Origin of the sequence: Catellatospora sp. NPDC049133 (assembly GCF_040648455.1) — a bacterium.
Lineage (GTDB): Bacteria > Actinomycetota > Actinomycetes > Mycobacteriales > Micromonosporaceae > Catellatospora > Catellatospora aurea.
The window spans coordinates 173,378-229,133 of record NZ_JBEZDT010000006.1 but is presented as its reverse complement, the minus strand read 5'-3'; the positions used below and the strand labels follow the sequence as shown (position 1 = coordinate 229,133).

General features: G+C 71.5%; 58 protein-coding genes and 2 pseudogenes (2 of these 60 cut by a window edge). 35 read left to right on the top strand and 25 right to left on the bottom strand.

Features of this window, described 5'->3' with window-relative positions; genetic code table 11:
* Positions 1-335, bottom strand: the 5' portion of a protein-coding gene (locus AB0B35_RS09065; RefSeq protein WP_361042688.1) for a dihydrofolate reductase family protein. It extends 322 nt beyond the left edge of the window; 335 of the gene's 657 nt are visible here — the first part of the coding sequence; the start codon lies at positions 333-335; the stop codon falls past the left edge of the window.
* Positions 336-411: 76 nt separating this feature from the next.
* Here AB0B35_RS09065 and AB0B35_RS09060 point away from each other — a divergent pair, with 76 nt between their 5' ends.
* Positions 412-702, top strand: coding sequence for a hypothetical protein (locus tag AB0B35_RS09060; RefSeq protein ID WP_361042685.1), 291 nt, complete (start codon positions 412-414; stop codon positions 700-702).
* 16 nt (positions 703-718) lie between these two features.
* Here AB0B35_RS09060 and AB0B35_RS09055 read toward each other — a convergent pair whose 3' ends face one another.
* Positions 719-1,357, bottom strand: coding sequence for an SIMPL domain-containing protein (locus tag AB0B35_RS09055; RefSeq protein ID WP_361042682.1), 639 nt, complete (start codon positions 1,355-1,357; stop codon positions 719-721).
* 71 nt (positions 1,358-1,428) lie between these two features.
* A complete protein-coding gene (locus AB0B35_RS09050; RefSeq protein WP_361042679.1) occupies positions 1,429-1,818 on the bottom strand; it encodes a LysR substrate-binding domain-containing protein in 390 nt (129 codons plus the stop codon).
* 6 nt (positions 1,819-1,824) lie between these two features.
* On the opposite strand from AB0B35_RS09050, the pseudogene AB0B35_RS09045 reads away from it, so the two are divergent.
* Both AB0B35_RS09045 and AB0B35_RS09040 read left to right on the top strand, forming a co-directional pair.
* Positions 1,825-2,250: pseudogene (locus tag AB0B35_RS09045) on the top strand (LysE family transporter); the annotation flags it as partial.
* 161 nt (positions 2,251-2,411) lie between these two features.
* Complete coding sequence (locus tag AB0B35_RS09040; protein ID WP_361042677.1) at positions 2,412-3,935, top strand: catalase; 1,524 nt, start codon at positions 2,412-2,414, stop codon at positions 3,933-3,935.
* Positions 3,936-3,954: 19 nt separating this feature from the next.
* Here AB0B35_RS09040 and AB0B35_RS09035 read toward each other — a convergent pair whose 3' ends face one another.
* On the bottom strand, positions 3,955-4,737 hold the full coding sequence (locus AB0B35_RS09035; protein WP_361042673.1) for a sterol desaturase family protein: 783 nt from the start codon (positions 4,735-4,737) through the stop codon (positions 3,955-3,957).
* A 150-nt stretch (positions 4,738-4,887) separates the two neighbouring features.
* On the opposite strand from AB0B35_RS09035, the gene AB0B35_RS09030 reads away from it, so the two are divergent.
* From AB0B35_RS09030 to AB0B35_RS09000, 7 genes and pseudogenes are all read left to right on the top strand, one after another.
* On the top strand, positions 4,888-5,217 hold the full coding sequence (locus AB0B35_RS09030; protein WP_361042670.1) for a PEP-utilizing enzyme: 330 nt from the start codon (positions 4,888-4,890) through the stop codon (positions 5,215-5,217).
* A complete protein-coding gene (locus AB0B35_RS09025) occupies positions 5,214-5,813 on the top strand; it encodes a transcriptional regulator (RefSeq protein ID WP_361042668.1) in 600 nt (199 codons plus the stop codon). Before AB0B35_RS09030 ends, AB0B35_RS09025 begins: the two co-directional genes overlap by 4 nt.
* Positions 5,814-5,822: 9 nt before the next feature.
* Positions 5,823-6,245, top strand: a complete 423-nt coding sequence (locus AB0B35_RS09020; protein ID WP_361042665.1) for a hypothetical protein — start codon at positions 5,823-5,825, stop codon at positions 6,243-6,245.
* Positions 6,246-6,330: 85 nt separating this feature from the next.
* Positions 6,331-7,269, top strand: coding sequence for a hypothetical protein (locus tag AB0B35_RS09015; protein WP_361042662.1), 939 nt, complete (start codon positions 6,331-6,333; stop codon positions 7,267-7,269).
* A gap of 60 nt (positions 7,270-7,329) precedes the next feature.
* Positions 7,330-7,653, top strand: a complete 324-nt coding sequence (locus tag AB0B35_RS09010; RefSeq protein ID WP_361042660.1) for a hypothetical protein — start codon at positions 7,330-7,332, stop codon at positions 7,651-7,653.
* Position 7,654: 1 nt separating this feature from the next.
* Complete coding sequence (locus AB0B35_RS09005) at positions 7,655-8,056, top strand: STAS domain-containing protein (RefSeq protein ID WP_361042658.1); 402 nt, start codon at positions 7,655-7,657, stop codon at positions 8,054-8,056.
* Between the two features lie 201 nt (positions 8,057-8,257).
* A pseudogene (locus tag AB0B35_RS09000) lies at positions 8,258-9,088 on the top strand (cupin domain-containing protein); the annotation flags it as partial.
* A gap of 350 nt (positions 9,089-9,438) precedes the next feature.
* On the opposite strand, the gene AB0B35_RS08995 reads toward AB0B35_RS09000, so the two are convergent.
* The 3 genes from AB0B35_RS08995 to AB0B35_RS08985 all read right to left on the bottom strand — a co-directional run bounded on the left by AB0B35_RS08995 (position 9,439) and on the right by AB0B35_RS08985 (position 13,752).
* Positions 9,439-10,515, bottom strand: coding sequence for a hypothetical protein (locus AB0B35_RS08995; RefSeq protein WP_361042856.1), 1,077 nt, complete (start codon positions 10,513-10,515; stop codon positions 9,439-9,441).
* Positions 10,516-11,010: 495 nt separating this feature from the next.
* Positions 11,011-12,126: a crosslink repair DNA glycosylase YcaQ family protein gene (locus AB0B35_RS08990; protein ID WP_361042655.1), complete on the bottom strand. Its 1,116-nt coding sequence runs from the start codon at positions 12,124-12,126 to the stop codon at positions 11,011-11,013.
* A gap of 9 nt (positions 12,127-12,135) precedes the next feature.
* A complete protein-coding gene (locus AB0B35_RS08985; protein WP_361042653.1) occupies positions 12,136-13,752 on the bottom strand; it encodes an acyltransferase in 1,617 nt (538 codons plus the stop codon).
* Between the two features lie 45 nt (positions 13,753-13,797).
* Here AB0B35_RS08985 and AB0B35_RS08980 point away from each other — a divergent pair, with 45 nt between their 5' ends.
* The 4 genes from AB0B35_RS08980 (at position 13,798) to AB0B35_RS08965 (ending at position 17,671) form a co-directional block, all read left to right on the top strand.
* Positions 13,798-15,105: a calcium-binding protein gene (locus AB0B35_RS08980; protein WP_361042650.1), complete on the top strand. Its 1,308-nt coding sequence runs from the start codon at positions 13,798-13,800 to the stop codon at positions 15,103-15,105.
* Between the two features lie 62 nt (positions 15,106-15,167).
* A complete protein-coding gene (locus AB0B35_RS08975) occupies positions 15,168-16,277 on the top strand; it encodes a histidine kinase (RefSeq protein ID WP_360527690.1) in 1,110 nt (369 codons plus the stop codon).
* Positions 16,274-16,942 (top strand): response regulator transcription factor, encoded by a 669-nt coding sequence (locus AB0B35_RS08970; protein ID WP_361042648.1) that lies wholly within the window; start codon positions 16,274-16,276, stop codon positions 16,940-16,942. Before AB0B35_RS08975 ends, AB0B35_RS08970 begins: the two co-directional genes overlap by 4 nt.
* A gap of 66 nt (positions 16,943-17,008) precedes the next feature.
* On the top strand, positions 17,009-17,671 hold the full coding sequence (locus AB0B35_RS08965; protein WP_361042646.1) for a DUF2306 domain-containing protein: 663 nt from the start codon (positions 17,009-17,011) through the stop codon (positions 17,669-17,671).
* A gap of 45 nt (positions 17,672-17,716) precedes the next feature.
* Here the strand turns inward: AB0B35_RS08965 and AB0B35_RS08960 are convergent, their stop codons facing one another.
* Complete coding sequence (locus AB0B35_RS08960) at positions 17,717-18,904, bottom strand: MFS transporter (protein WP_361042643.1); 1,188 nt, start codon at positions 18,902-18,904, stop codon at positions 17,717-17,719.
* Positions 18,905-18,969: 65 nt separating this feature from the next.
* Here AB0B35_RS08960 and AB0B35_RS08955 point away from each other — a divergent pair, with 65 nt between their 5' ends.
* Positions 18,970-19,950 (top strand): DUF5937 family protein, encoded by a 981-nt coding sequence (locus AB0B35_RS08955; RefSeq protein WP_360527680.1) that lies wholly within the window; start codon positions 18,970-18,972, stop codon positions 19,948-19,950.
* An 11-nt stretch (positions 19,951-19,961) separates the two neighbouring features.
* On the opposite strand, the gene AB0B35_RS08950 is transcribed toward AB0B35_RS08955, so the two are convergent.
* Positions 19,962-20,321, bottom strand: a complete 360-nt coding sequence (locus tag AB0B35_RS08950; protein ID WP_360527677.1) for a hypothetical protein — start codon at positions 20,319-20,321, stop codon at positions 19,962-19,964.
* A 74-nt stretch (positions 20,322-20,395) separates the two neighbouring features.
* Here AB0B35_RS08950 and AB0B35_RS08945 point away from each other — a divergent pair, with 74 nt between their 5' ends.
* Genes AB0B35_RS08945 through AB0B35_RS08935 form a run of 3 tightly spaced genes read left to right on the top strand, consistent with a single transcriptional unit; the run spans position 20,396 to position 22,585 of the window.
* Entirely contained in the window at positions 20,396-20,971 is a 576-nt protein-coding gene (locus tag AB0B35_RS08945) for a hypothetical protein (protein WP_361042641.1), read from the top strand.
* Between the two features lie 55 nt (positions 20,972-21,026).
* A complete protein-coding gene (locus tag AB0B35_RS08940; RefSeq protein ID WP_360527671.1) occupies positions 21,027-21,359 on the top strand; it encodes a YciI family protein in 333 nt (110 codons plus the stop codon).
* Positions 21,356-22,585 carry a DUF6596 domain-containing protein gene (locus AB0B35_RS08935; protein ID WP_361042639.1) on the top strand — a complete coding sequence of 410 codons (1,230 nt, stop codon included), beginning with the start codon at positions 21,356-21,358 and terminating at the stop codon, positions 22,583-22,585. Before AB0B35_RS08940 ends, AB0B35_RS08935 begins: the two co-directional genes overlap by 4 nt.
* A gap of 341 nt (positions 22,586-22,926) precedes the next feature.
* Here AB0B35_RS08935 and AB0B35_RS08930 read toward each other — a convergent pair whose 3' ends face one another.
* From AB0B35_RS08930 to AB0B35_RS08895, 8 genes are all read right to left on the bottom strand, one after another.
* Positions 22,927-24,474, bottom strand: a complete 1,548-nt coding sequence (locus AB0B35_RS08930; protein ID WP_361042637.1) for a phosphodiester glycosidase family protein — start codon at positions 24,472-24,474, stop codon at positions 22,927-22,929.
* Between the two features lie 57 nt (positions 24,475-24,531).
* On the bottom strand, positions 24,532-25,110 hold the full coding sequence (locus AB0B35_RS08925) for a hypothetical protein (RefSeq protein WP_361042634.1): 579 nt from the start codon (positions 25,108-25,110) through the stop codon (positions 24,532-24,534).
* A 65-nt stretch (positions 25,111-25,175) separates the two neighbouring features.
* The gene (locus tag AB0B35_RS08920; protein WP_360527656.1) at positions 25,176-26,417 is read right to left on the bottom strand and encodes a sulfite exporter TauE/SafE family protein; all 1,242 of its coding nucleotides are present in this window, start codon (positions 26,415-26,417) and stop codon (positions 25,176-25,178) included.
* A gap of 96 nt (positions 26,418-26,513) precedes the next feature.
* Positions 26,514-27,866, bottom strand: a complete 1,353-nt coding sequence (locus tag AB0B35_RS08915) for a metallophosphoesterase (RefSeq protein WP_361042631.1) — start codon at positions 27,864-27,866, stop codon at positions 26,514-26,516.
* Between the two features lie 256 nt (positions 27,867-28,122).
* On the bottom strand, positions 28,123-28,581 hold the full coding sequence (locus tag AB0B35_RS08910) for a hypothetical protein (protein WP_361042628.1): 459 nt from the start codon (positions 28,579-28,581) through the stop codon (positions 28,123-28,125).
* A gap of 85 nt (positions 28,582-28,666) precedes the next feature.
* Positions 28,667-29,437, bottom strand: a complete 771-nt coding sequence (locus AB0B35_RS08905; protein WP_361042625.1) for a hypothetical protein — start codon at positions 29,435-29,437, stop codon at positions 28,667-28,669.
* A gap of 78 nt (positions 29,438-29,515) precedes the next feature.
* A complete protein-coding gene (locus tag AB0B35_RS08900) occupies positions 29,516-30,172 on the bottom strand; it encodes an HAD family hydrolase (protein ID WP_361042622.1) in 657 nt (218 codons plus the stop codon).
* Positions 30,173-30,268: 96 nt separating this feature from the next.
* On the bottom strand, positions 30,269-31,162 hold the full coding sequence (locus AB0B35_RS08895; RefSeq protein WP_361042620.1) for a DUF4437 domain-containing protein: 894 nt from the start codon (positions 31,160-31,162) through the stop codon (positions 30,269-30,271).
* Positions 31,163-31,243: 81 nt separating this feature from the next.
* Here AB0B35_RS08895 and AB0B35_RS08890 point away from each other — a divergent pair, with 81 nt between their 5' ends.
* Together AB0B35_RS08890 and AB0B35_RS08885 are read left to right on the top strand one after the other, a co-directional pair.
* Complete coding sequence (locus AB0B35_RS08890; RefSeq protein WP_361042618.1) at positions 31,244-31,789, top strand: TetR family transcriptional regulator; 546 nt, start codon at positions 31,244-31,246, stop codon at positions 31,787-31,789.
* Positions 31,786-32,529: an arylmalonate decarboxylase gene (locus AB0B35_RS08885; protein WP_361042615.1), complete on the top strand. Its 744-nt coding sequence runs from the start codon at positions 31,786-31,788 to the stop codon at positions 32,527-32,529. Before AB0B35_RS08890 ends, AB0B35_RS08885 begins: the two co-directional genes overlap by 4 nt.
* A 7-nt stretch (positions 32,530-32,536) precedes the next feature.
* On the opposite strand, the gene AB0B35_RS08880 is transcribed toward AB0B35_RS08885, so the two are convergent.
* Both AB0B35_RS08880 and AB0B35_RS08875 read right to left on the bottom strand, forming a co-directional pair.
* Positions 32,537-32,734 carry a hypothetical protein gene (locus tag AB0B35_RS08880; protein WP_360527632.1) on the bottom strand — a complete coding sequence of 66 codons (198 nt, stop codon included), beginning with the start codon at positions 32,732-32,734 and terminating at the stop codon, positions 32,537-32,539.
* Positions 32,735-32,848: 114 nt separating this feature from the next.
* Positions 32,849-33,229 (bottom strand): hypothetical protein, encoded by a 381-nt coding sequence (locus AB0B35_RS08875; RefSeq protein WP_361042612.1) that lies wholly within the window; start codon positions 33,227-33,229, stop codon positions 32,849-32,851.
* A gap of 139 nt (positions 33,230-33,368) precedes the next feature.
* Between AB0B35_RS08875 and AB0B35_RS08870 the strand changes: the two genes are divergently transcribed.
* The 3 genes from AB0B35_RS08870 (at position 33,369) to AB0B35_RS08860 (ending at position 37,248) form a co-directional block, all read left to right on the top strand.
* The gene (locus tag AB0B35_RS08870) at positions 33,369-35,717 is read left to right on the top strand and encodes a family 20 glycosylhydrolase (protein WP_361042609.1); all 2,349 of its coding nucleotides are present in this window, start codon (positions 33,369-33,371) and stop codon (positions 35,715-35,717) included.
* A gap of 150 nt (positions 35,718-35,867) precedes the next feature.
* Positions 35,868-36,620, top strand: a complete 753-nt coding sequence (locus tag AB0B35_RS08865) for an NAD(P)H-binding protein (RefSeq protein ID WP_361042606.1) — start codon at positions 35,868-35,870, stop codon at positions 36,618-36,620.
* Positions 36,621-36,675: 55 nt separating this feature from the next.
* Positions 36,676-37,248, top strand: coding sequence for a hypothetical protein (locus AB0B35_RS08860; RefSeq protein WP_361042604.1), 573 nt, complete (start codon positions 36,676-36,678; stop codon positions 37,246-37,248).
* 66 nt (positions 37,249-37,314) lie between these two features.
* Here the strand turns inward: AB0B35_RS08860 and AB0B35_RS08855 are convergent, their stop codons facing one another.
* Entirely contained in the window at positions 37,315-37,698 is a 384-nt protein-coding gene (locus AB0B35_RS08855; protein WP_361042602.1) for a VOC family protein, read from the bottom strand.
* Positions 37,699-37,765: 67 nt separating this feature from the next.
* On the opposite strand from AB0B35_RS08855, the gene AB0B35_RS08850 reads away from it, so the two are divergent.
* The 3 genes from AB0B35_RS08850 (at position 37,766) to AB0B35_RS08840 (ending at position 39,096) form a co-directional block, all read left to right on the top strand.
* Positions 37,766-38,191 carry an MmcQ/YjbR family DNA-binding protein gene (locus AB0B35_RS08850; protein WP_361042600.1) on the top strand — a complete coding sequence of 142 codons (426 nt, stop codon included), beginning with the start codon at positions 37,766-37,768 and terminating at the stop codon, positions 38,189-38,191.
* 34 nt (positions 38,192-38,225) lie between these two features.
* Positions 38,226-38,744, top strand: coding sequence for a GNAT family N-acetyltransferase (locus AB0B35_RS08845; protein ID WP_361042598.1), 519 nt, complete (start codon positions 38,226-38,228; stop codon positions 38,742-38,744).
* A gap of 154 nt (positions 38,745-38,898) precedes the next feature.
* Positions 38,899-39,096, top strand: a complete 198-nt coding sequence (locus tag AB0B35_RS08840; RefSeq protein WP_360527612.1) for a hypothetical protein — start codon at positions 38,899-38,901, stop codon at positions 39,094-39,096.
* An 84-nt stretch (positions 39,097-39,180) separates the two neighbouring features.
* Here AB0B35_RS08840 and AB0B35_RS08835 read toward each other — a convergent pair whose 3' ends face one another.
* A complete protein-coding gene (locus tag AB0B35_RS08835; RefSeq protein ID WP_361042595.1) occupies positions 39,181-39,450 on the bottom strand; it encodes a GlsB/YeaQ/YmgE family stress response membrane protein in 270 nt (89 codons plus the stop codon).
* 108 nt (positions 39,451-39,558) lie between these two features.
* Positions 39,559-40,191, bottom strand: a complete 633-nt coding sequence (locus AB0B35_RS08830; protein WP_361042593.1) for a TetR/AcrR family transcriptional regulator — start codon at positions 40,189-40,191, stop codon at positions 39,559-39,561.
* A gap of 108 nt (positions 40,192-40,299) precedes the next feature.
* Here AB0B35_RS08830 and AB0B35_RS08825 point away from each other — a divergent pair, with 108 nt between their 5' ends.
* From AB0B35_RS08825 to AB0B35_RS08805, 5 genes are all read left to right on the top strand, one after another.
* Positions 40,300-40,749, top strand: coding sequence for a MaoC family dehydratase (locus AB0B35_RS08825; RefSeq protein ID WP_360527603.1), 450 nt, complete (start codon positions 40,300-40,302; stop codon positions 40,747-40,749).
* Positions 40,749-41,744 (top strand): NADPH:quinone oxidoreductase family protein, encoded by a 996-nt coding sequence (locus AB0B35_RS08820; RefSeq protein WP_361042591.1) that lies wholly within the window; start codon positions 40,749-40,751, stop codon positions 41,742-41,744. The genes AB0B35_RS08825 and AB0B35_RS08820 overlap by 1 nt, the downstream gene beginning before the upstream one ends.
* Positions 41,745-41,811: 67 nt before the next feature.
* On the top strand, positions 41,812-42,837 hold the full coding sequence (locus AB0B35_RS08815; protein WP_361042589.1) for a phosphotransferase family protein: 1,026 nt from the start codon (positions 41,812-41,814) through the stop codon (positions 42,835-42,837).
* 4 nt (positions 42,838-42,841) lie between these two features.
* A complete protein-coding gene (locus AB0B35_RS08810; protein ID WP_361042587.1) occupies positions 42,842-44,062 on the top strand; it encodes an acyl-CoA dehydrogenase family protein in 1,221 nt (406 codons plus the stop codon).
* A gap of 2 nt (positions 44,063-44,064) precedes the next feature.
* Positions 44,065-44,940: an alpha/beta fold hydrolase gene (locus tag AB0B35_RS08805; protein ID WP_361042584.1), complete on the top strand. Its 876-nt coding sequence runs from the start codon at positions 44,065-44,067 to the stop codon at positions 44,938-44,940.
* A 104-nt stretch (positions 44,941-45,044) separates the two neighbouring features.
* Here the strand turns inward: AB0B35_RS08805 and AB0B35_RS08800 are convergent, their stop codons facing one another.
* Positions 45,045-45,878, bottom strand: coding sequence for a helix-turn-helix transcriptional regulator (locus AB0B35_RS08800; protein WP_361042581.1), 834 nt, complete (start codon positions 45,876-45,878; stop codon positions 45,045-45,047).
* Between the two features lie 175 nt (positions 45,879-46,053).
* On the opposite strand from AB0B35_RS08800, the gene AB0B35_RS08795 reads away from it, so the two are divergent.
* Positions 46,054-47,475, top strand: a complete 1,422-nt coding sequence (locus tag AB0B35_RS08795) for an aldehyde dehydrogenase family protein (protein ID WP_361042579.1) — start codon at positions 46,054-46,056, stop codon at positions 47,473-47,475.
* 186 nt (positions 47,476-47,661) lie between these two features.
* Here AB0B35_RS08795 and AB0B35_RS08790 read toward each other — a convergent pair whose 3' ends face one another.
* Complete coding sequence (locus tag AB0B35_RS08790; RefSeq protein WP_361042576.1) at positions 47,662-49,599, bottom strand: PrsW family glutamic-type intramembrane protease; 1,938 nt, start codon at positions 49,597-49,599, stop codon at positions 47,662-47,664.
* Between the two features lie 200 nt (positions 49,600-49,799).
* On the opposite strand from AB0B35_RS08790, the gene AB0B35_RS08785 reads away from it, so the two are divergent.
* Both AB0B35_RS08785 and AB0B35_RS08780 read left to right on the top strand, forming a co-directional pair.
* Positions 49,800-52,646 carry a hypothetical protein gene (locus AB0B35_RS08785; protein WP_361042574.1) on the top strand — a complete coding sequence of 949 codons (2,847 nt, stop codon included), beginning with the start codon at positions 49,800-49,802 and terminating at the stop codon, positions 52,644-52,646.
* Between the two features lie 12 nt (positions 52,647-52,658).
* Positions 52,659-53,762 (top strand): hypothetical protein, encoded by a 1,104-nt coding sequence (locus AB0B35_RS08780; protein WP_361042572.1) that lies wholly within the window; start codon positions 52,659-52,661, stop codon positions 53,760-53,762.
* Between the two features lie 10 nt (positions 53,763-53,772).
* Here the strand turns inward: AB0B35_RS08780 and AB0B35_RS08775 are convergent, their stop codons facing one another.
* Positions 53,773-54,315: an SMI1/KNR4 family protein gene (locus AB0B35_RS08775; RefSeq protein WP_361042570.1), complete on the bottom strand. Its 543-nt coding sequence runs from the start codon at positions 54,313-54,315 to the stop codon at positions 53,773-53,775.
* Positions 54,316-54,455: 140 nt separating this feature from the next.
* Between AB0B35_RS08775 and AB0B35_RS08770 the strand changes: the two genes are divergently transcribed.
* Positions 54,456-55,756: the 5' portion of a hypothetical protein gene (locus tag AB0B35_RS08770; protein WP_361042567.1), read on the top strand. It continues 277 nt past the right edge of the window; the window shows 1,301 of its 1,578 coding nt (coding positions 1-1,301); it begins with the start codon at positions 54,456-54,458; its stop codon lies beyond the right edge, outside the window.

Here is a 55,756-nt window from a genome sequence, read left to right as displayed (position 1 = left end):
TCGCGCCAGATCCGGGCGAACTCCACCTCGGGTCCGGCGGCGGCCGGGTCCTGGTCGGCGGTCGGCCAGTAGTCGGCCATCAGCTGGTAGGTGACACGGCCGTCGAAGAACGCGCCCATCGGGGCGAGCAGTGCGTTGAAGTGCTGGTGCAGCTCCTCGTCGACCAGGTGCCAGTCGAGCCCGCCGTCCGGATCGGCGAAGAAGCCGTCGACGGACACCGACATCATCAGCACGACCTTGCCCATGGCGGCCTCCTCGCCGACCATCCTAAAGTCGTGGTCCGACGCCACCCCGGACTGACGCGGCACCATGATCGACGGAGTTGCCCGGCACATGGGCGAATCTTGACCCGCCATACCCACATGTGCCGGGCAAGTCGAACGACCTTGACGGGGCGGGCACACTCGGCGGATGGGTGTCGACGTCGCAGCGCTGGTGATCGTGCTGGGTGAGGTGCGGGCGTGGCTGGCCCGGCCGGGCAACGACTTCTCGTGGTCGTCCTTCGTGGACGCCGACGCCGCGCTGGCCGAGATCGACGAACTGAACGCCGGCGTCCAGGCCGAGGGCCGGGTGCCGTTCGCGCTGTCAGTGCTGTTCGCCCCGACCGGCCCCATCCAGGAGGTGGCGCTGTCCAGCGGCTGGGGCGACGAGTTCCTCACCCTCGCCGCCCGGTTCGACGCCGCGTCAGCCGGGGACCGCTGACCGCTCGCGGGCGTGATCACGCTATGGCGAAGCCCATGATCACCGCAGCCGACACGACCACGTGGCCGGGCGCAAGCGATCCTTCAGCAGCGTCGAAACTGACGCTGCCGCCGCGCTCCAGCTCGGGCGCGTCCAGGTCCACGTCTTCCAGGTGCAGGAGCGGGCCGACCTGGACACCCGCGGAGGCCGCGTACGCTGCCGCCTTCGCCCGTGCCGCCTCGACCGCCTGTGCCCTGGCCTCGTCGCGCAGTTGCGTCTTCGCGCTGACGTCGAACTCCACCGAGTCGATCTCGGAGGCGCCGGCGCGCACCAGGTCGACGAGCAGCATCTGCACCGAGTCGAGGTTCGTGGTCGAGACCGAGAACGAAGCGCTGCAGCGGTAGCCCAGGAAGCGCTGCTCGCCGTCGCCCCACTCCCACGCACTCTTCAGGTCGAGGCGCGAGCCGTCCACGGCGGAATCCGGCACGCCGTGTCCACGCAGCACCTCCCGGACCGCGCGGACCTTCTCGTCGACGGCTTCGAACGCGGCCTGCGGCTCCGGCTCCACCCGGGAGACCCGCAGCTTGACGCGCACCATGTCCGGTGCCCGCTTCACGCTCGCCGCACCGGAGACGCTGATGCCCCACGGCTGCGCGATCATCTGCTTGGGCGACATGGCGCTCCTGACGGGACGTGACTGCGAGAACGCATCAGCATAAGGCCGCCCGGCGATCGCGGCCGTCCCCGTCAGCGCAGAGCGGTGGCGGCGGCCGCCTGGACCGCCGAGGTGAGGGCGGCGAGGGCGTCCGACTCCAGCCGCCAGTGCTGCCAGTACAGCGGGACGTCGAGCCTGCGGCCGGGCATCAGTTCGCGGTAGTGGTCCGTTTCGGCGACCGGCTCCGGCACCATGCCCCAGCCCAGCCCGAGCCGGATGGCCTCGTCGAACGCGGTCACCGACGGCACGTAGTGGATCGGCGGGTCCAGGTCGCGGCGGGTGAGCGTACGCAGGAACCGGTGCTGCAGCCGGTCCTTGCGGTTGAGCACGACCATCGGCGCGTCCGCCAGCGCCACGGGGGTGACCCCGTCGCCGAACCACGTGCCGAACACGGCCGGCGCGGCGACGGCCCGGTATCGCATCGCGCGCTCGGCTCGCTGGTCGCCGACCGTCCCGGCCTGCTCGCGGCGATCCGCTGGGGCGGGGCCGCGTTCCTGCTCGGATATGCCGTGCTGGCGGCCCGGCGCGCGCTGCGGCCCGGCCGCCTCGACCCGCGTGACGGGGCGGCCGCGCCCCTGCGGGCCACGCTGCTGACCTGCCTGGCGTTCACGTTCCTCAACCCCCACGTGTACCTCGACACGGTGCTGCTGCTCGGCGGCCTCGCCGTGCGCGACCCGAGCCGGTGGCTCTTCGCCTCCGGGGCGGCGGCGGCCAGCGTCGTCTGGTTCGCCGCGCTCGGCGCGGGCGCGCGCCGCCTGGCCCCGGCGCTGGCCAGGCCCGCGACGTGGCGGGTGCTCGACGGGGTGATCGCGGTGACGATGACCCTCATCGCGATCGGCCTGCTCGCCGGCTGAGCCGCCCGGACCGCGATGTCGCGGTGCGGCCGCGAGTGCGCATCATCCGGGGCAAAATGGGTAAGCGAGAGTCGAGAAGATCGTCGGGAGGGTTCGACGAGCAGGCCGCGGAGTTCGTACACCGCGAGGCGGGGGCGGCCGTTGAGGAAGGGAACTCGCAGATGACGTCAACAGACCGCCGTCCCACGACGACGGATGCCGGCATTCCCGTCGCCAGTGACGAGCACTCGCTGACCGTCGGCCCGGACGGTCCCCTGCTGCTGCAGGACCATTACCTGCTGGAGCAGATGGCCAACTTCAACCGCGAGCGCATCCCGGAGCGCCAGCCGCACGCCAAGGGCGGCGGGGCGTTCGGCACGTTCGAGGTGACCAAGGACCACAGCGCCCACACCCGGGCGGCGGTGTTCCAGCCGGGCGCGAAGACCGACGTGCTCATCCGGTTCTCCACGGTCGCGGGCGAGCGCGGCAGCCCCGACACCTGGCGCGACCCGCGGGGCTTCGCGGTCAAGTTCTACACCGGCGAGGGCAACCTGGACATCGTCGGCAACAACACCCCGGTCTTCTTCATCCGGGACCCGCTCAAGTTCCAGCACTTCATCCGGTCCCAGAAGCGGCGGGCGGACAACAACCTGCGCGACCACGACATGCAGTGGGACTTCTGGACGCTGTCGCCGGAGTCGGCGCACCAGGTCACCTGGTTGATGGGCGACCGCGGCATCCCGCGCAGCTGGCGGCACATGAACGGCTACGGCAGCCACACCTATATGTGGATCAACGCGCAGGGTGAGCGGTTCTGGGTCAAGTACCACTTCAAGACCGACCAGGGCATCGAGTTCTTCACCCAGGACGAGGGCGACCAGATGGCGTCCGCGGACACCGACTACCACCAGCGGGATCTGTACGAGCACATCGCCGCCGGGCAGTTCCCGAGCTGGACCCTGCACGTGCAGATCATGCCGTTCGAGGACGCCAAGACCTACCGGTTCAACCCGTTCGACCTGACCAAGGTATGGCCGCACGGCGACTACCCGCTGCACGAGGTCGGCCGGATGACCCTGAACCGCAACGTCACCGATTACCACACCGAGATCGAGCAGGCCGCGTTCGAACCCAACAACCTGGTCGCCGGGACGGGGCTGTCGCCGGACAAGATGCTGCTCGCCCGCGGGTTCAGCTACGCCGACGCGCACCGGGCCCGGCTGGGCGTGAACTACAAGCAGATTCCGGTCAACGCGCCCAAGGTCCCGGTGCACAGCTACTCCAAGGATGGCGCGATGCGGGTCGTCAATGTCAGCGACCCGGTGTATGCGCCGAACTCCTACGGCGGGCCGCAGGCGCGGCCGGAGCTGACCGACGACGGCGGGCTCTGGTACAGCGACGGCGAGATGGTCCGCGCGGCGTACACCCTGCGCCCGGACGACGACGACTGGGGCCAGGCCGGGACGATGGTTCGCGAGGTGCTCGACGACGACGCCCGGCATCGGCTGGTCGACAACATCGTCGGGCACCTGCTCAACGGAGTCAGCGAGCCGGTGCTGGAGCGGGCGTTCCAGTACTGGCACAACGTCGACAAGGATCTCGGCGACCGCATCGAGAGCGGCGTGCGGGCCAAGCAGGGTGAACGGGATCCGAAGGCCGCCAAGCAGGCTAATCCGGCTCGGACGAGCATGCAGCAGAAGGCCTGAAGACGACGGCGCCGATCGCCTACGACAGGCGTGAGGTCACGGACGCCGGGCGGGGCGATGCGAGCAGGCCCGTCCGGCGGCGGTCGTAGTCGTCGTCCAGGGTCCGGAACAGCCGGTCCCACAGCGTCGTGTAGAAGCCGAGGTTACGGGCCGGGTTGAAGTGGTGCATGGTGTGCATGGTCGGTGTGGCCACGATCGTGAAGAACCGGGAACGGCGCCAGCGCAGCGGCAACGGTTCCACGCCGAGGTGGCCGAAGACGCCGAAGACCAGGTTCACCACGGTGTAGCCCACCAGCGCCCACACGCTGAACGGCACCACGGCGAGCACCAGCAGCCACAGCGCCCCGAAGGCGATCACCTCACCCGGGTGCAGCGCGAACAGGGTGATCGGCCGGGCGTCGACGAACCGGTGGTGCAGCCGGTGCCCCAGCGGGTAGAGCAGCGGCAGGTGGGCCAGGGCGTGGCCCACATACGACGCGAAGTCCATGATGAGCAGCAGCACCAGCAGGTCGACGGCGATCCACCAGGTCGTGTCGAGGTCGAGCCGGATCACGTCGAGGGTCCACAGCTTCCACCCGGCCAGGGTGACCCCGGTGTTGAGCACGACCGCGCCGGCGGCCAGCCACAGCTGCAGCGGCTCGGCGCGCCCCGTGTCCGGCATCAGCCGCACCGCACGCGACAGCCGCAGCACGGCCCTGCCCAGGCCGACGCCGACCAGCAGAATCAGCACGTTCTCTGCCAGGAACAGCAGCGCCGCCGCCCACATCGGCAGGTCTCGAAGGTACGCGGCGACCTCATGCATGCCAGGAGGATACGAGCCGCGGACGCATCGCGTGCTCCCCTGGTTTGTTGACAGCCACCCTGCCCCAGGCGATGCTGGCCACATGAGTCGATCATCGAGACTGACCTGGGCGCAGATCGCCGAAGCGGCCCGGCTCGGCGGGGACGGCTCGTGACCGGCGCGGTCACCGGCGTGCCCGCAAACCCCGGCCGGGCGCTGGGAACGGCGAGGCTGGTGCGCTCCGTCGACGACTTCGGCCGCCTGCGGCCCGGCGACGTGCTCGTCTGCCGGACCACAGACCCGGCCTGGACCCCTCTGTTCCACCTCGCCGCCGCGATCGTCACCGAGACCGGTGGGCTGCTCAGCCACGCCGCGATCGTCGCCCGCGAGTGCCGCATCCCCGCCGTCGTCGGAGCCGCCGACGCGATGACGCTGCTGCCGGACGGAGCGCAGGTCCTCGTCGACGGCGCCCTCGGCACGGTCACCGGGGTGGCGCGTTGACGGCCCACCCGTCGCCCGCCGAACTGCTGGTGCCGCATGTCGTACGGCTCAAAGGGTTCGCCGGGACCGAGGCCGTAGCCGCCCGCTTCGGTCTCGACGCCGCGCAGACCCACGAGGGCCTGCTCGACGCCGAGGCGTACGGCTGGGTCACCCGCGCCTCGTTCGCCGGGCTGACCGGCTGGTCGCTCACCGAGGCCGGCCGCCGCCACAACGAGGCCCAACTGCGTGACGAGCTCGACGCCCACGACGCCCGCGACGCCGTCGCCGCGATACACGACGACTTCCTGCCGCTCAACTCGCAGGCCACCCGGACGTTCACGGACTGGCAGCTCGGATCCATGGACGGCCCCCAGCAGGCGGTGCCCGGCGACCTGCTCGGGCGGCTCGCCGAACTCGCGCAGCGGCTGCGCCCGCTCGAAGGACGGCTTACCGAGCGCCTGACCCGGTTCGGCGGATACCACCGGCGCTTCGCCGAGGCGCTCGCGCGGGCCGCCGACGATCCGGCCTGGATCACCGGCATGAAGGTCGACTCGTGCCACCGCGTCTGGTTCGAGCTGCACGAGGACCTCATCGCGTCGCTGGGCATCGCCCGATAGTCTTCCGACGTGGACTTCCTGGAGCTGCGCGCCGTCGTGCCCGGCCCGCGACTGTTCTTCGACGGCGTGGACCCCACCACCAGCCGATCCGTGCGCTCGACCGTCTACAGCGGACACCTCTGCCTGGCCCGGCGCGCGGGTTTCCGCGGCACGGTGCGCCTGGAGGACCTCCAGGAGTTCTCCGTCTTCCTGCCGGACAGCCTGCCGTACCCGCAGCCGCCGTCGGCGCTGTCGGTGGAGCTGAGCGTGCGCCGGTTCCGCAGCACCGGCAACATCGGCGCCGTGCACGTCGGAGCGTGCGACGAGCGCATCGAGGTCGCCGACGACCCGCGCGGCGGCGAGCACCGCTGGCTGCGGCTGACGTTCCGGACGCCGATCTACTCCCACGACCAGGTCGAGATCAACTACCGGGTGACCGCCCAGTCGGACTGATCGAGCGGTCGGCGGATTTACTGTTAGGATTACTTACCGTTCAACTCACTTCCATGCGTCGATTCCTTGGCGGCCTGGCCGCGCTATGCCTGCTGGGCTCCGTCTTCGTCCTGCCGAGCCCGGCTCACGCGGCAGCCGGCCAGTACACCTTCAACACCGGCGCCATGGCCGCGGGCAGTTCCCGGACTGGTACTGGAACAACGCCGGCACCGGCAACGCCTACCAGATCGGCCTGTCCCCGCAGGGCGCGACCGCCGCCTCGACCTGCGAGTTCGAGGTCGTCCGCGACTGGTACGCCCAGCGCCTCAACAGCGGCGCCAGCGAGATCGAATACTGGTTCACCGTCAAGAACACCGGCGCCATCAACTGCAACGCCGATGTCACGCTCGCCTGGAACAGCACCAGCGGCACCACGCCGACCATGTCCGCCGCCCCCGGCGAGACCGCCGGCACCTGGTACCACTACGACACCTCACCGGCGAGCACCGCCATCTCCGTCGCGCTGATCCCCAGCGGCGCCACCGCCGCCGCGCCCTGCCAGTACGAAGTGGAGCGCGTCCAGGTCAGCGCCAACGGGGACGAGCGCCGCCACGGATACACGATCACCAACGTCGGGACGATCACCTGCCAGGTCACGCTGCGGGTCACCGCGCTCGCCTCCAGCGGCTCCTGGTCCACCGGCAGCATGACGCCGATGAGCACCAAGACCTGGCGCTGGAACAACGCCAACCCGCTCACCGCCGCGCACGTGGTGACCCTGAGCCCGAACAGGACATCCGCTACTTCAGCATCGAGCGGACCTGGTACCTGCAGCGCATCAACACCGACGGCACCGCGAACGCGAGTTCTGGCTGACCGTCAAGCACTTCAACTCCCCCGCCAACTCCACGGCCCAGGTGCTGCTGGCACGCGCCTGAACCCCGGGTCCACCGCCGGCTCCGCACCGCCACCCCGCGGCGCAGGTGCGGAGCCGTCGCGGTTCACGCCCAAGTTGTTGCTCCACAACCGATTCACCGAATGGTGAACGAGCATCCGACGACCGTCGAGCCTTGCGGCGATCGTAGGATCGTGCGAATCTCGTCAGGTGAGTACGCGCAGGGTGACCGCCGACGTGAAGACCGTGCTGGCCGCAGTTCCGGACCCGGTCGCGGCTGCCAGCAGCGACGCCGTGCTGTCGGCGCTGGCCGACGCGCACGCCCGGCGCATGCGGGCCGAGGAGGAGATCCGCCTGCTGCTGGCCTACGGTCGCCAGTTCGTGTATCCGCACCCGTATACGCTGGGCGAACTGGCCTCGGCGGCCGGCATGTCGGTTTCGGGCGTGCGCACGGCGTACGGGCCGCAGGACGTCGCCAAGGTCTCGGCGGCGACCGGGCTGGAGCCGGTGCCCTCAGAGACGGAGGAGAGTTGACGTGGGTGCCGCCGACGTCGACGTGCACGGCCACGACCCGGGCGAGGCGCTCGTGGCCGTGTCCGGCGAGATCGATCTGACGGTCCGCGACGAACTGCAGGACACGCTGTCCGCGACGATCGACGAGCCGGGCGTCACCAAGGTCGTCGTCGACCTCTCCCGGGTCTCGTTCATGGATTCGACCGGGCTGCACGTGCTGCTGACCGCCCGTGAGCGGGCGCAGAGCGCGGGCGTCGGCTTCCGCGTCGTCGGAGCCACCGGCCTGGTCGAGCGGGTGCTGGCGGTCACGGGCGTCCTGGAACTGCTGACCGGGGAATTGCCCGACCTGGATGAGCCGGTGGCACCGTGGGTGCCCGCCGACGACCCGTCGCCGCCGGACCTGCCGCGAGCCACGACACGGTGAGCAGCACATGACGGTTGCCTCCCGCTGCGGCACGGCGTCGGCCGAAGTTTAGGCCGGCCGGGATCTGGAGAAGATCACGCTGTGAGCCGCACAGCACCGGGAGGAACGGCATGAGCATCAACGACGACGACCTGACGACCACGGGCGCACCCGGCACCGAGGGCCCGGCCGACGCCGGGGCGGGCCGCCAGGCCGACCCGAATGAGCACGACGGCGGAGCCGATGGCGGCGCGGACCTGGAGGGCCCGCTCGATGCCGGTGCCGACGACGCGGTCGACTCGGCCGAGGACGACGGCGGAGCCGACAGCGGTGCCTGATCTGCTCGACGGCGGCGCAGCGCCCGACCCCCACCGGTCGGCGCTGCGCCGCTGCGTGGGAGACCCGGCAGAGTTCGAACGCGCCCACTGGGGCCGGCGACCGCTGCTGCGCCGGAGCGGCCGCTATGACGACCTGCTGGACCTGGCCGCCGTCGACGAGCTGCTGAGCGAGCGCGGACTGCGCACCCCGTTCCTGCGTATCGCCAACGCCGGCAGCGTGGTGCCCGCCAAGTCGTACACCGGCGGGGCAGGGCTGGGCGCGGAGGTGTCCGACCAGATCCGGGACGACCGCGTGCTCGAACAGCTGGCCGCCGGCGCCACCCTCATCTTTCAGGGACTGCACCGGATCTGGCCGCCGCTGCAGTCCTTCTGCCTCGACCTGTCCCGCGAGCTGGGCTGCGCGGTGCAGGCCAACGCCTATCTGACCCCGGCCGGGAACCAGGGCTTCGCCACCCACTACGACACCCACGACGTGTTCGTACTGCAGGTGGCGGGTGTCAAACGCTGGCTGGTGCACGAGCCGGTGCACCCCGACCCGCTGGAGCGCCAGCCCTGGGGCGGCCTCGCCGACGAGGTCGCCGCGTCGGCCGCCGGAGCCCCGTACCTCGACCACGTGCTGGAGGAGGGCGAACTGCTGTACCTTCCGCGCGGCTGGCTGCACGCCGCGACCGCCGTGGACCGCACCAGCCTGCACCTCACCCTCGGGCTGCGCCGCCCCACCCGGCACAGCATCGTCGAGGCGCTGCTCGCACTCGCCGCCGAGGACCGGCGGCTGCGGGCCGGCCTGCCGATCGGCCTGGACCTGACCGACCCGGTCGCGCTCGCCCCGCATCTGTCCGCCACCGTACGGGCGCTGCGGGAAGCCGTCGCGAACGCCGATCCCGACGACGTGGCGCGCCGGCTGCGGCCCGGCCAGTGGACCGCGCACCGGCCGGGTCCGGTCCGGCCCGTGGCGCAGGCCGCGTTCGCCGACGCGCTCACCGCCGACAGCCAGGTGCGGCCTCGCCCCGGCCTGCGACTGGTCATCGGGCAGGACCGCATCGAGCTGGCAGACCGGACGGTCGCCTACCCGCCCGAATGCGACCCGGCCGTGAAGGCGCTGCTGTCCGGGGACGCCGTACGCGTCGGCGACCTGCCTGGCCTCGACGAGCAGTCACAGCTGGTGCTGGTGCGCCGGCTGCTGCGCGAAGCCGTGGTGGTGCCCGCCTGACTCCACGCGGCGGGTGCCACGCGAAGAGTCACGACCACCAGCACGGCTGCCGTCATCGTGGTCACCGCCAGCACCGCGAAGGCCAGTGCCGTCGGCCGGTCGGGGTGGATCACCGACTGGCCCCGCGCGGCCTGCCACGTGAGCAGCGCGAACACTCCCGTGTAACCGAAGGCGGCGACGCCCGTCAGCCGGGCGCGGACCCGTTCGTCGCGCAACCGGCCGCGGCGGGCGGCGAGCAGGCCCAGGACGGCCGCGACGAGCAGCAGGACCTGGATGCCGTGCAGGCCGACGAAGTGCGGCACGCGCAGGTCGCCGCCGGTCGTGCTCCAGTGGGTGAGGGCCATGCCATTGCCGTCGGGGTCGCCGATGCCGTGGCCGCCGGTCATCGACACCGGGTGGCCGCCGGCATCGGCCACCGTGCGGGGCCCGGCCCCGTTGCTGAGCCAGACCGCCACGACCATGCCGGCGACGGCGAGTCCGAGCCCGGCCCGCAGCGCCACGGTCAGCGCGCGGTCGCCGGTGCGCTGGATCAGTACCAGGACCGCGATGACCAGCGTGGTCAGCAGGAGCGGCAGGACGCCGATGTTGAACACCGTCCGCACGGTCCGGGCGACCGGGTCCGGGTTGGCGTTGAAGTGGCTGACGGTGCCGTGTGCGGCGGCGTAGACGACCGCGCCGACGTCGAGCAGCCCGGCGACGGCGAAGACGGTGCCCAGCCACCAGCCGAGGCGCCTGCCCTTGCGCAGCCTGCTGAGCAGCCATGCCAGCGTGAGGCCGTACACCCCCATGGCGAAGCCGAACTTCAGGGGTTTCAGCCAGACCGATTCGCCCAGCAGCAGGCGGTCGTCGGCGAACACACCGACGGCACTCGCCAGGGCCAGGGCGAACATGGCCGCGGCGTTGGCCGTCAGTGGGCGGTGCCAGCCGCGCATCGCGCTGAATGCGGATATGAGGACGTTCCTGGAATGTTCCACGTCACGAGCCTCGCGGAACTGCCCACGCCGAAGAATGCAGCCGACCCCCGGGTCTGTGCGGGGGTTTACCCCCGGTCCGGTCCGGTGCACCTGGGTAACGCGGGCATCAATGGGCCCACGGGTCACTCCTGTGTCGCCGACCGGGGCGTCCACCGACCCCATCAGGCCACTCACCGTAGAGGTGTGACTACATTGCGTGAAAAAATCTTGGCGGCACCCTGGACGACCGCAGGTCAGGCGGCATAACGTTTGCACCAGTGGCGCGACGCTCGATGAAGGCCCCAGGGTCCCAGCGGGCCGGCCCGGCCGGGAATCCGTTTCCGGTTGGTGGCGCCGAGCGAAGTGCACAGGGGGATGGGTGGACAGATGCCGTTGGGGGACGGCGTTCACCCGGACAGTGAAAGGCCGGCGGTCGCTAACGGGGGTGAGCGACCGCCGGCCGCTGTCTGCCCGTCAATCGCCGGGCAGATCCAGATTCAGCCCCAGCCAGGCCGCCAGCTCCGTGATCTCCCGGTCGACCGCCGCTGTCATCGCCTTCGAGAACGGCACGTCCCGGTGCACCGCGTCCACGCGTAGCACCCCGGCCCGCCGGTCGGCGGTGGCGTCGAGCTTGCCGACCAGCCGGTCGCCGTACAGGATCGGCATCGCCCAGTAGCCCCACCGGCGCTTGGCGGCGGGTTTGTACATCTCCAGCTGGTATTCGAACTCGAACAGCTCCGCCATGCGTTTGCGGTCGAACACCAGCCGGTCCAGCGGCGACAGCAGCACCGCCCGGCCGGCGAACGGCCGCTCCAAGGCCTCCAGCTGTGCCGGATCCACCCGCCACCGGCCCCGGAGCCCTTCGACCACCGCAGGTTCACCGGCCTCGGCCACGTCGACCGGCTCGGCGGGCTGCTGCGCGCCGCGGGCACGGGCGACCCCCAGCGAACGCAGCCGCCGCTGCGAGCGGATCCGCGCGGCCTCGGCGGCCGGGACCACATGGTCGTCGGGGAAGATGCGCTCGGCCAGATCCCACAGGCGCTCGCGGCCGTCGCGTCCCGCCACGGCGACCTCGCCGCGCGCCTCCATCAGCTCCAGCATCTTGAGCACATTGCGGTCGTTGCTCCAACCGCTCGACGGCCACCGCAGCTCACACGAGTCCGGCAGCTCGCGCGCCGGCAGCGGGCCGTCCGAGCGCAGCCGGCGCAGGATGTCCAGCCGGCAGCCGCGGTTGGCCTCGACCCAGTCGCGCCGGTACTCCTGCCAGTCCAGCAGCTCGCCGCGGCCGGGCCAGTCCGCCATGTCCGCGCGGTACAGCGCCAGGTCCTCCGCGGGCCGGATCATGCCCTGCACCTCGAGCAGGGACTGGTTGCCGACCGCGGCCTCCAGGTCGGCGGGCCGGTACGCCGAGCCGAGGCGCGACCACAGCACCAGGTCCGCGTTCGGCGCGACGGCCGCGGTCTGGTCGGCCTGCAGCAGCGTCAGCTGCCGTACGACGTCGAGCAGTGACGGCGGCCGGGGCCGGTCGAGCAGCTGGGCGCGTACGGCGATGGCACGCGCCTGGGCGCGGGTGAGCTCGTGGATCCGCACCCGCCGAGCCTAGGCCACGGCACCGACACCGCCCTCCAGGTCGGGCACGGGTTCGGGCCGGTGGACCCCGCGCGGGCGGTAGCCCAGCGCACCGCTCTCCCCCAGCATGTCCGCGAGCAGCCAGATGATCGCCAGCCACATCTCCGTGCCCTGCAGGCCCGGCAGGTGTTCGGTGCCGGTGGTCGGCACCGGGCTGAAGGCGAATCCCGCGTCGGAGTGCCAGCGCGGGAGCGTCGCGGCGAGCCGGTCGCGTGCCCAGGCCTGGACCTCGGCCCGCCGGTGACGGGTCTGCCGGCCGCACAGCCACAACGGGTGGATCACATCGAGCACGTCGCAGGCGGTGCCGCGCCCGTCGCCGAAGAACCGGTCGTCGCGGGCATGGGCCAGCACGGTGTCGATCGTCTGCTCCGGACGCGGCACCGGCAGCCCGAACTGCGCGAACGTGCCCCGGGTGAGCCGGTAGTAGCCGTTGACCGGCTGCCGCCAGCCCTGCGCCGCACTCGGGCCGCCCCACAGCCCGGAAAAGGCGTCCTGCCGCGTCAGCAGCCAGCCGAACAGCGTCTCCACCGGTTCGTCCGGGTCGAACAGCCGACGGTTCCAGTGCAGCCCGGTGGCCAAGATGTCGACCCAGTCCCCCGCGCTCCAGGCCTGCCGCGCCCACGGCAGGCCGTCCAGCTCCGCCACGAGCCGGGCCGGGTCCAGCCGCACAGCTGCGACCGGGTGCGGCAGTCGCGCGCCGAGCAGGTCCAGGGCATACCCGACCGACAGCACGTGGTATGCCGAGCCGCTGTCGAGCCTTGGCCGCCCGGCCTCGCCCAGCTCGGGAATGAGTCCGGTGGCCGGATCCTGGAGCGCGGCGAGCCGGCGGACCAGCTCGTCCCGGCCGAGCTGCGGTGGGGGCGCGTCCAGCAGCAGGTCCGCGATCTCGACCGCGTCGCACACGGCGCGCACGGTGGGCGCGGCCGAAGGCTGATCGGTGAACGTCTCACCCGTCCAACACCGGTCGAGCAGCCGCTCAGCCTGATCACGGGCCTGTGCCGCGAAGCCGGCCAGCTTCGCCGGCAGACCGTCGGCGCGGGACTGGTCGCGGCGGTCGCGGATGCGGCGGGCCGGGTTGCCGACCATCACCGACCAGGCGGGAACGTCCTTGGTGACGACGGCGCCCGCGCCGATGATGCTGTGCGCGCCGATGGTGACGCCGTCGAGGACGATCGCGTTCGAGCCGATCCACACGTCGTCGCCGACGACGATCCCCTTGGCCACGATGGGCTGCTGATGAATCGGCGTCCCGGGTTCGGTGGAGTGGTTGAAGCCGACCAGCGAGGCGTGCGCGCCGACGCGCACCCCGGAGCCGAGGCGCACCGGGCCGCGTACGACCGCGTACGGGTTGAGGCTGGTGTTGTCGCCGAGCTCGACCTCGCCGGTGAGGTAGACGTGCCCGGCGAGGTAGGAGTCCGCGCCGACCGTGAGATCGGCCTGGTGGATCGCGGCGAGCGGCGACACGAACGCCCTGTCGCCTGCGGTCCGCAACCCGGCCAGCCCGCGTTGGAAGGCTAGTTGCGCCTCGCGTTCGTCCTGGGTGGCGTTGTCGGCGAACAGCCACGGGCAGAAGTCGAACTCACTCATGGCGGAGATCATCTCGCATCCGGCGGCTGCCGCCCACCCTGTCGGATGCACGATGCGGCTCTCATCCGACACATCGCGTGCCGGCACGGCGGCCTCAGATGTGATGGGATCCCCGGCAAGTCTGATGAGGAGCGTCGTATGGCCCGACTCACCGCCCGCCTCGGCCTCGTGACCTGTGTGCTGGTCGCCGCGACCGCCGGCGCCGGCACGCCGGCGTCGGCCGACACGAGCGCCACGGTGTTCGACAGCGGTGGGACGTACAACTTCGAAGACGCCGAAGGCGTGCACGACCTGAGGCTCACGGTGTCCAGTTCGGGTTCGACGATCGTGTTCGACGCCGACAGCACCATAGTGCCGGGCCACGGATGCCGGCGCCCGGACGTGGCCGACCCGACGGTGGCACACTGCCTGCATGACATCGGCTCCGGCTCGCTTGCCCTGTTCGTGTCAGCCGACGGCGGCGACGACCATGTCGAGCTGAACCTGGGTTTCCCCGGCCCCGTCAGCCACTCGACGCTGCTCGGCGGTGACGGCGACGACGTGCTCATCGGCGGTGACGGATCCGACACCATGTTCGGCGGGTCGGGTGCCGACGAGATGTTCGGGCGGGGCGGCGACGACAATTTCGCGTACAGCCTCGGACCCGACCTGATGGCCGGCGGGCCCGGCGTGGACCTGGTGGATTACGCGGTATCGAGCCTCACGGACGGGGTACGCGCCAGCGCGGACGGCATCGTGGGCGACGACGGCCCGCTGGGTGAAGGCGACACCATCGGTGGCGACGTCGAGAACCTTCGCGGAACCCCGTACGGCGATGTACTGGTCGGCAACTCCCTGCCGAACAGGATCCAGGGCTGCCAGGGCGCCGACCGGCTCTTCGGCGGCAGCGGCAACGACACCTTCCTGGCCGCCGAACCGGGCAGCTGCTCCACCCTCGGGACACGGAGCGCGGACCACATCGACGGTGGCGCAGGCCTCGACACGGTCGACTACTTCGGCCACGGCGCTCGCGTGTGGGCCGATCTGGACGACGTGGTGGGCGACGACGGCGCGAGCGGCGAGGGCGACTCGATCGTCGGCGCCGAGAATCTCGTCGGAACCGAGTTCAACGACGTGCTGATCGGCAACGCCACTTCCAATGTCATCTCCGGCGGCCGCGGCGACGACCTCATCATCGGCAACAACGGTGTCAACACGCTCAACGGGAACGAGGGCGACGACGTGCTGCACGGCGGCGCGGACAGCGACGTCCTGAACGGCGGCAACGGTGCCGACGACCTGTTCGGCGGCGCGGGCTTCGACTGGTGCGACCTGGGCTTCGACGGCCGCGTCAAGTACCACTGCGAGCTGTGAGCACCGGCGAGGGCGTTCCTTCCGCCACATCCGTTCGCACGGACGACCCGTAACATCGGGTCGTGCTCGGACTGTCCTTCTGGCGCGAGCCGCGTCCCGCGCCTGTGCCGCGCCACGGCCGTCGCGACTACCTGCTCGCCGCCGCGCTGGTCGTGCTCACCGCGGTCGAAGGCCTGCTCCGCCCTGCGCTTCCGATCGCTTCACTGATGCTCAGCGCCGGTTTCACGGCGACCCTGGTGTGGCGTCGCCGGTGGCCCCTGGCGATGGTGCTGCTGTCGTTCGGCGTGGGCGCGCTCGTCCCGCTGCTCACCCGGGACTCCGTGCCCGAGACGTACACGATGATCTACCTGCTGCTGCTGCCGTACTCGGTGGCCAGGTGGGGTTCGGGCCGCGAGATCGTGCTCGCCGCGGTCGCGGTGCTCGGCTTCCTGGGGCTGTCGGCGCTGACCGGGAGCACCGGCGCCGCCGACTCGCTCGGCGGCCTGGCCGTCGTGTCGGCGGTGGCCGCGGCCGGTCTGGCACGGCGCTACCGGGTGCGGGCCCGCGCGCGTGAGCTGGACCAGGCGCGGCTGCTGGAGCGGGAACGCCTGGCCCGCGACCTGCACGACACGGTCGCGCACCACGTGTCGGCGATGGCGATCCGCGCCCAGGCCGGGCTGGCGATCGCGCCGACCAGGCCCGAAGCGGCGATCGAGGCGCTGCGGGTGATCGAGGCGGAGGCGTCGCGGGCGCTGGCGGAGATGCGCACCATGGTCCGTGTGCTGCGCGAAGGCGAACCGGCCGAGTACACGCCGGACCAGGGCGCCGGTGATCTGCACGGGCTGGCCCGTCCGGCCGGTGCGGGCCTGCCTGTCGAGGTGCGGGTGGACGGCGATCTGTCGGCGCTGCCCACCGCGCTGGGCGGCGCGCTGTTCCGGATGGCGCAGGAGTCGGTGACCAACGCGCAGCGGCACGCGCGGCAGGCGACCCGGGTCGAGGTGCGGGTCAGTGTGGACGAAAACGTGGTGCGGTTGCGGGTCGGCGACGACGGCGCACCGGCCAGGGACACCGGCAGGGGGTACGGGTTGACGGGCATGGACGAGCGGGCGCGGCTGCTGGACGGGGTGCTGCGGGCCGGGCCCGATCCGGCCGGCGGCTGGACCGTGGCGGTCGAACTGCCGCTGGCCCGATGAGCGTCCGGGTGCTGGTCGCCGACGACCAGGAGCTGGTGCGCACCGGACTGGCGATGATCCTCGACGCGCAACCGGACATCGACGTGGTCGCCACCGCCGCCGACGGGCTGGAGGCGGTGCGGCTGGCCGAGCGGCTGCGCCCCGACGTGTGCCTGCTCGACGTGCGCATGCCGGTGCTCGACGGGATCGCCGCGACCCGGCGGCTCGCCGGACCCGGGGTCGTCCAGCCGACGGCGGTCGTCGTCATCACCACCTTCGACCTCGACGAGTACGTCTACGGCGCGCTGCGCGCGGGCGCCCGCGGGTTCCTCCTCAAGGACGCCGGGCCCGCGCTGCTCAGCCAGGCCGTGCACGCCGCCGCCCGGGGCGACGCGCTGATCGCCCCGAGTGTCACCACCCGGCTGCTGAGCGCGTTCGCCCGGCACGACCCCGCCGCGCCACGCCGCCAGCCGCTGGAGCCGCTGACCGACCGGGAGGAGCAGGTGCTGCGGGAGCTGGCCGCCGGGCGCACCAACACCGAGATCGCCGCCGACCTGTTCATCAGCCTCAGCACGGTGAAAACGCACGTCGGCAGCCTGATGACCAAGCTCGGGGTGCGCAACCGGGTGGAAGCGGCGATCTGGGCATACGAGACGGGCCGGGCGGGTCCTAGTACCAAAGGATGAGCCGAGCCTCCCTTCGCGAGCCTGAAGGGCGATGATCCGTGCCCGGCGCGGCCGCACCATCGACCCGTGACCATTCGCGCCCGCCTCGTCCCGTACTCCCTGGTCGCCCTGAGCCTGATCCCGGTCGTGGCCGGGGCGTTCCGGGTGACCGAACTCGCCGCCGGAGCCCCGATCGACGACGGCAACGCCCGGTTCTTCGCCGACCCCGTGCCGGTGGTGCTGCACATCGTCGGCGCCACGGTGTACTGCCTGGTCGGCGCGTTCCAGTTCGACGCGGTGCTGCGCCGGCGGCGGCCGGGCTGGCACCGGATCGCCGGGCGGGTGCTCGTCCCGTGCGGCCTGGTCGCCGCGCTGTCCGGGGTCTGGATGGCGGTCGCCTACGACGTGCCGCCGATCGACGGCCTGGGTGTGATGCTGCTGCGGCTGGTGTTCGGCAGCGCGATGGCGCTGTCGATCGTGCTCGGCTTTCTCGCCGTACGGCGGCGCGACTTCACCGCCCACCGGGCCTGGATGATGCGCGGATACGCGATCGGGCTGGCCGCCGGCACCCAGGCGTTCACCCACGTGCCCTGGCTGCTGACCGGGAACACCCCGGACATGCTGGGCAGGTTCGCCGCGATGGCCGCCGGCTGGCTGATCAACCTGGCGGTGGCGGAGTGGTTCATCCGCCGCTCCCGCCGCCCCGCACGCACGGGCACCGCCGCAGCCACACCCGTGCCCGTGGGCTGACCGCGGTGTGGGAAGCCGGCCGCTCGCCGGCTTCCCACACCGTCATCACCCGGAACGGAACCACCACCAGCAGCCGACGGCCGCTGCCCCGGCCCCGGCGACGACCATCGCCAGGCCGGTCGAGGTGCGCTCGGCGAGCACGCCGAGCAGCACCGGCCCGACGCCCTGCATCGTCATCAGGCCGGTGAACTGCAACGCGAACGCCTGCCCGCGAACCTCCGGGGACAGCGCGTCCAGGAACGGGCGCTGCACACCCAGCGAGTAGCAGAACGCCGCCCCGGCCAGGAACATGACGGCCATCGCGACCGAGATCGGCACCGGCAGGGCCAGCAGCACCAGCGGCCCGCCCAGCCCGCTGATCACCGCCGCGACAAGCCGTTCCCTCGTCACCGGCCGGAGCAGGCGGCTGTAGACCAGGTTGCCGACGACCATGCCGAGCGGCGCGCACGCCAGGATCAGGCCTGCCGCGCCGGAACCGTGGCCCCGCTCGGCCGCGTACGGCACCACCAGCGCCTCCGCCCCGACGATGAACGCCGGCGGCAGCCACTGCACCAGCAGCAGGCGGCGCACCGGACGGTCCCGCAGCAGCAGGGCGGTGACCTGCCAACTGCGCCCTACCGCCGAGCCGTCCGCGGCGGGCGGAGCCGCGAAGTCGGGCAGCCGCAGCCGCACCCAGACCGCCGAGACCAGGCCGCCCGCGGCCGCCCCGAGCAGCGCCCAGCCGGGCGACAGCGCGGCGACGACCGCGCCCCCGAACGCGAGCCCGAGCAGCTGGGCACCACCGGCGGCCACGCTGGACAGGGCGCGGCCCAGCACGTACGCGTCGCCGGCCAGCTGCTCGGCGATCAACCGGTTGGACGCCCCGTTGAACACCGGGCCGAACACGGCCACCGCCGCGAGCAGGCCCAGGCTCGCGCCGACCGGCAGCGGCAGCAGCGCCAGCGTCGCCGCGGCCGCCGCGTCCAGGAGGAACCCGGTCACGATCAGCGGCCGGGGCCGCAGCCGGTCGGCCAGCGCCGCGAGCAGCGTCCCGCCGACGACCTGCGGCACGAAGCCGATCGCGAACGTCAGCGCGGTCAGCACGGGCGACCCGGTGCGGTCGAAGACGAGCACGGACAGGGCCAGGATGCGCAGCGAACCCGCCGCGATGGACAGCGTCCGGGTCAGGAACAGGGTGCGGAACACCGGCTCGGACAGCACGTCCCGGTAGGTCGCCTGCTTCGTCTCGATCACGCGCTGAGCGTCGCGGACCGGCGGCCGACCGGCGAATGTTTCGTTCAGCGGCGTAAGGTCGAACCATGCTCAGGTTCGAGGTCACCGCTGACGACCTGCTGCACAGCCGGTTCGCGATCTCCCCGCTGTTCGAGCTGGACAGCCTGATCCGCATCCTGGCCGGGCTGTCCCGCGAGCAGCGGCTCCCACCCGGCTGGGCGGCGCGGCTGCGGCCCGCGTACGAGCGGCTGGCCGCGGACCCGGCGATGCGGGCCGTGGTGGCGCTGCACTCCCCCCGCCGCGGACCGGGCTTCCTGGCCCCACCTCCGGCGGGCCTGGCCCAGACCATCGACGACGACCTCGCCGCCGTCCGCGCCACCCCGCTCGCCCTGGCCCGCCGGGACATCCGGGACTGCCTCGCCCGGCGGGACTGCCGGGATCCCGGCGCGCTGGCGGTGCTGCACGACCCCGCCGTCGCCGACCTGCTCGCCGACGTGCTCGAACGGGCCTGGCACGACCTGCTGGCCGCCGACTGGCTCCGGCTGCGGGTGATCTGCGAACGCGACGTGCTCCACCGCTCCGCCGACCTCGGCCGCTCCGGCTGGGCGGCCGCGTTCGACGGGCTGCCCCGCGTACGCTGGCGCGACGGCGGCATCGAGATCCCGCGACTGCTCGACGCCCGCGTCGACGTGGCGGGCCGGGGCCTGCTGCTGGTGCCCTCGGTGTTCATCTGGCCGGCCGTGGCCGCCCACAGCGAGCAGCCCTGGCACCCCTCGATCATCTACGCCGCCCGCGGCGTGGCCGCGCTGTGGGAACCCGATCCGCCACCGGCCGAGGCCCTCGCCGCGCTGGTCGGCAAGGCTCGGGCGCGCCTGCTGGAGGCGCTGTCCGAGCCTGGGAGCACCACGCAGCTCGCGCGCTCGCTCGGCTTCGCGCCGGGCGCGGTCGGCGACCACCTGGGCGTGCTGCTACGCGCGGGCCTGGTCGACCGCGCCCGCTCCGGCCGATCCGTGCTCTACCGGCGCACCCCACTCGGCGACGCCCTGACCGCCACCGCCTCCGTCTGACCTCGCCGCTTTCAGCCATGCGCCAGGAAGATCCTCCGCCACGGATAGCCGCTCCACCCAGGTCCCGCGTCGCCGACCGTGACGACGGTGCCGAGCGTGAAGTCCCCTTGCACGCAGCCTGCCGTCCCGGCATCGAATTCGACTAGCATGTCGTCGATGTCCTCGTCGCTTCGCGGACTTCGCTGACCGAGCGCGACGTGGAACGTCACCCGGTCCGCACCCGCCTCGACGGCTATGCCGCGCACGTCAGGACCCACGTTGCCAAGCGACGCCTGCACGGCGACCAGGACGACATGGTTCTCCCAGGCAAGCTTTCGCACATCGGCATCGGGGTTGAAGATGAACTGCGGATACTCGCTCCTGTCGGCCACGTCGCCATCCTGTACGAGGTCCGCGTGGCCTGCACACGGCTGCCGAGGGTTCGAGTGAAGCCGGAGGCTCGCCAATGATCGAGTACAGTCCGCTCCGTATCCGGACAGCCGACGGAAAGTCCGCCACGTGGCGGGTGGAGCACGCTCTCGTCGAGCAGGACTCCGACGCGCCCTGGTGGCTGTCTCTCGTCGGTCCCGATGGGGTCAAATTCGATGCCACCGGTGTGGATCTGTATGACTGCCTTAAACAGATCCGGCGGCAGACCGAGCCGAGCGGCATCCTGCTCTGCTGCAACGGTGCCAGGAGGAACGCGAGACCATCGGGCTTCTACGGCAGCACGCTCGGAGCCGTCGTCGTGTACCAGCACCACAGGTGGCGGGCCGCCATGCCCTGGGAACTGGTCGACATCTTCGGCTACGCGCCGCCTCGCAAGATCGCGACCGTCGAGGACCAGGAGGCATACCTTGAGAGCGTGGACAGCTTTCGACAGTCGATGCTTCCCCTGCTGAATCCGCTGCAGTGGATCACGTACGGATTGAGTGTGCTGTGCTACCGGGTGCTGGACGTTCGCGCCAGAGTCCGAGACGGCCGAAACTTCTCGAAGAAAAATCTCAAGAAGCGTGTCGGACCCGAGCAGTCTCGTTCGTAGCAGGGGTGAGAGGCCGCTCGCGGGAGCGGCCACACCACGACAGGAGATGGTCCCGATGGCGCAGTACCTGATGTCCGTACTTGATGAGAAGGGCGGCCTCGCCACCGCGGAGGAGATGGCCGCGATCGACGTCTTCAACGAGAAGCTGCAGGCCGACGGCCACTGGGTGTTCGCCGGCGGCCTCGCGTCGCCAAGCGCGGCCACCGTGGTCGACGGCCGGGACGGGGAGCCGGTGTTCACCGACGGGCCCTACCTGGAGTCGAAGGAGCACATCATCGGCTTCTGGATCGTCGAAGCGCCGCACCTCGACGTGGCGCTGCGGCTCGCCGCCCAGGGGTCGAAGAGCTGCAACCGCAAGGTCGAACTCCGGCCGTTCCTGGGCGAATGACCGACCTCGACGAGGTGATCGGCCGGGTCCATCGCGAGGAGTGGGCCCGGCTGGTCGCGACCCTGGCCAGGCGTCTCGGGGACCTCGATGTCGCCGAGGAGACGGCCGCCGAGGCGTTCGCGACGGCCGTCGAACGGTGGCCGGTCGAGGGCGTGCCGCCGAATCCGGGCGCGTGGCTGACCACGACCGCCTACCGCAGGGCCGTCGACCGGCTCCGGCGCGAGGTCAGGCGCGAGGAGAAGCACCGGGAGGCGCTGATGCTGTTCGACCCGCCTGAGCCGCTCGGCGCCATCGACGACGACCGGCTGCGCCTCGTGTTCACCTGTTGCCACCCGGCGCTGGCGATGGAGGCCCGGGTCGCGCTGACCCTGCGAATGGTCGGTGGGCTCACCGTGCCTGAGATCGCCCGCGCGTTCCTGGTCGAGGAGACCGCCATGGGCCGGCGGATCACCCGCGCGAAAGCGAAGATCAAGGCCGCGCGCATCCCGTACGGTGTGCCGCTGCGCGAGGACCTCCCAGCCCGGGTCGGCGGAGTCCTCGGCGTCCTCTACCTGATCTTCAACGAGGGCTACCTGGCCTCGCACCCCGGGTCGAAGCCGATCCGCGGCGACCTGACCACTGAGGCGATCCGGCTGACCCGGCTGGTCCGCACCCTGCTCCCGGCCGACGGCGAAACCGCCGGACTCCTGGCGCTGATGCTGCTGACCGAGGCCCGCCGAGCCGCACGGATGTCGGCCAGCGGTGAACTCGTCGCCCTCGGCGAGCAGGACCGCGGGGCCTGGGATCGCGCGCTGATCGCCGAAGGGCACGCCCTGGTCCGCGCCCGCCTGGCCGCCGGACAGGCGCCAGGGCGTTACCAGATCCTGGCCGCGATCAACGCCGTCCACACCGATGCCCCGGACTTCCGCGACACCGACTGGTCGCAGGTCGTCGCGCTCTACGACCAGCTGGTCCGCCTGGACTCCTCGCCGATCGTGCGGCTCAACCGAGCGATCGCGGTCGCTGAACTCGACGGCCCGCAGGTCGCGCTCGCCGAGACAGACCGCCTGCCGCTGGCGGGCTACCACGTCTTCCACGCCACCCGGGCCGACCTGTTGCGCCGCCTCGGCAGCAGCGAGCAGGCCCGCGCGGCGTACGACCGGGCCATCGAGCTGTCCGGCAACAGCGCCGAGGCGGCGTATCTCGCCCGACGCCGCGGCCAACTGGGCAGCCAGTCGCCTGAATGACGCGCGCGCTTTGGCTGCTACGGTCCGATCGTGGACGAGGACTCTCGCACGGCCGAGGCAGCGTCGACCGGGTCGCCCGGGACTCCGATGACCTCGTCGACCTCGCCGCGGATGCGGGCAGGGCGCGAGCGCCGTGGTTCCAGGAGTTCACGACTGAGGCCCACATCGTCGTCAGTGGAACGTGGCCGGTCGGCTACTACCCTGACGGGCCGGAGGAGTTCACCGGGGTGCGCTGCGATCTGGACGATCACGGCGTCGTGGAACGGCACTTCCCGAGGATGGCCGCACTTCGCCGTGACCGTCCGGAGATCGGCAGACCGGAACTCCGATGACGGAACCGGTCAGGCGCGGGTGATGCGTACCGCGTCGGCGATCACGTAGCCGGTGCCCGCGGTCCAGCGGCTGACGCCGACGACGTTGGCATCCCCGGCGGCGAGGTTGAACACGCCGAGCGACACCCAACGGCCGCCGTTGACGCGCTGGTTCACCCGCACCGTCTGGTTGCCGCTGGTGGTCGCCACGATGTACGGCGTCGAGTCGTTGTAGCCGGCGTTGGCCGGGTACCAGACGGAGACCTCGTACGCCGCCGTCTGCGGGATGTTGACCTTGTACCAGGCGGAGTCGCTGGCCAGCACCGGATCGGCGAACCGGTAGTCGGCCCCGAACCGCTCACTGGAGTACGTCGAGGTGCCCCAGTTGGCGCTCGCCGTGAACCGGCCCGCGGTCGTGTTGTCCACGGTCGTGCTCCACGCCTGCGCGGTGGAGACGAAGCCGATGCCGTTGGGCACCGCACGCTGCGCGCCGTCGGACGGTGTGTTGCGCACGGAGACCGAGGTGGCCCCTGGCATGCGGGCCACCAGGGTGCTCGAACCGCCGCCGTCGAGGTTGATCGCGTCGTCGGCCCCCAGCGACTTCATGTAGGCGGCCAGCTCCACATAGGTCATGCCGACGCTCGCCGTGGACCGGCCGTCCACCACGACCAGCCACATCTTCAGTCCGTCGGCGGAGAACCCGACCGCGGTACGCGGATTCTTCGGATGCGAGACCGTGGTGGCCACGCCGTCCTTGACCAGCACCAGGTTTCCGCCGATGGCGACCTGCGCGGCCCCGTCGCCGCCCCGGGGCGCGTAGTTCACCGTGACCGTGTCGCCGACCGCGAGCCCGGCCAGGGCGTCCGCGCCGGTGTTGACGCCGAGCACGGCCACGGTGCCGTTGGCGACCTTGCCGCCCGGGGTGGTGCTCACCTTGCTCACCTTGCCGGCGGTGACCTCGATCTCGCGCGAACGGGTCGCGCCGTCGAGCACCTGGCTGCGCGGCTCGTCGCCCCAGAGCGGGTTGTAGACGCCGATGCCGTTGGCCGCGATGTCCGGCGAGTTCAGGTTCGTGGCGGTGAGCCGGGTGCCGCCCGGCAGGGTGACCGTCGCGTCGAGGAAGATCTGGGCCAGGCCGCCGCGGCTGCCCGCCCCGTTGGCGTACAGCGCCGCGACGTTGTTCCAGCCGGAGGCCGGGCCGTGCAGCAGCGAGCCGCCGTCGATGCCGACGCCGCGGGGTGCGCCGGTCGCGCCGATGTCGAAGAAGTCGCCGTTGACGGCGGCTATCGCACCGACGCGGTTGGCCTGGGTGGTCAGCGCGGCGGTCGCGCCGACGGTGCCGGGGCTGAGGTATTTGGGTTGGAGCGTCGGTTCGGCGAGATCGGCGGTCAGGATGTTGACCTGGTTGGGTCCGCTGATCGAGGTGTTCGTCAGGGTGAGGCCGGGGGCGAGGGACGTGACGGCCAGGGTGCCGGCGTCGGCGACGGTGGCGACGGCGAGGGCGGGGGTCGGCGGCGCACCCAGGCTTGTGAGGGCGAGCAGTGCGGACAGCAGGACGGTCAGGGCTGGTCGGCGCATGGCGGCTCCCGGTCGGAGGGGTGTGGTTCGCTGTCAGGGGATTTCGCGGTATGACGGTCAGGCGCAGGCGGCCACGACTGCTTTCTCGGCGCTGCGCGTCGCGGGCAGCTCGATCACGGCGGCCAGCTTCGCCTGATCGCCGTCGGATCCTTCGACGGCGACGATCGCCTGCTCCACCGCCAGCTGATACGCGGAGATCTTCGCCTTGAGCTTCGGGTCAGCGGTGAGTTCGGCCGCGCCGGCCACCCCGACATGCATGGCGGTGTAGGCCGTGTTCAGATCGTTCGTCGCCTTGGCGAGCACTTCGTGGGGCCGTCCGGGCTGAGCGAGGACCACTGCCACGGGAGCGATCGCGGCGACGGCGGTCTGGCGGGCCTTCAGCACGGCATCGCAGGCCGGGAGGCTTTTCGAGGCGGGCGTTCCGGCGGGCGCGGGCGACCCGGCAGGTGCGGTGGGCCCGGCGGCGGCTCCCGCTGTGGTGGACGGCTCGGGGCCCGTCGATGCGGTACCGGCGGACACCGTCGCGCCCGGCGGCAGTGGTGCCGCGGCGGGTGGCAGCTGGCCGCAGCCAGTCACTCCCACCAGAGCCATCGTCGTGGCCGCGATGCCGAGCAGACGTACCGTTACCGGTCGCATGGCAGGTCCTTTCTGGCCGCCCGGTGAGCCGGGCGGGGCGGGGTTCGAGTCGGAACACGACATGCTCAGAAGGCGAACGCGGCGCGGGCGGCCAGGCCGAACCCCATCACGATGATCACTGAGGCCGTCGCTTCCGCCGGCACGGTGAGCCGGCCGAGCCAGGTCCAGCGATCACGTACGCGCAGCAGCAACAGCCCCGCGGCGGTCAGCATCCCCGCCATGCCCAGGCCGTAGACGACGATCAGGACGATGCCCAGCCAGAGGCGGCCGAGCGCCGCCGCGCCGAGCAGCACCACCAGTGCCGTGGGGCTGGGCACGAGACCGCCGGCGATCCCGAGGGCGGCGAGGCTGCCGCGGCGTTCCTCGTGGTGGTGATGATGGTGGTGACCGTGGCTGTGGCCGTGCTCGTGATCGTGGTGGTGGCCCGGCCCGTGATGGTGATGGGCGTGCCGGTGGCGCAGAGCGTTGACGAGGATGCCCGCTCCCACGGCGGTGATCACGATGCCGCTGGCCACGCCGAGCCACTGGAGCACCGACTCTGCGGCCAGGCCGGCGAAAACGGTGGTGGCGATGCCGAGGACCAGTACACCGGCGGTATGGGTGAGCGTGACGGTGCCGCCGACGATGACCGCGTCGCGCCGCCTCCCCTGCCGTCCGGCCATGTACAGCGCCATCACGGTCTTGCCGTGACCGGGAAGCGCCGCGTGCGCCGCACCCAGCAGCGCCGCCATCAACACGGCCAGCAGCAGCACGCCCGGGGACGGGTCGCCGAGCACACCGGCCAGCCAGGCCTCGCCGCGTTCCAGCCAGCCCTTCTGGGGCGCGGCGGCAGCCGCCGACGGGCTCGCCTCGGTTCCGGGCCGCAGGGTCAGCTCCGCCGAGCGCTCGTACGGCGGCAGGGTGGCCGGCAGGGCGACGCCGTCGCCGGCCATGACGATCTGGTTGGCGCCGACCCGGTCGGTCAGGTACCGGTTCGTCACCGCGACGGTCGCCGAGGGGCCGACCTCGGTCGTGGCCGAGAGCCGGCAGGTGAGCCGGATGGTTTCGACGCCTGCCGCGCCCAGCCGCTTCAACTCGCTGGATTGCACGGCCCACGGCAGCGGCGCCGATCCGGCGCGGGCGTCGAGGGCGGCGGCGAAGGTGGCGCAGTCGGGCGTGAGCTGCTTGGCCGCCACCTCGCCGACCTCGAGAACGGCGACGACGTCGACGCGGTCCGGGCGCAGCGTCACCTCGACGCGCTGGTCGACCGAGAACGGGGTCAGCGGGTGGGCGGCGAGGGCCGCGCCGAGCAGGAGAGCGGGGATCACGAGACACACTCCGGGCGGTTGGTGGCGCACGCGGTCGGCGGGAGTGCGGAGGCACGGCACGACGGCCGCACCTCCGCACACGGAACTGCGCTTGACTCAGCTGATGCGGGTGACCTTCACGGCGTCGGCGATGACGTATCCCGTCCCCGCCGTCCAGCGGCTGACGCCCACCTTGTTCTCGTCACCGGCGGACAGGGTGAAGTTGCCCAGGGACACCCATTTGCCGCCGTTGGCGCGCTGGTTGACGTGGACGGTCTGGTTTCCGCTCGGCGTCACGACGATGTACGGCGCCGCGTCGTTGTAGCCCGAGTTCGCCGAGTACCAGACCGCGACCTGGTAGGTGCCCGTCTCCGGGATGTTCACCTTGTACCAGGCGGGATCGCTGACGGACAGGGGGTCAGCGAAGCGGTAGTCCGCGCCGTACCGCTGCGTCGAGTAGGTCGACGTCCCCCAGTTCGCGCTCGCGGTGAACCGGCCCGCGGTCGTGTTGTCGACGACGGTGCTCCACGCCGGCGGGATCAGGTTGATGTTGCTGAGCACGAACTGGTTCGCCGCGTCGGTCTTGTACGTGTTGAGGAACGGCGAGTACGTCTTGACGTCCAGGGTCTTGTTGTTCGGATCGAACGTCATGATGCGCAGGAAGCTGTTGGGGTCGCGCTGGGAGGAGTTCTGGTAGTCGGCCTGGATCTGGTGGACGGTGTTGCCGTTCACCCCCGCCTGCGTGATCACCCCGGCGTTGACGTAGTGGCCGGAGAAGGTGAACCGGAAGTTCTTCTGCTTGCTGACCAGGTTGGTCCACAGGTTGTTGCCGTTGCTGTCCTTGGTGACGCCGTTCTGGTAGGCGTGGGTGACCAGGATGGAGTTGTGGTTCGGGTGCGCGGCCACCACCGAGTTCGCCCAGGTGATCTCGGCGGCGCTGGGCGCGTACTTCATCGCCACGACGAGCCAGTCCACGCCGCCGGCGGTGAACGTGTGGTAGGTGTTGTCGTTCGCGGTGGCGGGGTAGGTCCCGCCGAACGACGGCAGCGGGGTGAAGGTCGACCGCGGGTAGTGGGTGTTGTACCGGGTCGCGGTGCGGGTCGTCGAGGCGGTGCCCGGGTCCAGGTCGTGGTTGCCCGGCCCGATGATGTACGGCACGTCGTCGGTGGGCAGGCCCATCGCGCTCTTGCTGTTGGTCCACTGGGCGAGCTGGTCGGAGTTGTCGATCACATCACCGACGTGCAGCACGTACTTGATGTTCCGGGCGGTCTGCTGGGCGGCCACCCACTGCATCTGCGCCCGGAACACCTCCGGCCAGTACTCGGAGGCGTACTGGGTGTCCGGCAGCATCACGATGGTGAAGGTCTCCGCGGCCAGCGCCTGCGCCGGCGCCGCGGGGCCGGGCAAGACCGTGACCATGAGCGCGGCGAGGGTGGCGCCGAGCCCGCGGGTGATCTTGGTGATCCTCATTCCTTCCTTCCTTCCTCGGTCGGTGAAGCGGAACCGAGGCACCGGCAGGAACGAACGTCGATGGAACATGCCGTGCCCCACTCGACCACTGGCGGCCGAGCGAAGCTATTCAACCAATGATGCGACTCAATGGAAAGATATCTTCATAGATTGTCATCTAAGATTTGCTTCCGGGCAGGCGGGCGGTTCCCCACCGGACGCAGCGAACAGGGCCGGACGCGATGCGCGTCCGGCCCTGTTCGGTTACGTCAGTTGCTCAGCTCGCCTGTCTACGGTGTGTGTCGAGCTGCTCCACCAGCGCGACCAGCTTCTCGAACGGCATCCTGACCACGGGGCTGAACAGGTTGCGGCTGACGCCGACGCTGGTGGGAACCTGAGTGCCGTCCAGCAGCTCCACCCAGAGCAGCCGCTTACCAGCCTTGCCGGGCTCAGGGCGCAGGGTGAACTCGCGCACCCGGTTCAGGGCGATGACCGAACTGCCCAGCCCGAGCCGCAGCACCAGCTGGTCGCCCACCAGGTAGATGCCCTGGCGCGTGCCCGCGTAGGCGGCGCCGAAGATGATCAGTAGCGGGATCAGCCTCGGTTCGGCATAGCGGCCGGCGGCGAGCGCCTCGACGACCAGCACCCCGCAGATCACGACCAGGACGAGGTAGAGCGGACCGAGGGCGGGCAGCGGGGTGAGGCGCTTCGAGCGGCGTACGGAGACGGAGGGCACCGGCGCATTCTGCCCGGTCGCCGGCCGGCCCGTCTCCCCCACTTTCGGTTGATCATGCACACCGCACCGGCGCGGCCGTCGCCGCTCAGCCGTAGGCGGGTCGCGGTGCCGACACGCGCAGCGCCGTCTGCGACTTCGTGTGCCGGAAGAGCCTCGGGATCACCCGGTGCAGGTCCAGGAAGGTCGGCCAGCGCGCCACCGCCGTCGCCGCGTCCGAGGCGGCGACCTTGCTCGACAGCTCCAGGACCGGCTCGGCCGGGAACTCCCACAGCTGCAGCGCCAGCGGCTGCTGCCAGCCCCGCGCCGTGCCGGCCAGCCGCCGCACGCGTACGGGGCCGAACAGCGACAGCCCGTCCAGGCTCACCCCGCACGGCGCGTACGCCTGGAACAGCCGCCGCTGCCGAGGCGTGAACAGCCCGCCCGGCGGGGTGCGCCCGGACACGGCCGCCGCGACGGTCGCCCCGGCGAGCCGGGTCTTCAGCGACGCCGAGCAGACGAATCCGTGGGAGGCCATGTCCAGCTCCACGTTGAAGCCCTTGCGGCGGCGCAGTTCCGGATCGAGCGCGGCCGGATCGGCCGGGCGGATGCGCACCGTCGTGTCGGCTCCGGCGTCACCCGTCCGGCGGATCCGGACGATCACCCCGGCCGCCTCCAGCGCCAGAGCGGGCGTGTCCAGGTAGTAGACCTGCCTGGTCGACGCGTCGGCGAGGTCGAAGCCCAGCGAGCGCGCGGCGGCTCGGCCCTCCGCCTCGGTCAGCACGGCCTTCAACTCGACCGTGTCGCACGCGTCGAGGTACGCCGGGACGTCCGGGACGGCGTAACGACCGCTCAGGGGCTGTCCGATTTCAGGGGTCACGTGTGATCGCAACGAGCGCACCCCGATCCCGGTTACCGCGCATCCGGCCGGTCCCACTTTCGGCGCACCGTGCGGGGCCTATCCGTGCGCCGCGTTGTGCTTCGCGACCAGGCCCGGAAGCTCGTCCAGCGCATCGATGCGGAACAGGGCCTGCTCGGCCACGGCCGGCAGGTCGAGGATGTGCCCCCACGGGCCGCGCCGGATCAGGCAGGTCTTCAAGCCCGCGGCCAGGGCCGGGCGCACGTCGTTGTCGGGCCGGTCGCCGACGTACAGGATCGTGGAGGCGTCGCCGCCGCCCGCGCGTACGACGTGCTCGAAGAAGGCCGGTGACGGTTTCGCCACACCCCAGCCCTCCGATGTGCCGATCACGTCCACGGGCAGACCGAGATCGCGCAGGAGGGCCTCGGCGTGCGCCGGCTGGTTGCCCGCCAGGCCCACGAGCAGGCCCTGGTCCTTCAGTGCGGCCAGGCACGACCGCGCGTCGGGGTAGAGGTCCTCTTCGCCGAACGACTCGGGCACGCCGGCGGCCGCGCGGAGTTCGCGTTCGGCCACGATGTCGAAGTCGGGCCGGAAGGCCCGGAACGTCTCCTGATAGTCCAGCCCCCGGGCGATCACCGCGCCCAGCACCGCCGACAGCGTGTGCCGTGGCACGCCGAGCCAGTCCGCCCAGGTGTGGAACTCGTATGACTCGTCGAGGATCGTTCCGCCGACGTCGAAGAACACCGCATCGATCACCTACGTGCCTCCGTCCGGGTCGCGCCGACAGTGGATCATAGAACGAAACGTCAATGCCTCATTCGTGATCACTGTGGAGCGACCCGGCGGCCGCGGTCACTGGTAGCTCGGGTCGGCCCACCGTCCGATGGAACGCGAGCGCACGGGCTCGACGAAGCGGGGTGCGGCGCTGTGCGGGTAACCGTCGCCCCAGTTCGTGGCGTCGCCCTGCATCATCACGCGGGCGTTGTCGGTGTACCAGTCGACGAGGTCGCTGTCGGAGCGCACGATCCACGTGCAGCCGGTCTCGGCGTCGGCGGTGAAGTCGCCGTGGCGGATCAGCGGCGGGCGCCAGAAGTAGGCGCCGGGCCACATCTTGCCGTAGTTGTAGTCGAACCCGCCGTCCAGGCAGTACGCCTCCTCGCTGCACGGGTGGTGGGCCATCGGCACCTCGCGCCAGCCGGGCTTGGCCTTGATGAGGCGCGTGTAGAAGCCGGTCTTCGCGTCGCGGTGCAGGAGTTTGATGTAGAGGCCGGGCACGGGCGTGCCGCCGAGGTCGAAGCGCATCGGGCTGCCGTCCTTGACGTCGATCCACGGCATCTGCGCGGTGTCCAGGACGATCAGCTCCTGGTCGGCGCGGACCGTGTCGAGCGAGCTGTCCGCGGGCTCGAAGCTCCAGTCGCCGTGCTCGCGGAACAGCAGGATCTCGGTGCCCGCGGCGACGGCCAGCGGCGGGGTCAGCACGCCCGCGGGCGCGGTCCAGTAGCCCTCGGGCCCGAGCACCGTGTCGCCGATGGTCACCTGCCCTGACAGGACGTACCACTCGGTGTCGGCGCGGTGCACCCCGGCCGGCCGGGACCAGTCGCCGGTGAACCTGACCTTCAGCGACGCCGAGCCGTCCTCCTCGTCGTAGCTGAGGTTGCGCTGCTCGGCAGCGCCCTGCGCGTGCTGGAACTCGGCGATGTGCCAGATCAGGTCGCGTTCGTCGATGAGTTCTACGTGGGGTCGCACCGTGGTCTCCCTTCCCGGAACTGTTTCCAGTACGGAATGTAGCGGTTACCCGTTTCCGAGACAAGGTGTATCGTTAAGACCATGACGCGAACCGGACGCCCCGCGGGGCCGGCCACGGAAACGACCACGGTCGTGCTGACCGCGGCGCTCCAACTGCTGCTGGCCGAAGGAGCCGCCGCGCTGACCCCGCAGCGGCTGCACACGGTCACCGGGGTGTCCCGCTCGACCATCTACCGGCACTGGCCGACACCGCACGACGTGCTCGCCGCCCTCATCGACGTGGCCCCGCTCGGGCCGGCCGAACGCACCGGCGACCTGGCCCACGACCTGCACGCCGAGGTCGACCTGCTGTGCAACCGCCTGCGCGACCGGCCCGTCGCGGCCCTGCTGCAGGCCCTGACCGCCGCGGCCGAGGCCGAACTGCGCCACCGCTACGTCGGCGACCTGCTGGCCCCGTTCCACGACGTGCTGCGCGCCGCCGGCGTCGCCACCGCCCAGCGCGAGGACGCGGTCGCCGCGATCGTGTCACCGCTGCTGGTCGACGCCCTGCTGCTGGACCGGCCGACGGCCCGCACCCGGGCGCACCGCACCGTCGACGAACTCGCCACCCGGCTGGCCCGCGCATGACCAACAACGTCGGCCCCCGGGCGGTGTTCGGGGTGATCGTGCCGAGCACCAACACCGTCGTCGAACACGACTACTGGACCGCCGGGATTGCCGGGATCGCCTACCGGGCCGGTTCCATGCACATCCCCAACCCCGTCATGGGCGGCGACGAGGACTTCCAGGCGCTGCTGGTCCAGATCCGCGCGTCGATCGACACCGCCGTGCGCGACGTGCTCACCGCCGAACCCGACCGGCTCGTGATGGGCATGTCGGCCGAGACGTTCTGGGGCGGCGTCGCCGGAAACGCCGCCTTCGAGCAGCGCCTGCGGGAGCGCAGCGGGCTGCCGGTCACCACCGGGGCGAGCTCCTGCCGAGCCGCGTTGACCGAGCTGGGCTGCCGCCGGATCGCGGTCTTCTCGCCGTACCAGCCGATCGCCGACAAGGAGGTCGGCCGGTTCTTCACCGAGGCGGGCTTCGACGTCACCGCCATCACCGGGCTGCGCTGCCCCACCGCCATGGACATCGCCCGAGTGCCGGCGCAGCGGTTGGACGAGGTCGTGGCCTCGCTCGACGGGCCCGACGTCGACGCGGTGGTCCAGGTCGGCACGAACCTGTCCTTCGTCGCCCAGGCCGACCGGCTCGAAGCCGAGCTGAACAAACCCGTGATCGCCATCAACGCGGCCACGCTGTGGCACGCGCTGCGCGAGCACGGGATGTCCGACCAGGTCACCGGGTGCGGTCGGCTGCTACGCGAGCACTGACCGTCCGTCAGCCGCCGCCCGCACCCTGGCAGCTGACGGTCGGGTCCGCGCCCGTGTAGTTGAACGGGCCGGCCAGGATCGTGGCCGCGATCGTCGAGACCTGGTCGCAGTCGGCGGCGCCGCCGGTGAAGTAGTCGCGCCGCGCCCCCGCCATCACCCCGGCGGCCAACCACGCCAGGACCACCACCAGCACGATCCGGCGCATCTGAACCTCCCACAACCAGGCTATTCGATCAGCCAGGCCGGGCGGCCCCGGCCGGTGAACTGCGGTGAGACATCACCGATCGCCCGGTAGGTCCGGTCAGGTCGCCGAGAACCCTCAGATCGCGTCCTGCGGCGCGCCGTCGTAGGCCCGCGCGATCGCGCTCTGCGCGTGCGGGCGCGCCGGCATCGTCTCGGGCCGGCGCACCGTCACGATGAGCCCGGCCCAGTAGCCGTAGACGCGCACCGACGCGTCCGGTGTGCCGTCGAGGGCGTGCCGGACGCGGTCGCGGATCAGCGTGCCGTCCAGTTCGGCGCCGTACATCGCGCGGTGTGCGGCCTGCAGGCGGGCGAGATGCAGGTCCAGGCCGCGGGTGCGGCCGTCGCGCACCTGCATCGCGGTGAAGTGACCCCAGACGTGGTGCTCGATCAGCGCCAAAGCGTCCGCATCGGCGGGACGTCCGTCGATCTCCACGCGCGTGTGGTCGGATCCGGTCACGCGCCGAATGTACGCCGCGCCGGCCGTCGCCGCCGACCGCCCGATCCGGACATGTGAGCTGTTGCTTGACAGCGCCGACCGCCAGACATAGCCTGCCGTCTAACTGGAAGGTAACTTTACCGTTCCGTTGGAGGGTGTCGTGCATCGTCGCGTCCGGCAAGTTCTGCTCGTCTCCGCCGTCGTCGCCGCCTCCGGGCTCGTCGGCATCATCCAGGCCCCCACGGCCCACGCCGCCGCCCTGAGCCTCCAGAGCGTCGTGCCCGCACCGGTGTCGGTGCAGCCCGCCACTGGTGTCACCTACACGCTGCCGGCCGCCGCCACGATCCAGACCCCGACCGGCTCGCCGGCCGCCACCGCCGTCGGCACCCACCTCGCCGACCTCCTGCGCCCCTCCACCGGGTACGCGCTGCCCGTCACCACCACCAGCGGCACCCCCACCAGCGGCATCGCGCTGCTGCTGACCGGCGCCGACCCCAGCGTCGGCACCGAGGGCTACCAGCTGGACGTGACCGCGGCGCTGATCACCATCCGGGCGCAGACCGCCGCCGGGCTGTTCCACGGCGCGCAGACGCTGCGGCAGCTGCTGCCCGCCGCCGTCGAGGCCCGCACCGTCCAGCCCGGACCGTGGGAGGTCGCCGGCGGCAGGATCATCGACTACCCGCGCTACGGCTACCGCGGAGCGATGCTCGACGTGTCACGGCACTTCTTCGGCGTCGACGTCGTCAAGAGGTATCTCGACGAGATCAGCCAATACAAGATCAATACGCTGCACCTGCATCTGTCCGACGACCAGGGCTGGCGCATCGTCATCGACGCCTGGCCGCGCCTGGCCACTGTCGGCGGCAGCACCCAGGTCGGCGGCGGCGCGGGCGGCTACTACACCAAGGCGCAGTACACCGACCTCGTCAACTACGCCGCGGCCCGCCACATCACCATCGTCCCGGAGATCGACATGCCCGGGCACGTCAACGCCGCCCAGGCCTCCTACGCCGAACTCAACTGCAACGACACCGCCCCGCCGCTGTACACCGGCACCAGCGTCGGGTTCAGCTCGCTGTGCGTCGGCAAGGAGATCACCTACACCTTCGTGCAGCAGGTCCTCACCGAACTGGCCGCCCTCACCCCCGGCCCGTACCTGCACCTCGGCGGCGACGAGGCCAACAGCACCTCCGACGCCGACTACCGCACGTTCATGAACCGCGTCCAGCCGTACGTCGGCGCCGTCGGCAAGACCGTCATGGGCTGGCACCAGGTCGGCCAGGCCGACCACTCCCCCGGCCGGATCGCCCAGTACTGGGGCACCAGCACCTCCGACGCCGACCTCAGCGCCGCGGTGAGCAAGGGCGCCAAGGTCGTGATGTCGCCCGCCAACAAGGCGTACCTCGACATGAAGTACACCAACCAGACCCCGCTCGGCCTCACCTGGGCCGGCCTGATCGAGGTGCAGACCGCCTACAACTGGGACCCCGCCACCCTGCTGCCCGGCGTGCCGGCCGGCGCCGTCCTCGGCGTGGAAGCCCCGCTGTGGAGCGAGACCATCACCAAGCTCGCCGACATCGAATACATGGCCTTCCCGCGCCTGCCCGCCCTCGCCGAGCTGGCCTGGTCGCCGCAGTCGGCCCGCAACTGGGACACCTTCAAGACCCGCCTGGGCGCGCAGGGCCCCCGCTGGACAGCTCAGAACATCAACTTCTACCGCTCACCCCAGGTCCCCTGGACGACCCCGCCCGCGACCGGCCGCATCGAGGCCGAGTCCTACACCTCACAGTCCGGGGTGCAGATCGTCGCCGACGCCAACGCCCACGGCGGCAACCGCGTCGGCTACATCGAGAACGGCGACTGGATCGGGTTCTCCGGCGTCAACCCCGCAGGCAAGACCGGCTTCACCGCCCGCGTCTCCTCCGGCGGAAACGGCGGCACCCTCCAGATCCGCACCGGATCAGCCACCGGCCCACTGCTCGGCTCCGTCGCCGTCGCCAACACCGGCGGCTGGGGCAACTACACCGACGTCACCACCACCATCGGCACCGGCTCAGGACCGCTGTACCTCGTCTTCACCGGCACCGGCAGCCTCTTCGACATCGACAGCTTCGCCCTCACCGGCACAGCGCCGCCGACGACCCGCATCGAAGCGGAGGCCTACACCGCGCAGTCCGGGGTGCAGATCGTCGCCGACGCCAACGCCCACGGCGGCAACCGCGTCGGCTACATCGAGAACGGCGACTGGATCGGGTTCTCCGGCGTCAACCCCGCAGGCAAGACCGGCTTCACCGCCCGCGTCTCCTCCGGCGGAAACGGCGGCACCCTCCAGATCCGCACCGGATCAGCCACCGGCCCACTGCTCGGCTCCGTCGCCGTCGCCAACACCGGCGGCTGGGGCAACTACACCGACGTCACCACCACCATCGGCACCGGCTCAGGACCGCTGTACCTCGTCTTCACCGGCACCGGCAGCCTCTTCGACATCGACAGCTTCGCCCTCACCTGAGCCGCCCGAGCACCTCGCCACCCCAGCAGCGCGTCACCGGGGCCGCAGACCGGTGGCGTGCTGCTGCGGGCGAATCCCGGACGTGGCGAGCGCACCGTCATACGATGGCCCATGTCCATGAGGTCTCCGACGAGGTGAGGACCGGCCGTCATGCGTATCGCCGTCGCCGGGGCCACCGGGAACATCGGCTCGCTCACCGTCGCCGCGCTGGAGCGCGCAGGCCACGACGTGGTCAGGATCAGCCGCTCGCTCGGTGTGGACCTGTCGACCGGTGAAGGACTGGACGACGCGCTGACCGGCGTCGAGGCCGTCATCGACGCCACCAACGGCCCGGCGCGGGACCGCACCGAGACGGTGGACTTCTTCCACACGGCCACCGGCAACCTGCTGGCGGCCGAGCAGCGCGCCGGGGTCCGCCACCACGTCCTGCTCTCGATCGTCGGCGTCGGCCGCATCGAGGGCAACGCGCACTACGCCGGCAAACGCGAGCAGGAACGCCTCGTCGAAGCCGGGCCGGTGCCGTGGACGATCGTCCCGGCCACGCAGTTCCACGACTTCGCCGCGACGGTCGTGGGCTGGACCGAGAAGGACGGGGTCGCGCCGGTCCCGCCGCTGCTGATGCAGCCGATCGCCCCCGCCGACATCGCCGACGTGCTCGCCGAGGTCGCCGTCGACGAGCCCCAGGGCCGACACCGGGACGTCGCCGGACCCGAACCCCAGGACCTCGTGGACATGGCCCGGCGCACCAACGAGGCGCGCGGGCGCACCGTGAAACTGGTACCCACCTGGTCGACCGCCCTCACGGTCGAGATGGCCGGAGAGGTGCTGCTGCCCGGCGAGAACGCTCGGATCGCCCCGACCACCTTCGACGAATGGCTGCAGGGGCAACGCGACGCGGCCTGACCGGACCCGAGCACGTATCGGCAACCGCCGACCCCGTCGCGCGCGTCTACGGTGCATGATTCGCGTTCGCGACGCCGTTCTCGCCGCGCTCTGCGTGGCGGTGCTGACCCCGTTGCTGGTGCTGTCGACGGCTGCCGCCGGGTTCGGTCCGCGCCACTGGTCCGGCGTGCCGCTGACAGGGGTGGCGCTCCCGTTGCTCGACGCGCGCCCGACATCGTCGGCCACCCGCGTCGCGGCGCTCGACGCGATCACGGACGAACTGATCGCCACGCAATACCGTGGGTGGACCGCGCTCTACACGGGCGCGGACGGCCGCGTCCAGATCGAAACCACCCGGTTGAGCGCTGCCCTGTTCCGCGAGCTGGGCGACCGCTTCGGCGGCGACACGGTGGGCCTGGTCTACACCCCGATGACCCCGCCGATGTATCCGGGCGGCCCGGACGGCGGGCACACGGTCGAGACGACCTGGCAGCGCACGGACCCGGTCAGCAGCTGGCTCACGCTGCTGGTCGGCTTTCCCTGGCAGCTCGGCACGGCACTGCTGCTGACCGCGGCCGGATGGGCGCTCGTCCTGCGCCGCCGACGACGCGCGGTGGCTGAGCCTGCTCACGGGGACGGCGACCGCTGACGCATCCGCACCACCCGCCGACAGCCCCGCCGTTACGTCCGTGCACGCCTACCGCCCTTGTCGCCGTCAGTCCTCGTCGAGGCAGAGGCAGAACGGATGCCCGGCCGGGTCGAGCAGCACGCGTACGTTCGCCCGCGGCGACGCCGCGCCGAGCGAGGCACCCAGCGCGAGCGCGTCGGCGACCGCGGAGTCGAGGTCGCCGACCTGGAAGTCGAAGTGCATCATCGGCCGCTGCGCACCGTCGACCGGCGGCCAGACCGGCGCCCGGTAGTCGGTGGCCTGCTGGAACACGAGGTAGACGGCTCCCTGTGGCGGCGCGACGACCGTCGTTCCCGGTTCCTCGTGGACGATGGGCCAGCCGAGCAGTTCGGCGTAGAACCGTGCCAGCGCCGCGGGGTCGGGAGCTTCGATCGCGGTGCCCCACCACATGCCGGCAGTTCGAGAACGCATCCTCCCATCCTGTCGTCGCGGTCGTGCGCCCGTCCAACCGGGCAGGCCGCGGCATATGCTCAGGGGCGTGTCCGACGCTGACGAGCGGCCCGCCCGGGTCGACGACGTGCACGAGCTGGCCCTGGCCATGCCGCACGTGACCGTCGAGTACGGGACCGGCGAGAACCCCGTCTACCAGGTGGGCGGCAAGTCGTTCATCTTCTTCCGCAATCCGCGGCCCGACGCCGTCGACCCCGACACCGGCGAGCGCTACCCCGACGTGATCGTCTTCTGGGTCGGCTCGGACGCCGACAAGCAGGCGATGGTCCAGGACGAGTCCTCGCCGTACTTCACGACCGCGCACTTCAACGGCCACCCGTCGGTGCTGCTGCGGGCCTGCCGGATCGGCGAGATCAGCCGCCGGGAGCTGGCCGAGCTGGTCCAGGACGCCTGGCTGTCCCGCGCCTCGGCCCGCCGGGCGTCCGTCTGGCTCGCCGAGAACCCGCCGGCCTGAACATCACCGGCGGCGGTGGTCGTACTCTTCCCCGGTGTCCATCACGGTCTTCAGCACCGAGCGACTCGTGGTCCGGCCGTTCGGCCACGCCGATGCCGCCGACGCCTTCGCCATGTGGTCCGACCCTGAGGTCTGCCGCTTCACCGGCGACGAGCCGCCCACCGACATCGCGATCATCGTCGGTGACATCCCGCGCTGGCAGGCGGTCGCCGAACGCGGCCCGGGCTGCGGATTCTGGGCCGTCACGACGCACGACGGCGTGTTCGTCGGCGACGTCTACGTACGCCCGCTGAACGGTGCCGCCGGGGAGCACGAGATCGGCTGGCATTTCGCCCGGCCGTACTGGGGTCGCGGATACGCCGGTGAGGTCGCGCTCGGGGCGATGGACCACGCCTGGCGCAACGGCGTCCACCGCCTGGTCGCGCTCGTTCATCCCGATCATGCGGCCTCTCGCCGCGTCGCGGAGAAGATCGGCATGACGTTCGAAGGACTGTCGGACCGCTACGACGCCGGCGAGCCGCCCGTGGCGGTGTTCGCCGCCGAGCGCCCCTGAGCCACCGCGGGTTCACCGGGGCTGTTCCGGCCATCGATGCCTGACCGGGTTGCCACCGTCTGTTGCCGTCGAGCCGGGGCGGTAAACCAGTTCGGGGGCAGAATCAGCCGAAAGAGTGTTCGCGCTCGTAATACGACGATGGCACCCTTTTCCGATGACTGGATTTCTGAGCCGCGCGCAGCGGCGCGGCATGTGGGCCGCGTTCCTGCTGATGGCAGCGTATGCGCCGTTCACCGCGTGGCTGTCCGACGACGACACCTGGTTCCTGAGCATCGTCGTCGCGGGCCTGGTCGCCACCGTGCTGATCGCCGACGACCACGAGCGCACCTCCCGCCGCGCCAGCCGCGACTGACGCCGGGATTCGACGGCACTCGGTCGTCATGACGCTGGGGCCGGGACATCGCCGTCCCGGCCCCAGCATCCACCCAGATGTGCCTTACACGGCGCTGCGACCGCGGACACCGGCGAGCAGCGCGACACCCAGCGCGGCCAGACCCACCTGGAAGAGCAGCTCGATCCAGTCGACGCCCGCGGTGACGGCAACGCCCACGGCCTGCGCGAGCGCGGTGCCGATCAGCGCGGCGACGATGCCCACCACGATCGTCAGCCAGACCGGCAGGCTCTGACGGCCCGGCACGACCAGCCGGCCGAGCGCGCCGATGATCAGACCAACGATGAGAGCCGAGATGATTCCGGCGACAGTCATGATTCCTCCCTAGCGCATGACATCCACTGCCGCCTGTCTGCCCGCCCACTCGGCCCGGCAAACCACCGCACCGTCTGATTTGCAGCAGCGAGGACGGGACCGCCGGGGTCAGCGGGCCTGGACCATGCGTACGGCGAGGTCGGCGTAGAGCGCGCCGATGTCCTCGGGGGCGCGGCGGCCGGAGGTGCGGTACCAGCGGGCCACGTCGACGGTCAGGGAGAGCAGGGCCAGGCCGGTGCCCGGGATGTCCGGCACGTCGAAGACGCCCTGCTCGACACCGTGTTCGAGGGTCGCCCGGACCACGAGGTCCATCTCGTGGCGCAGCGCGTTGATCTCGGTGAGGTGCGCCGGTTCGAGGGCGTTGAGCTCGTACGAGATGACGCGGGCCGGGGTGTGGAACAGGGCGTGCCAGGCGGCGAAGTCGCCGATGACGTCACGTAGCTGCTGCACGGGGTCGTCGCTGCGGGCGGCGGCGGCGCGCAGGGCGACCAGCGAGTGCCGGTGCCCGACCAGGCAGATGCGGTGCAGCAGCTCCTCCTTGGAGCGGTAGTGCACGTACACGCCGGCGGGGCTCATGCCGACGCGGGTGGCGATGTCGCGGGTGGTGGTGGCGTGGTAGCCGCGTTCGGCGAAGGCCTGGACGGCGGCGATGAGCAGCCGCCGGGCGGGTGCCGGGCTGACGTCGTGCCAGGCCCGCTCCAGCATCGCGACCTCGTCGAGGTCGGCGGCGGCGGTGTTCATCGGGGTCCTCCACGGCTCGGGGTGAAGCGTTGACAGCACCCTTCCATACCGGCATCCTAAGCAAGCGCTTACTTAGTTCGCCAACCTTCACCGTGGAAGGGTTATGTCATGGCCTTCGCCTCCCTGGACGACGTGCGTGCCGCCGTCGGCACCGTCGTCAACACCAGCGAATGGTTGGAGATCGATCAGAAGCGGGTCGACATGTTCGCCGAGGCCACCGGCGACCTGCAGTGGATCCACACCGACCCGGCCCGGGCCGCCGCGGGCCCGTTCGGCACCACCATCGCGCACGGCTACCTGACCCTGTCGCTGATCCCGTTCCTGGCCGGTGACGCGCTGCGGGTGCCGGGCGTGAAGATGGGCGTCAACTACGGCACCAACAAGGTGCGCTTCCCCGCTCCGGTGCCGGTCGGCTCGCGGGTGCGGGCGACGGTGAAGCTGCTGTCGGTCGACGACGTCGAGGGCGGCGTGCAGCTGACCTCGCAGGTGACCATCGAGCGCGAGGGCGGCGACAAGCCGGTCTGCGTCGCCGAGACCGTGTCGCGGATGTACCTCTGATGGCCGCGACGATGCGGGCCTGGCAGGCCGCCGCCAACGGCGAGCCCGCCGACGTGATGAGCCTGGTCGAGACCCCGGTTCCCACCCCGGGCGCGAACCAGCTGCTGGTACGCGTGCGCGCGTCCGCGCTGAACTTCCCGGACGTGCTGCTGGTCCGGGGGCAGTACCAGGTGCGCCCGCCGCTGCCGTTCACGCCCGGCGTGGAGCTGTGCGGTGTGGTCGTCGCGGTCGGGGCCGAGGTCGCCGGGTTCGCCGAGGGCGACCGGGTCATCGGCACCACGGCGCTGCCCTTCGGCGCACTGGCCGAGTATGCGCTGGTCGAGGCCGCGGACGCGTTCCCCGCCCCGGCCGCGCTGGACGACGTGCAGGCTTCGGCGATGCACATCGCGTACCAGACGGGGTGGTTCTCCCTGCACCGCCGGGCGCGGCTGCAGCCGGGTGAGACGCTGCTTATCCACGCGGGCGCGGGCGGGGTCGGCAGTGCCGCGATCCAGCTCGGCAAGGCCGCGGGCGCGACCGTGATCGCGGTCGTCGGCGGGGCCGCCAAGACCGAGGTCGCCGCGAAGCTCGGCGCGGACCTCGTGATCGACCGCCGCGAGCAGGACTTCATCGCCGCGGTGAAGGCGGCCACCGGCGGCCGTGGTGCGGACGTGGTCTTCGACCCGGTGGGCGGCGAGGCGTACACCGGTTCGGCCAAGTGTGTCGCGTTCGAGGGCCGCATCCTGGTCGTCGGCTTCGCGGGCGGCACCGTGCCGACGCCGGGACTCAACCACGCCCTGGTGAAGAACTACTCGATCGTGGGCGTGCACTGGGGGCTGTACCGGCAGCTCGATCCGGCGCTGGTCGTGCAGGCGCACGAGACGCTGTGCGGGCTGGCCGCCGACGGGATCGTGCAGCCGCTGATCGGCGGCGTGCTCGGCCTCGACGAAGCCGTGGACGGCCTGACCCGCCTCGGCGCGGGCGAGACCGTCGGCCGCCTGGTGGTGCGACCGTGAGCGAGCGCAGCGAGCGAACCAGCGGCCCCGCCTGTCACGACGGAGCCGAGCGCAGCGAGGTGACGGCGTGACGGATCCGAAGGGTCTCGACCTGTCCGCGCTGCGGTCTTTCCTGGACCGGGTGCGTCCCGGGCTGGTCAGCGGGGACCTGACCGGGGAGCTGATCCCGGGCGGTAAGTCCAATCTGACCTACCGGGTCGCCGACGACGCGCAGCGCTGGGTGGTACGACGCCCACCGCTCGGGCACGTGCTGTCCACCGCCCACGACATGTCCCGAGAGTACCGGGTGATCTCGGCGCTGGGCGGGACGCGGGTGCCGGTGCCGGGCACCGTCGCGCTGTGCGAGGACCCCGAGGTGATCGGGGCGCCGTTCTACGTGATGGAGCACGTGGACGGGACGGTGTGGCGGACCGCGGGGCAGACCGCGACGCTGGGGGCCGAGCGCGTCGGGTCGCTGTCGCTGGCGCTGATGGACGTGCTCGCCGACCTGCACGCGGTCGACCCGGCGGCGGTCGGCCTCGGCGACTTCGGCAAGCCGGAGGGATACCTGGCCCGGCAGCTGCGCCGGTGGAGCACCCAGTTGCAGCACTCGCACAACCGCGAGCTGCCCGGCCTGGCCGAGCTGCACGACGACCTGGTCGCGCGGATGCCCGCGCAGGCCGCGCAGGTGTCGATCCTGCACGGCGACTACCGGCTCGACAACTGCATCGTCGGGCCCGGCGACCAGATCGTCGCGGTGCTCGACTGGGAGATGGCCACCATCGGCGATCCGCTCGCCGACCTGGGCCTGTTCCTGTGCTACTGGCGCATGTGGACCGAACCGGTGATGGACGGCCTGTTCGGCGAGGCTCCCCCGGCGGGCGTCTTCCCGTCCGCGGCGCAGATGGCGGCCCGCTACGCCGCCCGGCGCGGCGCGGACCTGTCGGAGCTCCCGTGGTACGTCGCGTTCGCGCACTACAAGCTCGTCGGCATCCTCGAGGGCATCCACTACCGGTACCTCGCCGGGCAGACGGTCGGCGAAGGCTTCGACCGGGTCGGCGCGATGGTCCCGCATCTGATCAAGCTCGGTCACCGCACGCTGCAGGAGGCGTAAGACCATGGAATTCTCGTACGACGAGCGCACCGAGCAGCTGCGCGTGGAGCTGCTCGACTTCCTGGAGCAGCACGTGTACCCGGCCGAGGCCGTCGCCGAGCACCAGCTCGGCGAGATCGCGCCGTGGACCACGCCGCCGGTCATGGAGGAGCTGAAGACCGAGGCCCGCAAGCGGGGCCTGTGGAACCTGTTCCTCCCCCACCACCCGCTCGGCGCGGGGCTGAGCAACCTGCAGTACGCGCCGCTGGCGGAGATCACCGGTCGCAGCCCGCACCTGGCCCCGGAGTCGATCAACTGCAACGCCCCGGACACCGGCAACATGGAGGTGCTGACCATGTTCGGCACCGCCGAGCAGCAGGACCGCTGGCTCAAGCCGCTGCTCGCCGGGGAGATCCGCTCGGCGTTCTGCATGACCGAGCCCGAGGTCGCCTCCTCCGACGCCACCAACATCACCACCCGCATCGAGCGCGACGGCGACTCCTACGTCATCAACGGGCGCAAATGGTGGTCGTCGGGCGCCATGAACCCGCGCTGCGAGATCTTCATCGTGATGGGCAAGACCGACCCGTCCGCCGACCGGCACCGCCAGCAGAGCCAGATCCTGGTGCCCCGGGACACCCCCGGCATCGAGATCAAGCGCGGCATGCACGTGTTCGGCTACGACGACGGCTGGCACGGCGGCCACGCCGAGATCACCTTCACCGACGTCCGCGTGCCCGCCGCGAACCTGATCGCGGGCGAGGGCGAAGGCTTCGCGATCGCGCAGGCGCGGCTCGGCCCCGGGCGCATCCACCACTGCATGCGGCTGATCGGCATGGCCGAGCGGGCCCTGGAGCTGATGTGCCGGCGGGCCACCGAGCGGGTCGCGTTCGGCAAGCCGCTGTCGGCGCAGGGCGTCGTCGGCGAGTGGATCGCCGAGGCCCGGGTCCGCATCGAGCAGGCCCGCCTGCTGGTGCTGAAGACCGCCTGGCTGATGGACACCGTCGGTAACAAGGGCGCGCACACCGAGATCCAGGCGATCAAGATCGTCGTGCCGGAGATGGCCGGCTGGGTGATCGACAAGGCGATCCAAGTGCACGGCGGCGGCGGTGTCAGCCAGGACTTCCCGCTCGCGCACATGTGGGCCGCCGCGCGTACGCTGCGCCTGGCCGACGGCCCCGACGAGGTGCACAAGGCCTCGCTGGCCAAGCGGGAACTGCGCAAGTACAGCGCGGAGCGGAGCTGAGAGTGATCAGTGCGTACGCCGACCTCGGCGGGCCCGTGCACCACGTCGACTTCGGCGGGCCGGCCGACGCGCCGCCCGTCGTCCTGGTGCACGGGTTGGGCGGCTCGCACCTGAACTGGACACGGCTCGCGCCGCTGCTGACGCCGTACGCCCGGGTGAGTGCCCTTGATCTGGCGGGGTTCGGCCGCACGGGCGCGGCGGCCGGGCCGACCACGGTCACCGCCAACGCCGAGCTGCTGCGGCGCTACCTGACCGAAGTCGTCGGCGAGCCCGCGGTACTAGTGGGCAACTCGATGGGCGGCATGATCTCCACCCTGACCGCGGCGGCCGCCCCGGACGCTGTGCGCGGGCTGGCGCTGGTCGACCCGAGTGTGCCGCTCGCCCCGAACGTCAAGATCGATCCGGAGATCCGGCGGCTGTTCCTGGTCAACCTCATCCCGGGTGTCGCCGGCTGGGCCATGCGCCGCCGCCTGGCCACCGTGCCCGCCCGCCGGCGCATCGAGGAGACCCTCGCCCTCACCTGCGCCGACGCGTCCCGAGTGCCCGAGCAGATCATCGCCGACGCGGTCGCGCTCGACGAGGAGATGACCGCCGCCAACCCGCGCCGCGACCTCGCCTACCTCGGCGCGAGCCGCTCCCTGCTGCGCCTGCTGGCCCGCCCCGACGGCTATTGGCGCGCCATGGAGTCCCTGCGTATGCCGGTCCTGCTCACCCACGGCGTACACGACCGGCACGTCCCCATCGGCTCCGCCCGCGCCGTCGCCGCCCGCCTGCCCCACTGGACCTACGTCGAACTCGACTCCGGCCACGTCCCCCAACTCGAACACCCCCAAGAACTCGCCGACCACCTCCTCCCCTGGCTCCACACCCTGAAGTAGGAAAGGAAGGGCACCTTCACAACGTTCTGCGTTGTAGAAGGTGCCCTTCCCCACCTTGCGCGCTCTTGACCAGCGCAAAGTCGACGATCGGTAGCGGACGCGGGTCAGGCGGACAGGGCGCCGGTGATCGACAGCAGATGAAGCCTGTCATGGCTTTCACTGCCCGGGGTAGCCGTATAGACCAGCAGCGCCTGCGACTGATCGGGGTCCAGCAGCGTCTGGCAGTGCAGCTCGATCGAACCGACCTGCGGGTGCCGCAGCCGCTTGGCGACGCAGTACGGGCCTGGGACCGGGTGGGCACGCCACAGCTGCTCGAACTCCGGGCTGGTGCTCAGCAGGGAGTCGGCGATCTCCGCCGCGCGGGACTTCCTGCCGTCGCGGGTGTAGGCGCGGTGCAGGTCCGCGGCGAGCTGGCGGCTGTGCGCCGGATGGTCGTCCGGGTGGTACAGCTCCCGCGACGCCGGATCGGTGAACCACCGGTAGTGCAGGCTGCGTGCGAGCCCGGTGTGCGCCGTCTCGTCACCGAGCAGCGCGACGGCCAGGCGGGTCTGCTTGAGCGTCTCCCCGAGGTGGCTCACGACCTGCGCGGCCGCGTCGCCGAGCCCGTCGAAGATGCGCATCATGCCCGGGTTGATGTGGTCGGTGCGCAGCACGCGCTGCGGGACCGGATGCCCGCCGAGGCGGAACAGGTGGTCGCGCTCTTCCAGGGAAAGCCGCAGCCCTCGGGCGATCGCGGCCAGCATCTGCTCCGACGGGTGCGGCCCGCGCTGCTGCTCGATCCGGCTGTAGTAGTCCGTCGACATGCCGCTGAGCGCCGCGACCTCCTCACGGCGCAGCCCGCCGGTGCGCCGCCGCGGGCCGCGGGGCAGTCCGACGTCCTCCGGCTGCAGCGCCTCGCGCCTGGTCCGGAGGAACTCGGCGAGTCGATCCCGTTGCACACACCGCTCCGTTCCTCTGATCTTGCTAACAACGCCCTGGTCAGACCTGTTTCCACAGCGACGGGGCTCACACCGACGTCGGCATCGGCGAACCGATCGTGCCCCGGGTCGCCGTGCTCAGCCACGGACAGGTTGTGCCTGGTTACGGCCTCGCGACGGCAGCACAGTCGAACCCATGAACAACCCAGCACCCACCCCGATCGGCCACTGGATCGGCGGCCGCGTCGTCGCCGGCTCCGGCGAGACCATCCCCGTCACGAACCCGGCCACCGGCGAGGTCATCGCCGAGGCGCCCGCCGGCACCTCTGCGGACGTCGACCAGGCCGTCGCCGCGGCCCGAGCCGCCTTCCCCGGCTGGGCCGCCACCGACCCGGCCGAGCGGGCCGCCGCCGTGCGGCGCATCGGCGAAGGCCTGCAGGCCCGCGCCGAGGAGATCGCCGTCACGATCACCGCCGAGATGGGCTCACCGATCACCCTGTCCCGCACCGCCCAGATCGGGTTCCCGGTCGCCGTGGCGAACTCCTTCGCGGCGCTCGCCGCCGACTTCGCGTGGACCGACCAGGTCGGCAATTCCCTGATCGTGCGCGAGCCGATCGGCGTCGTCGGCGCGATCACGCCGTGGAACTTCCCGCTCCAGCAGATCGTCTCGAAGCTCGCGCCCGCCCTGGTCGCCGGCGACACGATGGTCTTCAAGCCGTCGGAGGTCGCACCGCTCACGGCACGAATCCTGGCTGAGGTCACCGCCGACGCCGGGCTGCCACCCGGCGTGTTCAACGTCGTGTACGGCACCGGCGACATCGTCGGCGAGGCGATCTCCGCGCACCCCGACATCGACATGATCTCGTTCACCGGCTCGACCCGGGCGGGACGGCGGATCTCGGCCGTCGCCGCGCAGACCGTCAAGCGGGTCGCGCTCGAACTCGGCGGCAAGGGCGCCAACGTGATCCTCGACGACGCCGATCTGGCCAAGGCCGTCGACAAGGGCCTGATGATGGTGTTCACCAACAGCGGCCAGGTCTGCGGCGCGTGGCCGCGGATGCTGGTCCCCGCGGCCCGCCACGATGAGATTGTCGCGCTGGCGATCGCGACGGCGGCGCAGTACACCGTGGGCGATCCGACCGACGCGGCCACCCGGCTCGGGCCGATGGTCTCCGAGGAGCACCGGCGCAAGGTCGACGGGTACATCGAGCGCGGCATCGCCGACGGCGCGACGCTGGTGTTCGGCGGCCCGGGGCGGCCCGACGGCCTCGACGGCGCGTACGTCCGGCCGACGATCTTCGCCAACGTCGACCCGGACTCCGCCATCGCCCAGGAGGAGATCTTCGGCCCGGTGCTCACGATCATCCCGTACACCGACGACGACCACGCCGTGGCCATCGCCAACAGCACCATGTACGGCCTGACCAGCGGCGTCTTTGGGGAACCAGAGCACGCCCTGGCCGTGGCCCGCAGGCTGCGCGCCGGTCAGGTCGACATCAACGGCGCACCGTGGAACGCGCTCGCCCCGTTCGGCGGCTACCGCCAGTCCGGCAACGGCCGCGAATTCGGCCGATCCGGACTGGAGGAGTTCCTGGAAACCAAGTCCATCCAGCGCTGATCGAGGCGAACTGTTCCCGTCCCGAACGAGCATGATCGCTGTTTCCGGTCACATTGTGTGGTCTGACCTCACTTGATGACCGGAAACAGCGATCATGCGAAAGACGGTGCCGCTGCGCCCCAACATCGACGCGGCGACATACGCACCGCGCCATCCGGTCGATGGCGCGGTGCCCGAACATCCGCCCTAGAGCATCTCGGCGAGGAACTCGGCGAGTTTGGCTTCGGCCTCGGGCGAGCCCGGCCGCAGGTGCTCGTGTGCCTCGCCCTGTTTGTGGCCCTGTTCCAGCCACTTCATGAAGTCCCGCCGCATCTGCGGGTCCTTCAGCTTGTTCTTGAGCCACCCGGAGTCCTCCAGTTCGGCCTTGTTGGCGTCGCTGATGCGCTCCTGGCGCGGCGGCGGGTCGTCCTGGCCGTACTTCTCCTCCCAGTAGTCGTCGCCGCGGCCGCCGCTGCCGTTGCCGCTCATCATCGCGGCGAGGATCGCCAGCGCCCCGGCCCCGGCAAGGGTGGCCAGGAAGTCGGCCGCGGCGGCGGTGAGCACGAGCTGGAAGCCACCGCCGGCCAGCGCCGCCAGGCCGAACGGCGGGAACCAGATCATGGCCATCATCGCCAGCAGCAGCGAGGCCAGGAACAGGGTCTGGCTGATCGCGTCGAGGATGTGCGAGGTGAGGATCGGCTGGTCGGGCCCGCCCGCGGCCAGCCCGAGGACGAGACTGCCGACACCCGCGGCGATGCTGCCGACACCGGTGAGCAGGCGCAGTTCGGCGCGTACGGCGGCGTCGGCGGCAGGGGCGGCCAGCAGCGGGCGCAGCCGCCGGGCGGTGGCGTACAGCTGCCAGCCGAGCCATCCGAGTCCGGCCACGGAGAAGAGCAGCACGAGCGGGAACACCCACGGCTTCGCCAGCAGGCCCTGCACGCCGGAGAAGGTGGGCAGGCTGCCGGGCAGGAAGTACAGCACGGCGGGCACGAGCAGGGCCGCCCATACCAGCAGCGGCAGCCAGGGTTTGATACCGCGCGGCGCGGTGGCCCCTTCGCGGCGGCGCAGGCCGGTCCCCCGCCACGCCTGCGCGTCGGTGGCGTCGAGGGCTGCGGTCGCCTGGGCCACGGCCTGGCGCATCGGGTCGTCGGGGGCGGCCCGGTCGTGGCCGAACAGGGCGGCGCGGCGGGTCAGCGCGTACGTCCAGGTGAGGTAGGGGGTCCAGGGCAGGCCGGCGAAGGCGTGGCCGCCGAGGGCGGCGATCGCGGGGCGGCCCGCCTGCTCGGACGCGGTGAGCGTGTCGGGCCAGGCGCGCTTGCCCGCGAGCAGGGTGCGCCGGTCCAGGAACGTCGCGGCGGCCAGCGCGAGCAGCGGGTACAGCCACAGGGCGTGGCGCAGGAACGCCAGTGGGGTGGCGAGCGCGTTGATGACGCCCGCGCCGTCGGGGTCGGCGACCTCGTGGTTGTACGCGGCGTGGTCGAGCCACGGGAACAGCAGCAGCGCGGCACCGGCCAGGCGCTGCAGGGCGCTGCCGCGGATCACCAGGCCGAGGCCGAGACCGGCCAGGGCACTCCAGACCAGGTGCAGGCTGACGTCGGGGCTGGGCGTGTCCGTGGAGAACGCGTCGATGTACGACACCGGGGTCGGCAGCCAGGAGGTGACCAGGTCGGGCAGGCCCCAGATCTGCACGAAGCTGAACCCCTGCATCCTGGACCAGCCTTCGAACGGCCCGCCGCCGGTGATCGCCGCCGCCTCGTCGGCGTGGCGCAGCAATTGCTCGACGAGCCCGAATCCCGCCCCGCCGGCCGCGCCGAGCAGCAGGAAGTCGGTCAGACCCCACTGCGCGCGCACCTTGCGGTGCAGCAGGGCGAGCAGCGCGAACGGGGCGACCTTGGCCAGCTCCTCGATGAGCGGGTCGACGGTGTAGCTGGCGGTGCGGACTATCTCGGGCAGCGGGTCGCCGCTGAGGGCGGACATGCCGCGGGTGTAGAGCAGCTGCAGGCCGAGGGCGAGCATGCCGGCACCGTAGAGCCCGGCGACGACGCCGAGGATCAGCAGCGGCATCCGCACCGTACGGGTCGCGGAGGCGAGCATCGTCAGCTGCCATACGCCGTAGCAGGCGGCGAACATCATCAGGACCGTCACGCCGCGCACGGTAGCGGACATCGACTACCCCCACTGTCCGGAACCTCACAGCGGGGTCGTCGGTGAGCCGATCCCCCGTTCGTGTCCCCGGTCGGGAATCCGGCTCACCCGAGCTCGGCTGACTCCGCCGGGCTTACGCTCGGCCGCACTCCATCGGGCACAGGGATGTCCGGTCGTCCGGCTCGTGAGGCGGTGTGACGGTGGCACTCGATGAGACACAGGTCTTCAAGTTCCTCGCCCTGCGGGCGCCGGAGCGGCCGCTGGGCGGGACACCGCCCGACCGGTTCATCCGCGACCCTCGGTCGCTGTCGCGGGAGGGCCGCGGCCGGCTGACGGAACTGGCCCAGCGGCTCGCCGTCGAGCCCGAGGCGGTGCAGGCCTGGCGGCAGCTGGACCTGTCCGCCGTGGACGAGGTGGCGGCGGCCCGGCCACGGCTGCTCGACGCGTACCGGGCGGCGAGCGGCGACCCGGGTGACGGCGTGGCGGCGGCCCGCGCGGCGGGCGTGCCGCAGCCGGCGCTGGATCGCGAGGAGCGGCTGCTCGGCGAGGTCTGGGACGCGGTGCACACCGCCTACATGACGGGCTCCGGGGCGGGGCCGCGGCTGGACGCGCCGGTGCAGGCGCTGCGGGTGCTGCATTTCGTCGCGTCGCTGGCGAGCGAGCCGCGCCCGACACCGGCGCGGGCCGTGGCGTTGCTGGAGGCGACCCCGCTGGTGCCGGTGGTCCTGCGCGACGCCGTGGCCGAGTACCGGACGACCGCCAGCGCCCGCGCCGACGTCGACGAGTCGCCGATCCGCTCCGAGGCGATCACCCGGCTGATCCAGGATCGGGCCGCCGCCCAGCGCCTGCTGGACCGGGTGCAGCGGGCCCGGCCGGCGGCCGCCCGGTTCGAGCAGGGCCCGGCCGGGCAGCGGATCGCGGTGGCGCTGGACACTATGCCCCGGCCGCTGGCCGAACTCACCGACGACGCCGAGGTGGCGCTGCGCGACCGGCTCGGCCTCACCGCGCAGGCGTCGGTGCCCGAGGCGGTGCTCGCGCTGCGCGGGCATCTGTCCGGCCTGGACACACGCGCGTGGGAGCTGCGCACCGACTCCCGGTTCACCACCGCGCTGGCCGCCCACGACGGCGTGGACGACATCCGCCGCAGGCTGCCGGCCGCCAAGCCCGACCCGGGCACCGCCATGGACGAGAACGTGATCGGCCGGATCCATCCGCTCGGCATCGGCGACCTGAAGGTGGTCAAGCAGCGGCTGCTGCGCTACGAGGCCGGCGAGGTCGCGCACATCGAGTCGGTGCTGCGGGGCGAGGCCAAGGAGCGGCGGTTCAGGACCCTGCACCGGACCGAGAACACGTTCTTCACGGCCGAGGAGGAGACCCGCGACACCGAACGCGACACCCAGTCCACGGAGCGGTTCGAGGTGAAGCGCGAGGCCGAGCAGACCGTCAAGGAGGACATGAGCGTCAAGGCGGGGCTGTCGGTGACCGGCACGTTCGGCCCGGTCGTCACCACCGCCACCGGGGAGTTCGCGTACTCGACGGCCAAGCAGGAGTCGACGCGCAGCAGCGCCAACTACGCCCGCGAGATCGTCGACCGGTCGGTGAGCAAGGTGCAGACGAAGGTGCGCACGGAGCGGACCGTCAAGACCGTCGACGAGGTCGAGGAGATCAACGACCACCGGCTGGACAACGTCAGCGGCGCCGAGCACATCAGCGGGGTGTACCGGTGGGTCGACAAGCGCTACCGGGCCCAGGTGTACAACTACGGCCGGCGGCTGATGTTCGAGTTCGTGGTACCCGAACCGGCCGCGTTCTACCGCGCCGCCCGCACCGCGGCGGCGATCGCCCCGCGGCACGCCACGCCGCCGGAGCCGTTCGTCAACCTGTACGGCGTGCCGCTGACCCCGCGTGACATCACCGAGGCCAACTACGCGACCATCGCGGCCACCTGGGGCGCGAAGGTGTCCCCGCCGCCACCCGAGTACACGTACGCGCACCTGGCACTGGCCAAGGACAGCGTCGAGATCGCGAAGGCGATCGGGGTCGCCGACGAGAAGTTCGTCATCCCCGAGGGCTACGAGCTGCTGTACTACAGCCTCGCCGTGTCCTTCGTCGGCAAGAACAACCCCGGTTTCGTCGTGCACGTCGGCCGCGACCGGTACGAGCTGCACAACAGCAACGCCAACAACGCCACCGAGCAGGCGTACCTGTACGGCGACCTGTTCGGGCGACCCGAGGAGATCACTTCGTTCGTCGGCAGTGTCCCGGTCAGCGTGACCGGCTACGACGTGCTCGGCTACGCGGCCAACTTCAACGGCTACTGCCGGCGGCTCACCACCACGCTCGACAAGTGGCGGCTCGCCACCTACGCGGTGATCTACGACGCGTACCAGGTGCTGCAGGCGGCGTACGACCAGAAGGTCGCCCAGGCCGAGGCCGCCGCCGGGATCGTGATCAGCGGGCAGAACCCCGCGCTCAACAAGCAGGTCCAGCAGACGGAGCTGAAGAAGCTCTGCCTGACCCTGCTCACCGGCGAGCACTTCGGCCGCTACCACGCGGTCACCGACCCGCCCGACAAACCCGCGCAGCACCCCGAGGTCCGCATCGACGAGGCGCTGCGCAACGGCCCGATCATCCAGTTCCTGGAGCAGGCCTTCGAGTGGGAGCAGATGACCTACCTGTACTACCCGTACTTCTGGGGCGACAAGCGGCGCTGGGTGGAGGTGCTGCACCAGTCCGACACCGACCCGGTGTTCGCCCAGTTCCTCACCGCGGGAGCGGCCCGGGTGCTGGTGCCGGTGCCGATGGCGTACGCCGACGCGGTCCTGTTCATGCTCAACTGGCCGGAGCCGGATCTCGCCAAACGCGTGTGGCGCGGCGGCGAGCCGGTGCCCTACGACGACCTGATGTACACCTCCATCGTCGACGAGATCAAAGGCCAGACCGACGACCTCGCCGGGGCGACGCCCGAGGGCGACCCGTGGGACTACACCGTGCCCACCACCTTGGTATGGCTGCAGCCTGGCCCCGACCTGCCCGTGTTCGAGTGACGGGCGGCGACGATGACTGGTCTCACGCCGGTGCTGATCTGCCCCGGCATCGGCAAGGACACCCGCCCGGCGGGGGTCGTGTACGGCACCGAGCCCAAGGCGCAGCCCGGCCCGGTCCGCCCGGACGAGCGCCGGATCATGGAATGGCAGTGGGCGCAGGGGGCCATGTTCGCCCACTACTACGCCGACTTCCTACGCACCCACCCGACGTTCGGGTTCGTGCTGGCCGAGGCGGCCTACGCCAGCCTGCTCACCGGCGTCGACGCGGTGGACGTCATGTTCGGGGAACTGGCGCAGGACTTCCGCCGCGACCACAAGGCCCGGGGGCTGCTGCGCCCTGACATCCTCGGCGTGTCCGTCACCCCGCACGCCAACCGCTACCGGGTCGACGTGGAGATCCTGGAGGTCACCACCCTGACGCAGGCGCAGAAGACGCACCGCGAGGACGTGCTCTACAAGCTCGGCAAGCTGCGCGAGGTCCTCACCGCCCGCGACTTCCTGATCCGCCAGACACTCTCGGCGCAGAAGCTCGAATTCTCCATCGGACCGTCGCCGTGGCGGCCGGTCGAGTACTGGAAACGTATCGTGGTGCTGCCGCTACGGCCGCGCGAGGACGGCAAACGGTGCGTCGAGTGGATCTGCTTCCAGCCGACCTTCATCGAGGGCAACCCGCTCGGCCTGCTGCTCTACGAGATCCACTCCATCCCGCTGGAGGACAGCCGGATACCCAAGCCGGTGCTGGACAAGCTGGCCGAGCAGGAGCGCGACGAACGGCAGCGCCAGGCGGTCCCGTACGGGCAGACGCTCACGCCGTGGCTCACCCCGCAGTACCTGAACAACCGGCTGCTGGACCGGCAGCAGATGGAGGCGCTCGCCATCGCGTCCGGCGTCGGCATGCTCGCCGTGCTGGGCATCTTCGCCATCGAAGCGGTCGCAGGCATGGCTTTCCTGCAGGTGGCGAGCCAGGCCTGCACGGTGGCCCCGGAAGGCCCAGGCATCGTCCGGATCGCGCCGCAGGTGCTCAGGCTCCTGGCCGACGCCCTGCGAAGCACCATGCAGACCGCCAACCAGTGGTACACCGTGCTCGGCGGCCGGCTCGCCGTGCCCGCGCCCTGACCGGGGGCCGTCAGGCCTCCTCCCAGTCGAGGCGGCCCTCGTGCACCGAGCGGCGGGACTTCAGGAACGGGCTGCCGTAGCGCATCGCCTCGTACGAGCGCGACAGCAGCGCGCCGAGGTCCGGCCAGGTCTTCGGGGCATCGCGGGACTCCTCCGCGGACATGATCGTGACATGGCCGTGGGTGTCGCGGTCGCTGTGGTCCACGGCCAGGCACGAACCGCGCCTGCCGGACGCGACCGGCAGCCACTGCCGATGCCAGGTGTGCCAGTGCCGGTCGGCGTCCGCCGTGATGCGCCGCCGCGATACCGCGATCATGTCGGCGGCACCGAGGAACGCGAACCCCGGCGCGAGACAGAACGCCGGGGTGGCCGCGCCCGCGCCGTTGTGCCAGTTCAGCAGTTCCTCGACCTCTTTGATCAGGTCCACGCCCAGCTGCGCGCGCACGGCCGCGAGCTGGTCGCGGGTGGCCGGCGGCGGCAGGTCGCGCAGGGTCAGCGGCGCGTGTTCGGCCAGCCAGCCGTCGATCGCCGCGAGGGTGGAGGAGAACGGCATGAGGCATTCAAGCACTTCGGGGCCGAGCTGCCTGTCCCCCGTACGCCCGAGGCTCTGCCGGGTTGGGCGATTGCGGACGACTGTCCACTTCGGTCAGATGTGTAGGGCGATGTCGCAGGCGAGCACTATGATCGGCGGCTGTGACCGACACCGCGCCGAAGACCTCTGCCGCCCCCGTTCGCGTGCTGCTCGGCCTGCTCGCCGTCGTTCCGGCGCTCGTGCTGCTGATCAGCGGGTATGCCGTGCCGACTGTGCGGACCGTGCTGGCCAGCTTCACCGACGTGGACATGCTGCGCGAGGACTCGGATCCGGTCGGGCTCGACAACTACTCGGCCACGTTCTCCGACTTCGCGGGCTCGCTGGTCTGGCCGCTGGTTTTCGCCGTGCTGGTGACGCTCACGGCGGTCGGCGCGGGCGGCGCGCTGGCCTACTTCGCCGCACGCGCAGGCCGGGCCGGCCGGTGGACGGCCCGGATCGCGTTCGCGCTGCCGATGGCCGCCCTCGCCGGTTCCGGAGCGGCCCTCGCCTGGGTGATCACGTTCGACGAGCCGGGCGGGCTGAACCCGATGCTGGCCCAGTACCTCACCTTCTTCGGGCTCGTCGTCGGCCTCGGCGCGACCGCGTACCTGCTGGTGTTCCGCCGCTCGACCCGCCCGCGCGACGCCGTGCCCGGCGTGCTGCTGGTCACCGGCGTCATCGCCGCCTCGGCGCTGGCGGTCGGCCTGCAGGCGTTCGGCTTCCCCTACCTGCTGGGCCGGCTCCCCGACGGGCCGCGCCACGCGTCGCCGTCGGTGCTCATCTTCGACAACGCGTACCGGACCTTCCGGGTGGGCATCGCCTCGGCCGACGCGGTCCTGCTGTGGCTGGTGCTGGGCGTGCTCGGCATCGGCATCGGGCTGTGGCTGGTCCTGGCCCGCGCCCAGGTGGTCACCGTGGACCAGCCCGCCGGCGAGACGGCTCCGGCCGGCAACGCCGGGTGGCGCGCGGCCGCCGCCGTCGTCACCGGCGTCCTGCTGCTGCTCGGCCTGGCCGGGCTCACCCCGTGGCTGCTGAACTCGGTGAGTTTCGGCACCGAGGCCGTCATCGGAAGCGTCTTCACGCACCTGTCCTACACCTGGCTGCCGCCGCTGATCTCGACCGTCGTCGGGGTGCTCGCCGCGGCGCTGGCCGGATACGGCATCGGCGCGCTGCGGCCGCTCGGCGACCGCAGCGAACTGCTGCTGCTGCCGTTCGCGCCGTGGCTGTTCGTGGGACTCGCCGGGCTCGCCCCGGACGCCTGGATGCACCGCACCGAGGACGGCAGCGAGTTCCTGTTCCTGATCCCGCCCGCCTCGCTGACCATCCCGGTGCTGTTCGGGTCCGCGCTGCTGTTCCGGGGAGTCCGGTGGACCCTGGCGCTGCCCGTCGTCGGGCTGGCGGGCCTGGTGACGTGGATCGTCCA

Excerpts from the sequence above, each read along its gene's own strand:
- AB0B35_RS09060 (WP_361042685.1), top strand. The coding sequence starts at position 412 with ATGGGTGTCGACGTCGCAGCGCTGGTGATCGTGCTGGGTGAGGTGCGG.
- AB0B35_RS09055 (WP_361042682.1), bottom strand. The coding sequence starts at position 1,357 with ATGTCGCCCAAGCAGATGATCGCGCAGCCGTGGGGCATCAGCGTCTCC.
- AB0B35_RS09050 (WP_361042679.1), bottom strand. The coding sequence starts at position 1,818 with ATGCGATACCGGGCCGTCGCCGCGCCGGCCGTGTTCGGCACGTGGTTC.
- AB0B35_RS09040 (WP_361042677.1), top strand. The coding sequence starts at position 2,412 with ATGACGTCAACAGACCGCCGTCCCACGACGACGGATGCCGGCATTCCC.
- AB0B35_RS09035 (WP_361042673.1), bottom strand. The coding sequence starts at position 4,737 with ATGCATGAGGTCGCCGCGTACCTTCGAGACCTGCCGATGTGGGCGGCG.
- AB0B35_RS09015 (WP_361042662.1), top strand. The coding sequence starts at position 6,331 with ATGCCTGCTGGGCTCCGTCTTCGTCCTGCCGAGCCCGGCTCACGCGGC.
- AB0B35_RS08995 (WP_361042856.1), bottom strand. The coding sequence starts at position 10,515 with ATGCGCGGCTGGCACCGCCCACTGACGGCCAACGCCGCGGCCATGTTC.
- AB0B35_RS08985 (WP_361042653.1), bottom strand. The coding sequence starts at position 13,752 with ATGAGTGAGTTCGACTTCTGCCCGTGGCTGTTCGCCGACAACGCCACC.
- AB0B35_RS08980 (WP_361042650.1), top strand. The coding sequence starts at position 13,798 with ATGCACGATGCGGCTCTCATCCGACACATCGCGTGCCGGCACGGCGGC.
- AB0B35_RS08970 (WP_361042648.1), top strand. The coding sequence starts at position 16,274 with ATGAGCGTCCGGGTGCTGGTCGCCGACGACCAGGAGCTGGTGCGCACC.
- AB0B35_RS08955 (WP_360527680.1), top strand. The coding sequence starts at position 18,970 with ATGCTCAGGTTCGAGGTCACCGCTGACGACCTGCTGCACAGCCGGTTC.
- AB0B35_RS08945 (WP_361042641.1), top strand. The coding sequence starts at position 20,396 with ATGATCGAGTACAGTCCGCTCCGTATCCGGACAGCCGACGGAAAGTCC.
- AB0B35_RS08940 (WP_360527671.1), top strand. The coding sequence starts at position 21,027 with ATGGCGCAGTACCTGATGTCCGTACTTGATGAGAAGGGCGGCCTCGCC.
- AB0B35_RS08935 (WP_361042639.1), top strand. The coding sequence starts at position 21,356 with ATGACCGACCTCGACGAGGTGATCGGCCGGGTCCATCGCGAGGAGTGG.
- AB0B35_RS08930 (WP_361042637.1), bottom strand. The coding sequence starts at position 24,474 with ATGCGCCGACCAGCCCTGACCGTCCTGCTGTCCGCACTGCTCGCCCTC.
- AB0B35_RS08925 (WP_361042634.1), bottom strand. The coding sequence starts at position 25,110 with ATGCGACCGGTAACGGTACGTCTGCTCGGCATCGCGGCCACGACGATG.
- AB0B35_RS08915 (WP_361042631.1), bottom strand. The coding sequence starts at position 27,866 with ATGAGGATCACCAAGATCACCCGCGGGCTCGGCGCCACCCTCGCCGCG.
- AB0B35_RS08890 (WP_361042618.1), top strand. The coding sequence starts at position 31,244 with ATGACGCGAACCGGACGCCCCGCGGGGCCGGCCACGGAAACGACCACG.
- AB0B35_RS08885 (WP_361042615.1), top strand. The coding sequence starts at position 31,786 with ATGACCAACAACGTCGGCCCCCGGGCGGTGTTCGGGGTGATCGTGCCG.
- AB0B35_RS08880 (WP_360527632.1), bottom strand. The coding sequence starts at position 32,734 with ATGCGCCGGATCGTGCTGGTGGTGGTCCTGGCGTGGTTGGCCGCCGGG.
- AB0B35_RS08865 (WP_361042606.1), top strand. The coding sequence starts at position 35,868 with ATGCGTATCGCCGTCGCCGGGGCCACCGGGAACATCGGCTCGCTCACC.
- AB0B35_RS08860 (WP_361042604.1), top strand. The coding sequence starts at position 36,676 with ATGATTCGCGTTCGCGACGCCGTTCTCGCCGCGCTCTGCGTGGCGGTG.
- AB0B35_RS08855 (WP_361042602.1), bottom strand. The coding sequence starts at position 37,698 with ATGCGTTCTCGAACTGCCGGCATGTGGTGGGGCACCGCGATCGAAGCT.
- AB0B35_RS08840 (WP_360527612.1), top strand. The coding sequence starts at position 38,899 with ATGACTGGATTTCTGAGCCGCGCGCAGCGGCGCGGCATGTGGGCCGCG.
- AB0B35_RS08835 (WP_361042595.1), bottom strand. The coding sequence starts at position 39,450 with ATGACTGTCGCCGGAATCATCTCGGCTCTCATCGTTGGTCTGATCATC.
- AB0B35_RS08830 (WP_361042593.1), bottom strand. The coding sequence starts at position 40,191 with ATGAACACCGCCGCCGCCGACCTCGACGAGGTCGCGATGCTGGAGCGG.
- AB0B35_RS08825 (WP_360527603.1), top strand. The coding sequence starts at position 40,300 with ATGGCCTTCGCCTCCCTGGACGACGTGCGTGCCGCCGTCGGCACCGTC.
- AB0B35_RS08820 (WP_361042591.1), top strand. The coding sequence starts at position 40,749 with ATGGCCGCGACGATGCGGGCCTGGCAGGCCGCCGCCAACGGCGAGCCC.
- AB0B35_RS08810 (WP_361042587.1), top strand. The coding sequence starts at position 42,842 with ATGGAATTCTCGTACGACGAGCGCACCGAGCAGCTGCGCGTGGAGCTG.
- AB0B35_RS08795 (WP_361042579.1), top strand. The coding sequence starts at position 46,054 with ATGAACAACCCAGCACCCACCCCGATCGGCCACTGGATCGGCGGCCGC.
- AB0B35_RS08780 (WP_361042572.1), top strand. The coding sequence starts at position 52,659 with ATGACTGGTCTCACGCCGGTGCTGATCTGCCCCGGCATCGGCAAGGAC.
- AB0B35_RS08775 (WP_361042570.1), bottom strand. The coding sequence starts at position 54,315 with ATGCCGTTCTCCTCCACCCTCGCGGCGATCGACGGCTGGCTGGCCGAA.